Genomic DNA, 55,109 nt, shown 5'->3' with positions numbered 1-55,109 from the left:
GGGCCGGCGGTTCGTCGTCGTGGGGGCGGTCGGCGGCTACTTGACCCGCACGGTGATCGTCGCGACGCCGACCAGCAGACCGGGCTTCACGGCCTTGGTCCCGAACGTCTTGTTCAGCAGGGGCGCGGCGACCGGGGAGATCTCCACCTTGGTGCCGGTCAGGATCGCGACCCGCCCCTGGGTCTTCAGCGGCTGGAGCGTGCGTCCGTCGAGGGAGAACAGGTAGGCGCCGGTCGCGGCCCGCTTGCCGTTGACCAGCACGTCGCCGTAGACGCGCGAGACGCCGGGGTCCACGTTGAGGTCGCGCAGGACGACCTTCGTGCCACCGGCGGCCAGGCTCAGCCCGGAGGTGTCGTGGTGCAGCTGCCCGATGACGTACGGCGAGACCTCGCCCGGCTTGAAGACGGTGACGTTGCCGCCCGTGATCGGGAAGACCAGCGAGCCGTTGCGCAGCTTGGCCTTCCCCACCGTCCCGGGCGTCAGCTTGAGCTTCTTCAGCGCAGCCGCGAAGCCCGCGTCGAGCTTGATCGCGGTCGAGCGGCCCGTCACGGCCGGCACCGAGGCGACCGGCTTCGGCGCTCCCCCGCCGAAGGGCGAGGAGCAGCCCGCCAGCGGGAGTGCCATCAGGCTGGCGGCGGCCGCGAGGGCCAGGGTCTTGCGGGCGGGGCGTCGGGAGGTCATGGGGGACCTTCGGAACCGAGGGGCGACCCGGATGTCGGCGTACCACTCCGTGGGCGGGCGCCGACCACAAGGACATGCAGTTCGCGGCCTGGCAACCACACGCACGCCCAGCATCGGGACGCGGCGATCGAGCTGCATGTCGCTCGGGTGGGCCGGCTCGCTTCCCCCAACTCGGGGGTCGGCTCGGTCACCGTGTCGGCGGCACCCCCGGACCCTCCTACAGGTTGCCGCGGGCGTCCTGCTCGCGCTCGATGGCCTCGAAGAGGGCCTTGAAGTTGCCCTTGCCGAAGCCCAGGGAGCCGTGGCGCTCGATCAGCTCGAAGAACACCGTCGGACGGTCGCCGAGGGGCTTGGTGAAGATCTGGAGCAGGTAGCCGTCCTCGTCGCGGTCGACCAGGATGCCGCGGCTCTGCAGCTCCTCGATCGGCACGCGGACGTGGCCGATGCGGGAGCGCAGCTCGGGGTCCTCGTAGTAGGAGTCCGGGGTGCTCAGGAACTCCACGCCGTTGGCGCGCAGCGCGTCGACCGAGGCGAGGATGTCGCCGGTCGCGACGGCGAGGTGCTGGGCCCCGGCGCCGCGGTAGAAGTCGAGGTACTCGTCGATCTGGGAGCGCTTCTTGGCGATCGCCGGCTCGTTGAGCGGGAACTTCACCCGGTGGTTCCCGTTGGCGACGACCTTGCTCATCAGGGCGGAGTAGTCGGTGGCGATGTCGTCGCCGATGAACTCCGCCATGTTGGTGAAGCCCATGACGCGGTTGTAGAAGCCGACCCACTCCTCCATCTGGCCGAGCTCGACGTTGCCGACCACGTGGTCCAGCGCCTGGAAGATCCGGCGCGGCTGACCCGCGGGCTTGACGAACGTGCTGGTGCGGGCGACGTGGCCCGGCAGGTAGGGCCCGTCGTACGCCGACCGGTCGACGAGGGTGTGCACCGTCTCGCCGTACGTCGCGATCGCCGCGATCCGCACCGTGCCGTGCTCGTCGACCAGGTCCTCGGGCTCGCGCACGACCCGGGCGCCGGCCGACCGGGCCTGGGCGATGCAGCGGTCGACGTCGGGCACCTCCAGGGCGATGTCCACGACGCCGTCGCCGTGGCGGCGGTGGTGGTCGGCCAGGGGGCTGTCGGGGTCGACGGCGCCGCGGAGCACGAACCGGATCGACCCCGAGCGCAGCACGAAGGACACGTGGTCGCGCTGGCCGGTCTCGGGGCCGGCGAAGGCCTCGAGCTCCATCCCCCACGCCGACTGGTAGTAGTGCGCGGCCTGGGTGGCGTTGCCGACCACGAACACGATCGCGTCCCAGCCGGTCACCGGGAAGACGTCGCGGTCCTCGTCGTACTCCACCAGACCGACCAGCTGCTGGAGCTGGTCCAGGGTCAGGTCGGCGCGGGTCTCCTCGGGCGTCAGTGAGCTCATGCGCGACAGGATGGCCTGGAGGTGACAACCTGTGCCATCGATGTCCGACACGTTGGACAACCTGACCAGTCGTGGGAGTGAGCGTGGACCAGCTGGACCGCAACCTGCTCGAGCTGTTCGCGGCCGAGCCCCGCGTCGGCGTGCTGGAGGCCTCCCGGCGGCTCGGCGTCGCGCGCGGCACCGTCCAGGCCCGTCTCGACCGGCTCCAGGCCACGGGCGTGGTCACCGGGTGGGGGCCGGACCTCGATCCCCGCGCGATGGGCTACCCGGTCACCGCCTTCCTGACCCTGGAGATCCGCCAGGGCCGCGGCCACGACCTCGTCGCCCGGCACCTCGCGGCCATCCCCGAGGTGATCGAGGCGCACACCATCACCGGCGCCGGGGACATGTGGTGCCGGGTGGTCGCCCGCTCCAACGCCGACCTCCAGCGGGTGATCGACGCGGTGCTCGACGACGAGGGGATCGTGCGCTCCAGCACCGTGATCGCCCTGGCCACGCAGGTGCCGCACCGGGTCCTCCCACTACTGGGGACGACGTCCTGACGCTCACCACGACCCCGCCCCAGCCTCGCCAGTCGTCGGGACGATGCGAGAAAAGCCCCTAAAACGGACATTTGTGGGTTATTTTCGATACGCGGTCACCGCACCACCGTCTCGAGGAGCTCCCATGTTGCCCACCCGCCCCACCTCCGTCCGTCGTCGTCTCGGCGCCGTCGCCGCGGTGGCGCTGAGCGCCGCCACCCTGGCCGGGGTCACGTTGCCCGCCCAGGCACCGGCCGACGCGTCGACCAGCGTCCCGTCCGCCCGCCGGGCCAACCCCGACAACCCGTTGGCCGGCCGGCCGTGGGGGGTCTACAAGGGCCCGCAGGACCAGTCGTGGGCGCCGTACGTCGCCGCCACCGGCGCGGAGAAGACCCTGCTCGGCAAGATCGCGCTGCGGCCCAAGGCCAAGTGGTTCGGGGCCTGGATCGCGAACAGCAAGATCTCCTCCTCGGTGGACAAGTACATCGCCAACGCGTCCGGGGGCGACCAGAACACCCTGGTCCAGATGACGGTGTTCCGGATGAAGCCGTGGGAGGGCACCGCCTGCAAGCGCCTGCCCACCGCCGCGGAGCAGGCGAGCTACAAGGACTGGATCAACAAGTTCGCCGCCGCCGTGGGCTCCCAGCACACCGCGATCATCCTCCAGCCCGACGGTCCCTTCGCGCTGTGCGTCCCGGGCGGCTCCAAGATCCCCACGAACCTGATCGCCTACTCGGCCCGGGTGTTCTCCGCGCTGCCGAACACCTCGGTCTACATCGACGGCGGCACCTGGGACTGGCCCTGGAAGGCCCCCGCCAAGGCGGCCTCGTTCCTGGTCGCCGACGGCATCCGGTACACCCGCGGCTTCGCGCTGAACTCCACCCACTACGGCCGGGTCGAGGACGACATCGACTTCGGCACCCAGGTCGTGGCCGAGCTGGCCAAGCGCGGCGTCTCCGGCAAGCACTTCGTGATCAGCACCTCCTCCAACGGCCGGGGCTTCGAGTTCAACCAGGCCCGGGGTGGCGGCAGCCGCGACAACGCCAAGGTGTGCCAGAGCTTCGTCGAGCGGGTCTGCGTCGCCCTGGGGATCCCGCCCACCACCGACGTGGCCAACCCCAAGTGGGGCATGTCGGCCACGCGCCAGGCCCGCGCGGCGACGAACGTCGACGGCTACCTGTGGTTCGGCCGCCCGTGGCTGTACATGCAGTCCGACCCGTTCGTGAAGTCCCGGGCCCTCGACCTCGCTCGCTACACCCCCTGGTGACCCTCGCCTGAGCACCGCTCGCAGCTCGACCCCGGCCCCGGCGGCCGGGGTCGAGCTCGTTCCGGGCACGGCCTGCGGAGCGAGCCCGACACGACCTGCAGCACCTGCGATATATTGCATGCATGAAGCTCCCCCACTGCGAGCCGCTGACCCGTCGTCTGCTGCGCGACGACGTGCTCGAGCGGCTGCGCGAGGCCGTGGTCGACGGGACGCTGGCCCCGGGGACGCAGCTGCGCGACCAGGAGCTGGCCGCGTGGCTGGGCGTCAGCCGCACCCCGGTGCGCGAGGCCCTGCTGCGCCTGGAGCAGGCCGGGCTGGTGCACACCACGCCCGGTCGGTCCACGACGGTGGCGACGCTGGAGGACCGGTCGGTGGCCGAGGCGCAGTCGGTGGTCGCGGCCATGCACGCCCTCGCCGTGCGCGAGGCCTGCCCCCGACTCGGGCCGGGCGACCTGGCGGAGATGCGCGCGTGCGCCGACGACTTCGCCGACGCGCTGCACCGCGGTGACGTCGACGCGGCCCTGGCCGCCGACGACCGGTTGCACGGCGTGCCGGTGCGCGCCTCGGGCAACCGCGCGGTCGCGGCGGTCCTGGAGCAGTACACCCCCGTCGTACGCCGCCTCGAGCGGCTGCGCTTCGGCTCCCTGGCCGGCCGTGGCTCGCTCGCGCTGCACGACGAGCTGGTCGCCCACTGCGCCGCCGGTCGCGCCGAGGACGCCGAGGCCGTCGAGCTGCGCACCTGGCAGGCGCTCGGCCACCTGATCCACCTGGACCCACCCGCACCCGACACCCCCGAGGACCCCACGTGAAGCTGCACGAGTTCCCCCGCCACCCGCTGACCTTCGGCCCCAGCCCGGTGCACCGGCTGGACCGCCTCACCGCCCACCTCGGCGGCGCGGAGGTCTGGGCCAAGCGCGAGGACGTCAACAGCGGGCTGGCCTACGGCGGCAACAAGACCCGCAAGCTGGAGTACATCGTCCCCGACGTGCTCGCCTCCGGCGCGGACACGCTGGTCTCGATCGGCGGCTTCCAGTCCAACCACACCCGCCAGGTCGCCGCCGTCGCCGCCCACCTCGGGCTCGCGTGCCGGCTGGTGCAGGAGAAGTGGGTCGACTGGGAGGACCCCGGCAACGACCGCGTCGGCAACATCCTGCTCTCGCGGATCATGGGCGCCGACGTGCGCCTGGACGCCCACGGCTTCGACATCGGCATCCGGCCCTCCTGGGAGGAGGCGATCGCGGAGGTCGAGGCCGCGGGGGGCACGCCGTACGCCATCCCGGCCGGCGCCTCGGATCACCCCCTCGGCGGGCTCGGCTTCGCCAACTGGGCCTTCGAGGTCGCCGAGCAGGAGGAGCAGCTCGGCGTCTTCTTCGACACCGTCGTCGTCTGCACGGTGACCGGGTCGACCCACGCCGGCATGATCGCCGGCTTCGCCGCCCTGGAGGACCTCACCGGCCGTCGCCGGCGCGTCCTGGGCATCGACGCCTCCGCCACGCTGGTCAAGACCCGCGCCCAGGTGGCCCGGATCGCCCGCCACACCGCCGAGCTGATCGAGCTCGGCCGCGACCTGCGCGAGGACGAGATCACGGTGCTCGAGGGCTGGGCCGGCGACCTGTACGGCGTGCCCGTCGCCTCCACCGTCGAGGCGATCCGGCTCAGCGGGCGCCTGGAGGGGATGATCATCGACCCCGTCTACGAGGGCAAGTCGATGGCCGGCCTGGTCGACCTGGTCACCAGCCGCGAGATCCCCGCCGACTCGACCGTGCTCTACGCCCACCTCGGCGGCCAGCCCGCCCTCAACGCCTACAGCGGCATCTTCGAGCCGCAGGCCTGAGGATGACCCCGCCGACCGGGCGCGCTGCTACCCGGTCCGGCGGGTCGCCCAGTCGCGGATCAGGTCGATCCGCTTGCCGAGCTGGTCGGCGGTGGCCGCGGCCGCGGCCGGCCCGCCGCACTCCTTGCGCAGCGCGGCGTGGGTGACGCCGTGCGGCTGGCCGGTGCGGTGGAACCACGCCGCGACCAGCCCGTTGAGCTCGCGCCGCATGACGGCGAGCTGCTCGTGGGTGGCCACCTCGCGGGGGGCGTGCTCGACCACGTCCGGCGTCGGGACCCGGCGCCGGGCCCGCTCGCTCTGGCGGTGGCGCAGCAGGTCGCGGACCTGGTCGGCCTCGAGGAGCCCGGGGATGCCGAGGAAGTCCATCTCCTCCTCCGACCCGACGTGCACCTCGCCCTCGTGGCCGAACTCGGCACCGTCGTAGAGCACCCGGTCGAACGTCGCCGCGGACCCCAACGCCTCCCACGGCACCAGGTCCTGGTCGCCCGAGGCGGATTCGGCCTGCTGGGCCTGGGCCACCAGCGCGTCCTCGGGGGCGAACATGTCGCCGTCCTCGGAGACCGCACGGGCCAGCACGTGGTCGCGCTCGACCTCCATCTGCGAGGCGTGCGCCAGCAGCATCGGCACCGACGGGACGAAGATGGAGGCGGTCTCGCCCCGCCTGCGGGCCCGCACGAAGCGACCCACGGCCTGGGCGAAGAACAGCGGGGTCGAGATCGTGGTGGCGTAGACGCCGACCGCCAGCCGCGGCACGTCGACGCCCTCGGAGACCATCCGCACCGCGACCATCCAGCGCGAGCCGTCGTCGGTGAAGGCCGCGATCTTCTTCGAGCCGGCCTTCTCGTCCGAGAGCACGACCGTCGGCTTCTCCCCCGAGATCTCGGCGAGCACCTTGGCGTAGGCGCGGGCGGAGTCCTGGTCGGTGGCGATCACCAGACCGCCCGCGTCGGGCACGTGCCGACGCACCTCGGAGAGACGTCGGTCCGCGGCCTCGAGCACCGAGGGGATCCACGCACCCTTGGGGTCCAGCGCCGTGCGCAGCGCCTGGGCCGTCATGTCCTTGGTGAGCGGCTCCCCCAGCCGGGCCGCGATCTCGTCGCCGGCCCGGGTGCGCCACTGCATCTCGCCGCTGTAGGCCATGAACAGCACCGGGCGCACGACGTGGTCGGCCAGCGCGTGGGCGTAGCCGTAGGTGAAGTCCGCGGCCGAGCGCGGCACCCCGTCGGCGTCGGGGGCGTAGGTGACGAACGGGATCGGGTTGATGTCGGAGCGGAACGGCGTGCCGGTCAGCGCCAGGCGCCGACGGGCGGGCTCGAACGACTCGCGCACGGCCTCGCCCCACGACAGCGCGTCGCCGGCGTGGTGGACCTCGTCGAGGATCACCAGGGTGTTCGAGCGCTCGGTGCGGATGCGGTGGGCCAGCGGGTTGGCGGCCACCCCGGCGTACGTCATGGCGACGCCGACGAAGTCACCGCTGCTGCGGCCCTTGGCGGAGTAGTTCGGGTCGAGCGGGATGCCGACCCGCGCCGCCGCCTCGGCCCACTGGGTCTTGAGGTGCTCGGTCGGGGCGATCACGGTGATCTTGTCGACCACCCGTCGCGCCAGCAGCTCGCTGGCCACGGTGAGCGCGAAGGTGGTCTTGCCCGCACCGGGGGTCGCGACGGCGAGGAAGTCGCGCGGGTTGGTCGCGAAGTACGCCGTCAGCGCGGCCTGCTGCCAGGCGCGCAGGCGGGTGGCGGTGCCCCAGGCGGCACGGTCGGGGTAGGCGGGTGGGAGGGCCGGGGTCGGCTCGGGGATCGGATCGGTTGGGAAGAGACCGTCGGTCACAGGAGCTAGGACCGGTACTTCTCGAAGGCGGCGTCCATCCGGCTGACCTGACCGAGGGTGAACATGTTCATGCACGAGTCGTAGGAGTAGTCCATGAAGTTGTGCACCGGGTCGAGGCCGGGCGCCGTGCACGAGTCGCGGGTGGTCTCGCAGTAGAAGCTCGGCTCGGCCTCCGCGGGAGTGTCGGCGACCAGGTCGCCCTGCTCCCCGCAGCCGCCCTGGAAGGTGTGGAACAGCCCCATCCAGTGACCGGTCTCGTGGATCACGGTGTCGCCCAGGTTGTAGCCGCGCGCGCTGCCGCCCGGGGTGGCCGAGATGTTGACGCTGACGTTGTCCTGCTTCGGGTTCGAGGCGTACTGCCACGGGAAGCGCGACCAGCCCAGGACGCCCTCGTCGGGCGAGCCGCCGTCGTTGAGGTAGAGGTTGAGCGTGCCGGCGCCGCCGCGGTGCAGCGCGCGCTTGGCCTGCTGGTCGCGGGGACCGTTGAGGTAGGCGTGGTACCACGCGTCGCGCTTGGTGTAGTCGGTGCGCTTGAGCACGAAGCTGTAGCGGGTGGGGGCGCTGTCGACGCTCTGCTTCCCGGCGAAGCCGCCGTTGAGGATGCTCAGCAGCTTGGCGACCCGCTTGGGGCCGAAGGGGTTGCCCTCGCCGCGGTGGGTGCCCTTGATGACGTGCACGTAGACCGGGATCCGGACCGAGGCGGGCAGCGCGGGCGCCACCTCGCGGCGCACGAAGCCCGGACGGCTCTGCGCGGCCGGGAGCGCCGCCAGGTCCGAGGAGGTGACCGGCGCCTCGCGGCGGGCCCGGAGGGGGCTCACGCGCTCGCCGGCGAGGCGGGCGCCACCGGGGGCCTGACCGGCCGCGACGGAGCTCAGGCAGGTCGCGGCCGTGGCGGCACCGGCGCCGAGGGTGGTGGTGGCGCGCGAGGACGCGGCGCCGACGGGGGCGGTGGCGCTGGCGGTGCTGGCGGTGGCGGCCAGGGGCGCGACGGCGACCAGGGCGGCCGCCGAGGCGAGCACGGTGACCGCGGCGCGACGGGTGCGCCTCACTCGGAGTCCCCCGCCTGCATGCTCTCCCAGATCTCCTTGCAGTCCGGGCAGACCGGGAACTTCTGCGGGTCGCGGCTGGGGATCCAGACCTTGCCGCACAGCGCGACCACCGGCGTGCCGTTGATCATGGCGTCCATGAGCTTGTCCTTCGGCACGTAGTGCGAGAACCGCTCGTGGTCGCCGTTGTCGGTCGTCTGCTGCTGCTCGTCGAGGCGGGTGTCCTCGAGGACACCGGTCCCGAATCCCGCTGTCTGTCCGCTGCTCACGCCGAGCATCCTAACCGCTGGCCGTGACACGACCGTCGCGCCGAGCGCGTCCCGACCGCCGTCCGGACGGCTCCGGTGGGAGCTCCGCGCTGGTCCGGCGAGGGTCTCGTCCCCGGTGGTGCCGGGCTCGGCCCGCGCGTGTCCGGGCGGGAAGGACGAGACCCCAGGGCCGGTGGGAGGGAGGGATGCGGAGGGAGGCCGCACCCGGCGCCTGGGGTCTCGCCGTCGGGGGCCGCGCCGACGTCCGCCGACGGTGGGCGGACGCGGGCTGCGGGAGGGTGCCGGTCAGGCGGCGGCGAGGGCCGCCTTCAGCCGGCGCACGAAGGACTCGTTGGTCTCGACGTGCTGGTCGTCCGCGCCGGGCGCGGTCGTGCTGATCGAGGTGGTCGGGGTGGTCGTGGACTTGCTCTTCTTGCGCAGCACGGAGGTCTCCTGGGTGGTGGGGAGGGCAGTGGTGGGGGTGGTGGTGCGGGGGGTGACCGCGGCGACGCGGGTCGCCGGGTCGGGGTGCGGGGCGACGGGCGGCCGGACCGGCAGGGCGGCGAGCTCGCGGGCCCGTGCCTCCAGGTCCTCGCCCAGCGCGACGGCACGCGGGTGACGCTCGGGCGCCAGCCCCGCGGCGGCGGCCAGACGGGCGCGCTCGCGGTCGCGGGCCCGGAGCACGGTGTGCTCCAGCGCGGCGGTCAGCGGGTCGACCAGGCACTCGTCAACGGCCCGACGGATGCCGGGCTGCTCCGCGGCGGTCCGGGCCCAGGCCGCCACGACGGCGGCGGGCAGGTCCAGCGGCTCGCGGGAGAGCGCGCGGTCGAGGTTGGCGCCCAGACGGGCGTGCCAGCGCAGCAGCAGCGCGCCCACGAGGTCGCTCTCGTCGGTGAAGTTCTCGGCCACCCCGGGCAGGTCCCAGGGCAGCGTCTCGACGGCCTGTCCGGGGTCACCGGCGCGGGTGTCGAGGGTGTCCACGACCGCGCGGAGGACGTCGCTGCGGCGGTGGAGGCGGTTCCAGGTCATGATCGCACCTTTCTTGAAGGTTCACGTACTGGAGGTACGTACCCATGGTATGCCGTCCGGTACGTCCGATCCCGCACCTGGCTGGTGACGTCACCCACAGCGCAGTGACGCGCAGCACTACGCTGACCCGATGACCGGACGGAAGCAGGCGGAGCGGCTGCTGCCGTCGCTGCCCAAGGTGCCCAAGGTCCCGGGCAGCGGGCGCCGGGCTCGGTTCTCGGCCGCCACCAAGGGGACGCTGCTCGAGGTGGCGACGCAGCTGTTCACCGAGCACGGCTTCCGGGCGACCAGCCTCGACCAGATCACCGCCGGCGCCGACGTCACCAAGGGCGCGCTCTACCACCACTTCAGCGGCAAGCAGGCCGTCTTCGACGCGGTCTTCACCGCGGTGCAGGACGACGCCGCCGCGCGGATCGCGGCGGTGGCCCGCACCCACGACGACCCCTGGCTCAAGGCGCAGGCCGCGCTCCGGGCGTTCCTCGCCGTGGTCCAGGAGCCCGCCTACCAGCAGGTGGTCATGCACGACGGCCCGGCCGTGCTGGGCCACGAGCGCTTCCGCGAGCAGGAGGAGCGCTCGGCGTACGGCATCGTGCAGGAGGTGGTCGGCTCGGTCCTCGAGGCCTCCACCTCGACCCTGGACGAGCCGATGAGGGCGACCTTCAGCCGGATCTTCTTCGGCGCGATGAGCGCCGCCGGCCAGAGCGTGTCAGCGGCCGAGGACCCCGCGCTGGCCGTGGCCCGCATCGAGGCCGCCATCGGGTTCATCCTGCTGGGGCTGCGCACCCTGGCCGAGCAGGGCGTGGGGCTCACCGACCCCGACCTGCCGACCGCTCCCTGACCAGGCTCCCCCTCCCCCGACTCCCGGCGGCTCACGGCGGCTCCGGGGGCCGGCCGGTGCTCACCGGGTCAGGGCGACCCGTCCGCCGGCGGAGTCCACCGGGACCAGCTCGACCCACACGTGGCCGGCCGGGATCTCCAGGGGCCCGGCGGCGGTGCGGAACTTCACGGGCGCGGTGCGCGAGGTCTTGGTCCAGGTGCCGCGCACGACCTGGCCACGGTGGAGCACCATCACGGCGCCGCGCCCGGTCCACAGGGTCTCGGGCACCCGGTTGCCCGCCGGGTCGAGGTAACCCGCGTCACCCTCGCGGACCCGGACGACGATCACCGTGTCGGGCTGGAACCGGTCGCCGGGGGCGGCGAAGGTGTTGTCGTTGACGTACCTGCGACCGTTCCAGCGCCAGCTGGTGGTGTGGTCGGGGCTGAACACCGCGTCGAGCCGGGTGGCCCTGGGCCCGCCCGGCCAGCTCTTCTCGCTGCCCCACGGCAGGTAGCTGGCGGGCACCACGGCCCTGGCCCGCGAGCGGGCCGCGATCGAGGGGGGCCGGACCATCAGGTTGTAGGGGATCGTGCGGGCCGTGTCGCGGTAGTACGACGAGGGCGCGATCTCGTCGTCGAAGAAGGGCACGCCGGCCGCACGCAGGCGGGCCAGGGTCGCCGGCGCGGCCCCGCTGGAGACCACCACGGCGTGGGCCGGGGACACGATGCCGATGTCGGAGGCCCGCATCGAGCGCACGGGACCGGCCACCGACGGGAGCTGCTGGTAGAAGAACACCGCGAGCCGGGTGGCCCCGCCCTCCACGAGCTCCTCGGTGATCAGGTCGGCCTTGCCGAGCCCGACCTGGGGGGCGCTGCGGGCGGTGTTGTCGATCTTGGTGACCAGCACCGGCCGGTCGGGCGTCGAGCCGCGCACGGGCTCCCCGGTCAGCGGCCACAGCGCCGCGAGCTTCGCCCCGCCCGTGACCGGCTGGGAGTCGGGCTTGCGGACCGTGGTCGTGGTTCCGCCACCGCACGCCGCGAGGGTCAGCGAGCAGATCGTCGCCGCCGCGATCGCCGCGGCCGCTCGCGCCCGTCGGGCGGTCGAAAGGGACTCGTGCATGGGCGTCAGCATGCCAAGGCGGGCCCGCCCAGGAGGGCAGGCCCGCCGTGTCGCGCAGGTGGAGGTGTGCGGATCGGATCCGGTCGATCAGATCTTGGCGCCACCGTCGACGTACAGCGTCTGGCCGGTGATGTACGACGCCTCGTCGGAGCACAGGAACGCCGCGGCAGCCGCGATGTCCTCGGGGAAGCCGACGCGCTTGACCGGGTTGCGGTCGGCCGCGGCCGCGCGGAAGTCCTCGACGCTCATCCCGACCCGGCGCGCGGTGTCGTCGGTCATCTCGGTGGCGATGAAGCCCGGCGCGATCGCGTTGGCGTTGACGCCGAACTTGCCCAGCTCCAGGGCCAGGGTGCGGGTGAAGCCCTGCACGCCCGCCTTGGCCGCGGAGTAGTTGGCCTGGCCGCGGTTGCCGTTGGCCGAGACGCTCGAGAGCCCGACGATCTTGCCGTACTTCTGGTCCACGAAGGTCTTCTGGACGGCCTTGGTCATCAAGAACGCACCCTTGAGGTGGACCCCCATGACCGAGTCCCAGTCCTCCTCGGACATCTTGAACAGCAGGTTGTCGCGGGTGATGCCGGCGTTGTTGACCAGGATGTGCACCCCGCCCAGCTCCTCGATCACGCGCGCGACCGCGGCCTCGACCGAGGCGCCGTCGGAGACGTTGCAGCCCACGCCGATCGCCTTCGCCTCGCCACCGAGACCGGCGGCCGTGGCGGAGGCCAGCTCCTCGTCGAGGTCGAGCACCGCGACGGCGGCCCCCTCGTCGGCGAAGCGCTTGGCGATGGCGGCGCCGATCCCTCGCGCGGAGCCCGTGACGATTGCTACCCGTCCGTCGAAACGACCCATCAGGTCAGTCCTTCCTCGAAGCCTTGTCGGTTGCTCGAAAGCTGTGGTTACTCGCCGGTCACTGTAGTGCGGCCGCGATCCGCTCGGCCCAGGAGTCCCGGTCGGCGGTGTCGGCGTACGTCGTGCGGGGCCAGAAGAAGCCGCGGAGCCCGTCGCCCTTCGTGCGGGGCACGACGTGGCAGTGCAGGTGCGGCACCGACTGGGAGACGGTGTTGTTCATCGCCACGAAGGAGCCCTGCGCACCGAGCCCCTCCACCATGGCGGTGGCCAGGCGCTGCGCGGCCGCCAGGAACGGGTCGCGTAGCCGGTCGGGCAGCTCGGGCAGCGTCACGACGTGCTCGCGCGGGACGAGCAGGACGTGGCCCTTGAAGAGCGGGCGGACGTCGAGGAAGGCCACGAAGTCGTCGTCGGACCACGCCACCGACGCCTCGGCCTCCCCCGCCGCCACCGCGCAGAACACGCAGGGCTTCGCGACAGGAGAGGCCGGGGTCACGGGCGCGGACCCGCTCAGCTGAGCTGGTCGGGCTGCACGTCGGACACGTGCCCCGCGTCGGAGCCCACCGGGTCGCCGTTGCCGTCGGACCCGGCGCTGCTCCGGGTGGCCCTCTCGAGCCGGACGATGACGCCCTTGGAGGTCGGGCAGTTGCTGCCCTCGGCCGAGGAGTCGAGCGGCACCAACGGGCTGGCCTCGGGGTAGTACGACGCCGCGGAGCCGCGGGGGGTGTCGTACTCGACGATCCGGAACGACGGCACCGTGCGCTCGGTGCCGTCCTCCCACTCGCTGATGATGTCCACGAGGTCGCCGTTGGAGAAGCCGAGGTCACGGATGTCGTCGCGGTGCAGGAAGATCACGCGGCGACCGCCCTCGATGCCGCGGTAGCGGTCGGAGAGGCCGTAGATCGTGGTGTTGAACTGGTCGTGGCTGCGCAGGGTCTGCAGCGCCAGGCGCCCCTCGGGCACCTGGAGCACGCTCATCGGGACGGCGGTGAAGACCGCCTTCTCCTCCTTGGTGGGGAAGGTGCGGGTGTCGCGCGGCGGGTGCGGGAGCACGAAGCCCCCGGGGCGCTGCACCTTCTCGTCGTAGGCCTCGCAGCCTGGGACGACGCGGGAGACCGCGTGGCGGATGTTGGCGTAGTCGGCGCGGTACGACGCCCACGGCACCGGACCGTCGGTGCCCAGGGTGGCCTCGGCGATCGAGCAGATGATGTCGACCTCCGAGCGCAGGTGCGGCCCGGCTGGCTTGAGCGGACCGCGCGAGGCGTGCACGGCCGACATCGAGTCCTCGACGGTGACGCGCTGGTCGACGCCGCCGGTCATGTCCTTCTCGCTGCGCCCCAGCGCCGGGAGGATCAGCGCGGTGGTGCCGGGTCGGACGTGGGTGCGGTTGAGCTTGGTGGAGATCGCCACCGTCAGCTCGGCCTTCTCCATCGCGGCCTCGGTGACCACGGTGTCGGGGGCGGCGGAGACGAAGTTGCCGCCGAGGGAGACGAACACCTTGGCCTTGCCGTCGCGCAGCGCCCGGATGGAGTCGACGGTGTCGAGGCCGTGCTCGCGCTTGAGGGTGAAGGAGTACTCCCCCTCGAGGGCGTCGATGAAGTGGTCGGGGACCTTCTCCCAGATGCCCATGGTGCGGTCGCCCTGGACGTTGGAGTGGCCGCGCACGGGGCACAGGCCGGCGCCGGGCTTGCCGATGTTGCCCTGCATCAGGGCGACGTTGACGAACTCCTTGATGGTGCCCACGGAGTTGCGGTGCTGGGTGATCCCCATCGCCCAGCAGTGCACGGTCGCCTTCGAGGCCAGCAGCATGTCGGCGGCCTCGCCGATCTGGGCGCGGGTCAGGGTGGTGGCCTTCTCGATGGCGTCCCAGTCGACGGTGCGGATCTCGGCGGCCCACTCCTCGAAGCCCACGGTGCTGCGCTCGATGAAGTCGCGGTCCAGCACGCTGCCGTCGTTGCCGGCGGCCTCCTCGGCGGCCAGGATCAGCGAGGCGATCCCCTGCCACAGGGCGAGGTCGCCGTTGATGCCGACGGCCAGGTGCAGGTCGGACAGGCCGGTGCCGTCGGCGACGACGCCGCGGACGTTCTGGGGGTTCTTGAACCGCATCAGCCCGGCCTCGGGCAGCGGGTTGATCGAGAGGATCTTGGCGCCGTTGCCCTTGGCCACCTCGAGCGCGGTGAGCATCCGCGGGTGGTTGGTGCCGGGGTTCTGGCCGCTGATCACGATCAGCTCGGCGGTGTGCACGTCCTCGAGGCTGACCGACCCCTTGCCGATGCCGATCGTCTCGGCCAGGGCGACCGAGGTCGACTCGTGGCACATGTTCGAGCAGTCGGGCAGGTTGTTCGTGCCGTAGGCGCGGGCGAGCAGCTGGTAGGTGTACGCCGCCTCGTTGCTGGCCTTGCCGGAGGTGTAGAAGATCGCCTCGTCGGGGTCGGCCAGCCCGCGCAGGTGGGAGCCGATCAGCTCGAACGCGTCGGGCCAGGAGATCGGCTCGTAGTGCGTGCCGCCGGCCCTGCGCACCATCGGGTGCATGATCCGGCCCTGCTGGCCCAGCCAGTAGTCGGTGTGCTTCGCCAGCTCCGCGATCGGGTGCTGCTCGAAGAAGCTGCGGTGGACGTGGGTGCGGGTGGCCTCCTCGGCCACGGCCTTGGCGCCGTTCTCGCAGAACTCCGCCACCTTGCGGTCGCTCGGGTCGGGGTCGGGCCAGGCGCACCCCTGGCAGTCGAAGCCCTCGGCCTGGTTGAGCTTGAGCAGGGTGCGGGCCGTGCGGGAGAAGCCCATGTTCTCGATCGTGCGTCGCATGGAGACCGCCACGGCGGTCACGCCGGCGGCGGCGTGCTTGCGACGCTCGACGCGCAGGTCGGCCTCGTCGATGTCGTCACGGGGCGCGGTGTGTCGAAGTGCCATGGGCCATGTGTACCCGGCAGGCCCCACCTCACGCGCGCGTTCTCAGCAGGCGCGCACCAGGTCCGCGGGCCCGGGCAGGGTCTCCGGCGCCTCGGGCACGAGGTCCCCCGGACCGGCGGGATCGACGGGGTCCGGGCGGCCACCGCCCCGCTCGGCGCCGATGCCGGCCGCCACCACGAGGACCATCCCGAGCACCGCGACCGGTCCGGGCACCTGGCCCAGCAGCAGCGCACCGACGAGCAGCGCCACCGCGGGCTCCAGGCTCATCAGGGTCCCGAAGGCGGCCGTGGTCAGCCGCTGGAGGGCGAGCATCTCCAGGGCGAACGGGACGACCGGCATCAGGACGGCCAGGGCCAGGCCGACCAGCCACAGGTCGGGGGTCATCCGCTCCAGGCTCGCCGGGCCGACGGCGACGGTGGCCACCACGGCCGCGACCGGCATCGCGACGGCCAGGCCGCGGATGCCGGCGATCTCGTCGCCCACCCGCTGGGAGAGCACGATGTACGCCGCCCAGCAGACCGCCGCGGCCAGGGCGAACGCCAGCCCGACCGGGTCGGCCTCGCCGGTCCAGGGCCGGGTGAGCAGGACCACGCCGGCCCCGGCCAGCAGCGGCCAGGTGAACCGGTGGCGACCACGGCCGTGCAGCACGGCGATGGACAGCGGGCCGAGGAACTCCACGGCGCTGGCGGTGCCGAGCGGGAGTCGGGCCACGGCGGCCATGAACAGCAGGCTGAGCCCGGCGATGCCGACCCCGAGCCCCGTGGCGGCGGCCAGCGCCCGGCGCGACAGCCGCAGGCGCCAGGGACGGCCCAGCGCCAGCATCAGCACGCCGGCCCAGACCAGCCGCACCCAGCCGGCACCCTCGGGGCCCAGCCGGTCGAAGAGGCCGATCGACAGGGCCAGCCCGACCTGCACGCAGAGCATGGAGGTGACGGCCATGGCCATCCCGTCGCGGGCCGGGTTGCCCCGCGTGGCCGCGCGGGAGGTGAGGAAGGTGGACGCGCTCATGGGTCTAGTAGACGACCGACAACCATCGGCGTCCACGTGAAGATGACGAATCATCCGTTCACGAATCGTGGATGATGGGGGCATGGACACCCGACGCCTCCACCTGCTGCTCGAGCTGTCGCGCCTGGGCTCGATGCGCGAGGTCGCCGACACCCACGCCCTGACCACCTCCACGGTCTCCCAGCAGATCGCGGCCCTGGCCCGCGAGACCGGGGCCGAGCTGGTGGAGCGCGAGGGCCGTGGCGTCCGGCTCACCCCGGCGGGGCGGCGGCTGGCCGAGCACGCCGTCGAGATCCTGGCGGCCGTCGAGGCGGCCGAGCGCGACCTGGATCCCGAAGCCGAGCCGGCCGGGACGGTGCGCGTCGGCGGGTTCGCGACCGGCGTACGACGCTCGCTGCTGCCGGTGGTGGCGGGCCTGCGCGAGACCCACCCGGCGATCGAGGTGCTGGTCAGCGAGTACGAGCCGCTCGAGGCCGTGCGACGCCTGGCCGACGACGACCTCGACCTGGCCCTGACCTACGACTACGACCTCGCCCCCGCTCCTCCGGGTCCGCTGCTGGTCCGCGAGCCGCTGTGGCGCACCGAGTGGGGCCTGGGCGTGCCGGAGGCCGAGCTCGACCCCGGCACGTCGGCGACCGACCTGGCGGCCTGGGGGCAGCGGCCGTGGATCGTGAACTCGCGCAACACCGCCGACGAGGAGGCCGTGCGCACCCTGGCCGCGATGGTCGGCTTCGAGCCGTGGTTCGCCCACTCCATCGACAGCCTCGACCTGGTGCAGGAGCTGGTCGTGGCCGGCCTGGGGATCGGCCTGCTCCCGCGCGACACCGTGCCGCGCCCCGGCGTACGCGTGCTGCCGCTGCCCGGGCCCGGCGTCGTGCTCACGGCGTACGCCGTCACCCGTCGCGGTCGTGAGCGCTGGTCACCCCTGCGGGCCGTGCTCGACCGCCTGGTCCACGAGTCCGGGGGCGCGAGCGGCTAGAGACCCACGACCAGGGCGGACGCCGGGGTGTCCTCGGTGAGCGCCTCGGTGAGCAGCGCCACCAGGGCCTCGAGCTGGATGTCGGCCGAGGACGACACCTCCGCGTCGGAGCCGTCGAGCGCCCGCGCGGCCAGGGCCGCCTTGGAGTCGATCAGCTCGGCGATCTTGGTGTCGATCGTCTGCGCGGCGATGATCCGCCACGCGGTGACCGGCTGCTCCTGGCCGATGCGGTGGATCCGGTCGATCGCCTGGGTCTGCTCGGCATCGGTCCAGGACAGCTCGGCCAGCACCACGTTGGAGGCGACCTGCAGGTTCAGGCCGACGCCCGCGGCGGTGAGCGAGCAGACCACCACGGCGACGTCGGGGTCGTGCAGGAAGGCCTCGATGTTGGCCTCGCGCGACTTGGGCGTCTGGTCGCCGCGGATGGAGGAGTAGCGCAGCCCCCGCCTGGCGAAGGTCTCCTCCGCGACGTCCATGACGTCGATGTGCTTGGCGAAGAAGACGACCTTGCCCACGTTGCGGGCCAGCTGGGCGGCGTAGTCGGCGGCGAGCCCGGCCTTGGCCTGGCCGATGCGCCGCATCATCTGGAAGACGTTCTCCTCGCTGCCGCCGGTCGTCGAGGTGTCCTCGCGCTCCCAGGTCGCCACGCGGCGCACGAGCTCGTGGTCGATGCCCTCGACCGTGACGCCGGCCGAGCGGGTGGCCAGGGCGCTCTCGTAGCGCTGCACCATCCGACGGGCCAGCTCGCGCTCGGCCTCGCGGATCGAGCGGGCGACGTCGGCGTCGAGCTCGACCGGGATGTCGGCGACGCGACGGGCCGGGATGTCAGAGGCGACGTCGACCTTGCGCCGACGCACGATGCCCAGGTCGATCACGCTCTCGCGGGCCGCGCGGTAGAAGCCGCGGTCGGCCGGGGTCAGGCCGTTGTCCTCGAGGGACTCCATCAGCTCCGCGCGGGGCTTCTTCTCGTCGATCCAGCCCAGGAACTGCCAGATGGCGCGGAAGTCCTCGATGTCGTTGATCAGCGGCGTGCCGGTCAGGGCCATCATCAGCGGGCTGCCGACACGGGCGCGGACGCGGTCGGCGAGCTGGAGCACGTGCTGGGAGCGCTGGGAGGTCTTGTTCTTGATGAAGTGCGCCTCGTCGACGACCATCCCGCGGAAGCCGAGGTCGCCCAACCAGCCGACGTGGCGGTCGAGCACCTCGTAGTTGACGATCACGATGTCGGCGAAGCCGTCGATGTCGAGGCCGTCGCCGTGGATGACCGTGGCGGGGTGGCGCGGCGTCCAGATGCCGGCCTCGCGGGCCCAGTTGGTCTTCACCACGTTGGGCACCACGACGAGCAGCGGGAAGGCGTGCGCGGCCTGGGCGGCCAGCAGCGCCTGCGCGGTCTTGCCCAGGCCCGGCTCGTCGGCCAGCAGGAAGGTGCGGTGCCCCTCGCGGGCCGCCTCCACGACCTGGGCCTGGTGACGCATCAGCTCGTGGCCGCCGGGCGCGCGCAGCGAGGTCGGCTCGGGCAGCTCCATGCAGGAGGTCGCACCGCTGGTGACCTCCTCGAAGGAGCGGAACAGCGGGCCGAGCAGCTCCCAGGTGGCCAGCAGTCGCGGCTGCACCTCGCGGTCCACGTTGGAGAAGTCGGGCACCAGGAAGGGGTTGGCGAGCTGGCGTGCCACGACCGAGGCGGGCAGCACCCGGCGGTCGTGGGCGGCGTCGTGGTCGTCCTCGACGTCCTCCTCCTCGACCTCCTCGGGGGCCTCGAGCCCGGCGGAGGCGACCATCTCGCGCTTCATCGCCTTGGCCGCGTCGCCCACCACGGCGTCCTCGGCCAGCAGCGCCAGCAGCGTGGTGTCGCGCGCGGTGGTCTTGGCCAGGATCGTGGCGATGCCGTCGAGCCGCTTGAGCTGCTCGGCGCGCTGGGACTCCGAGATCCCGGTCGCGACCTTGAGGCGGGCCCGCTCCTCGCGCACGAGCAGGGCCACGACCTGGAACTTCACCCGGGCGACGTGCTTGACCGGGCCGCGCTGGGCCACGGTCTCGACCTCGCGCACGGCGCGGGCCAGGACCGGGATGATGCCCTCGTTGTCCAGGTCTCGACCCCGGCGGTGCTGGCCGTTGCCGCGCGGGGCGGTCCGGGGGGCGTTCCCGGTGCGACGGCGTTCGCGACGAGCCAACGCAGCTCCTCCTCTGACTCTCCGCCGGGCGAGCAGCCGACGGCAGGTGGGGGGCGGCCCGTCCACCCCGGGACGGGGCGGCGTGGCCGGGTGAGACGGGGGCGTCGATCGGCTGGTGCGACGTCGCCCCACCTGACGACCCGGGTGCCCGGACGCTCGACGAGCGCGGGCTCGGTGACAGGTGCTCGGCCAGCATAACGCGCAGGAGGAGCCGGGGGACGAATCCCGGCGTGTGGACGGACCGGCGCGGATCAGCCGGCCATCACCGTGGCCAGCACCCGCCCGAACAGGTCGTCGGGCACGCTCGCCGGATCCACCAGCCGCTCGAGGGCGAACCCGTTGGCCAGCCCCATCAGCAGGGTCGCCAGCTCGGCCGGGGCGAAGGTCGACGCCGGCTGCCCGCCCCCCGCACCCGGCGTACCACCTGAGCGGGTCTCGGCCAGGTGGCCCTCGATCGCCAGGGTGACCGCGGCGTGCAGCTCGCGCCGGCGCTCGAGGAAGACCCCGTCCAGGCTGCCGCTGCGCACCGCCCGCTGCCACAGCTCGAGGAAGAGCAGGTGCCAGTCGCGCTGCTCGTCCCCGGCCCGGGTGAGCCGGTCACCCAGGGCGTGGGCGCGCTCGGTCAGGGAGAGAGCGGGGTCGGCGACCGCCTCGAGACCCAGCTCCAGGTACGCCGACACGCGGTCCTCGACCAGGGCCGCCACGAGCGCGTCCTTGCTGCCGAAGTTGCTGTAGACGGCCCCCTTGGTGAAGCCCGCGTCCGCGGCCACGTCGTCCACGCTGGCCGCGTCGATGCCCTGCCGGGCGAAGACCCGCGCGGCGGCGTCCAGCAGGGACTGGCGCACCTCCTCGCGCGAGGGGCGCCGGCGCTGCCCAGCCCGCGGGACCACTGGATCCGTCGTCGACACGGGTCTAGGATACCGGAAAGTATCGGATACCGAGCGGTATCCAACTCCACGGTGAGGAGCCGCGTCCCATGAGCCTCCAGTCCCAGGTCACCGCCACGGCCCGGTCGGCCGTCCACGGCGTCCACGGCGCCCTCGACGTCCGGGGCCACGCCTCGGCCGCCGTCCGCTGGAGCCTGGGCCACGCCCTGCCCCGGATGGCGATCCGCGGCTCGGCCAAGCGGGGCGACCTGCACGGACGGCTGATCATGGCCACCAGCACCAGCGAGGGCGCGCCGTTGGAGCTGTTCGAGGAGATCCGGGCCGACGGGCCGCTGCACCGCTCCAAGTTCGCCTTCGTCACCGCCTCCCAGCCGGTGGTCAAGGAGGTGCTGACCAGCAACGACGTGCGGGCCGGGGTCGACTTCGGCTCCGCCTCGGGCCCGCTGGCCCGGCTCAGCACCTGGGCCTTCGACCAGGCACCGATCGGGCCGCTGACGCCCCCGTCGCTGCTGGTCACCGAACCCCCGGACCACACCCGCTACCGCCGGCTGGTCACCCGGGTGTTCAGCGTCAAGGCGGTCCAGGGCCTGTGCGAGCGCACCGAGCAGATCGCGCAGCAGCTGCTCGACGACCTGTCCTCCTCCGCGACGTCCGGGCCCGTCGAGCTGGTCGAGCGCTACTGCGCCCAGCTCCCGGTGACCGTGATCGCGGAGATCCTCGGCGTGCCCGAGAGCGACCGCCACCGCGTGCTCTCCTTCGGCGAGGGCGCGGCCCCCAGCCTCGACCTCGGCCTGGGCTGGTCGAGCTTCCGGCGCACCGAGGCGTCGCTGGCGGAGTTCGAGACCTGGTTGCGCGGTCACCTGCGCAGCGTCAGCGCCCACCCGGGCGACGACCTGCTCAGCCAGCTGGTCACCGCCCGCGACGACCGCGGCGTCGGGCTGACCGAGGCCGAGCTGATGGCCACCGCCGGGCTGGTCCTCGCGGCCGGCTTCGAGACCACCGTCAACCTGCTCGGCAACGGGATCGCCCTGCTGGACCAGCACCCCGACCAGCTGGCCCTGCTGCGCGAGCGCCCCGAGCTGTGGCCCAACGCCGTCGACGAGGTGCTCCGCTTCGACCCGCCCGTGCTGCTGACGGGGCGCACCGTGGTCGCCGACACCGAGTTCTCCGGCGTACGCGTGCCCCGCGGAGCGGTCGTCACCACCTTGCTGGCCGGCGCCAACCGCGACCCCGGCGTCTTCACCGATCCCGACCGCTTCGACGTCGCCCGTGAGAACGCCGACCAGCACGTGTCGTTCTCCTCGGGCCGGCACTACTGCCTCGGCGCCGCGCTCGCGCGGATGGAGGGTGAGGTCGGCCTGCGCGGCATCTTCGAGCGCTTCCCCGACCTGCACCTCGCCGAGGGCGCACGGCGTCGCGAGACCCGGATCCTGCGCGGGTACGCCGCGCTCCCGGCCCACCTGGGCTGACCGCGGGCGGCCCGGGCCGAGCCGGGCCTCTGAGGTCGCGGGGGCGCTGGCGACCTCAGACGGGGCGCCGCCGACGCCACCGGACCAGGAGGACGCCGAGACCGGCGACGACGACCCCTCCGGCCGCCCACCACAGGGGTGCCCGCGGGTCCGTGGTCCCGGTCGGCGCGACGGGGGTCGACCTGGGGCGCGCCCACAGGTCCGCGGCGAGCAGTGGCTGGTCCAGCTGGTCACCGCTGCCGAGAACGCGGAGGTCCTGCTGCCGTCCCGTCACGACGTCGACCACACGCACGGTGCTCTGGTAGCTGCCGACCACGACGTGGGTGCGGTCGCGCCACCCCAGGATCTGGGACGGGTCCCGCGGGCCCCGCAGACGGATCGGCCGGTCTCGCGCCTCGCCGGGTGTCCGACCGGCGTACAACCTCCAGGGCGAGGCGGCCCGGCCGCCCGAGAACCCGATGTAGGCGAAGGCGGCGTCGTGCGGCGCCCACGACGCCGTGACCACGGGGTGGGTCAGGGTGGTCACGGACCGAGCGCCGGTCGCCGGGTCCTCGCGGAACACCTGGCGGCCGCGGGACCAGACCACCCCGCTCGGAGCGGACCCGAGGTCAGGCAGGAAGTAGTGTCCCGGCTGCTCCAGCACGTGCGAGGAGCCGTCGCGGACGTCCCAGGCCACGAAGGCGTGGTGCCCGCGGAGACCGCGGTCACCCACGCGCTCCGGCGGCTCGAAGGTGGTGAGCAGGTAGCGGGAGTCGCCGGAGAAGGCCAGGTCGGCGACGGGCGAGAACGCGCTCCCGTCGGGCACGTCGATGCGGCGCACGCGCCCGGTGGAGGTGTCCATCACCGACCAGCCCTCCGCGCGCTCCCGCTCCACGGCACCACCGCTCGACCGCACGCGCCGCCAGCCCAGCCACCGCCCGTCGGGCGACACCGCGGTGCCGCCCTCGAGCCCCGACTGCTCGACGGAGTAGCCCGGCAGGTGGACCCAGACCGAACGACCGTCCCGCGCCGAGGTGGCGTACGCCGCGGGCTGCTCGCGTCGGCCGCGCAGGCCCACCGGGCGGGTGCGCAGCGCGATCCCGATCGCCGCCACCGGACCGCGGAGGGGTGCGTTCTTCGACCAGGTGCCGGGGGCGTCGACCACGCGGGGCAGTCGCGGCCTCCCGACAGCCTCGGCCCTCGCGACGCCGGCGGAGCCCGCCGCGGTGGCCGCGAGCACCACGACGGCGACGGTCAGCACCCGGGCGAGCCGGCCCGTCGTGCGCCGGCCCGTCGTGCGCCGGCCCGTCGTGCGCCGGAAGGCACTGGTGGCTCGGTCCGGGCGGGGCACTGGCGTGGTCACAGGGTCAGCCTGCCCGACCGCGGGCCCCGGTGGCGGGGCTTCCGCGGCTGGCGTCAGCCCCGCGCGTCGCCGATCATCCGCGTCGCGTGCTCGACCACGAAGTCGTTCCACCGTCGCGGGTGGAACCCCATGCCGTGGGCGAGCAGGCCCGGGCCCTGGTCGCCGATGCGTCGGAAGTCCGTGCTGCGGGCGAGGCCCCCGACGCGCTCCACGAAGAGGCGCGCCTCGTGCGGGCTGACCTCGGTGTCGGCGCCGTTCACGGCCACGGCCAGGTGCCGGTCGCGCAGCGGGTCGACCGACTCGGAGTCGGGGAACCACGGCGCGAGACCGACCAGGCCGACGACCTGGGGGTGGTCGGCCAGCCGCAGCCCGGTGCGCGCACCCATCGAGTGACCGACCAGCACGACCGGCACCTCGCCGTACGCCGACCGGACGGCCTCGAGCCCGGCGAGGGCGTCCGCCACCGGCGCCCCGGCCCCGGCCGCGGTCGGCGCGGCCCAGCTGGTCCACTCGTTGCGGACCAGCCACGTGGCCAGCCCCGCGCGCCCGAGGGCACCGCGGACCGAGCGCTGGAGCAGACGCACCCGCAGGTAGCCCGGGTAGAGCGCCGTCACCGGGATCCTGCCCGGCGTCTCGGCCCCACCGTGCAGCATGAGCACGACGCCGGCCGGTGCTCCCGGGACGTCGTGGCGGTCGAGGTGCAGGCCCATGGGCCCCAGCATGCGCGACCCGGCAAGCGAGCGGCGGCCGGGTGGTCCGGCGTACGACGTGGGCGAGGTCCGTGCGGCGCTGGGGGGATGCGGCGCACGGGACCGGGCACAGGAGGGCAGGGCCGCGGGGGGTCGGTGCACCACCCTCTCGGCCCAGGCCCCCTGGGTCCAACACGCAGGCGCAGGGGGCCGACTCCACCGCGCGCCTCAGCGGAAGGGGGCGGTGCCGTCCACGACCGCGTCCGCGCGGACGTCCGGTCGGTGCGACTCCAGGTAGGCGTCCTCGCGGGGGCACCAGAGGTCTGCCCAAACGACCGCCTGCGCAGGGTTCCTCGCCACCCCGCGAGCCAGGGAGACCTCCGGTGGGACGTCGACCCACACCGTGAAGTCCCACGCCACGGGCAGCCGCGCCGCGTAGCAACGCTCGACGAGGACTCCTCCGTCGAGGTGCAGGCGCCGTTCCGCGCCCAGCCGTCCCGTCGACCAGTCGTAGGGGCGGTAGGAGAGGTCGCGACGTCCCCCACCGCTACCGAGTCCGCCGCCGGAGACGAGAAGGACCGCCCCGACGACGTCGGGGCGGTCCTGATCGAGAGGGCTGTGGTGGAGCTGGCGGGAATCGAACCCGCGTCCTGTGGCGCCGTGCCAGGTCTTCTCCGGGTGCAGTTCGTGATGGTCGCTTTTCTCGGCCCCGGTGCTGCCACGAACAGCTCACCGACCGGCCCAGTCAGGAAAAAGTCCCGATCAACCCTCCTGACAGGAGTTGACCAGCAAGTCCTCTAGATGACGCCAGGGTCCGGGACGAGGACGGATGCCCGGTCTGACGCTTCGGTCACTGCTCAGGCAGCGAGAGCGAAGTCAGTGCGCTTAGAGTCGGCACTTGTGGTTTCCAGCGGACATTAACGAGTTGACGCTGGCTTCTCGACCCGCTTCTCCTGGGACAAACGTCCCCAGTCGAAACCAATCAGCCCCTCTTGAGTTGTGCAGCATCCAGTCTAACCGCTCGAGGCCACCGGATTGTTCCCACGGGCCCGCACCCAGGTCGTGAGCGTCGGCAGACCGGGCCCCGCCAGGCAGGTGAGCCCGGTGGGACGCCCCGACAGGACCAGGGCCAGGGAGGCGGCCGGGCCCACGACGTCGGGCGCGTCGCCGCTGGCCCACGACAGGTCGGTCGCGCCGAGGCTCACCCGCGGCCGTCCGCGCGGAACGAAGCCGAGCCGCGCCTGCGGGCTGGTCAGGAAGTCGAGCACCGGCGCCCAGGGCTCGTCGGGTCGGTCCACGGTCAGCCCGAGGGGTACGGCGATGTCGAGCCGGTGCAGCATCACCTCCGCCAGCGGCGCGCGCGACCCCATCCCCGGCGGGTGCACGTGCGACGCGGCGTGGGTGCGGAGGTCCTCGACCAGCTCGGCGCGGTGCCGACCGGCGCCCGCGGCGACGGTGGCCCGGTTGGCGGCGTGCAGGTCACCGCGGGCACGTACGGCGGCCCGGGCCACCGCGGCTGCTCCCCCGGTCAGCAGACCCGCGAGGTGGGTGACGACGTCCGCGACCGTCCAGCCCCCGCACAGGCTCTGCGCCTCCCACTGCCGCGGCAGCAGCGTGTCGAGCAGGTCGGCCAGTGCCAGCCGTTCCTGCTCGATGGTCTCCCAGTGCTCGCTCCCCCGCCCCATCCACGCAGGCTAGGCCCTTGGCCGCAGCCGTGGCGGGTCTGACCTGCGGTTTCGAGACGTGGGCGGGGTGGTGGCTCACTCGCGCCGGTGGAAGCGGATCGTGCCGTCGGGGTGGCGTTCGTGGCGGAACGCGGGGTCGTGGACCCGCCTGTGGTGGTGACCGCACAACAATCGGCCGTTGGCGAGGTCGGTGGGCCCGCCGGTGGACCAGGGCTGGTCGTGGTGGGCGTGGCACAGCGCGGGTGGGGTGGCGCAGCCAGCCGCTGTGCAGTGCCGGTCTCGCTGCTGCAGCGCGATCCGCTGCTGAGCGGAGTACAGACGTCGGGTGCGGCCGGCGTCCAGCGGCACCGATGCCCCGCCCGGGACGAGCGGGACGACCCCGGGCGCGGGCCGCCAGCCTCCTGGCCTCGGCTGCGGTGAGCCGGGCGCCGGTGTCCAGGGTGCAGACCCCGGCGGTGTCGAGGCGGGCCAGGAGCTGGTCCAGCGTCATCGTCACCACGACGGTCGCTCCCACGCCGCCGCTCGTGGGCAGGGCGGTGGCCGGGATCCGCTCGATCAGGTCGGTGAAAGCGATCCCCAGTCTGACCGGCAGCGGCTGCGACTCCACGTCTGCGGAGTTGCTGGGTGGCGGGGTCAGGGACTGGAGCATCTTGGCGAGCATGTGGCCATGGCGGGTCGGGATGCGGAACCGTCCGTGACACGTGCCTTGGTCGTCCTCGCGGATGGTGAAGGTGGTCCGGCGGGCGGCGGCGGCCTCTTCGGCCTCCAACAACCTGCCTTCGATCTCCTCGGCCTGGTCGGGGCAGATCACCTCCAGCAGGTGACGACCCAGGGTGCGGAGGGCGGTGGCGTCGTGGTGCGCGGCCTGGCCGATCAACCAGTGCTCGGCCTCGAGCCTCTGCTCGGGGGTGACGGCGAGGTCGCCGGTGGTGGGGAGGAGGTCGAGGCTGGCGAGGATCGCGCGGGCCTGGTCGGTGTTGACGCCGCCGGCGGCGACGGCGTCGTGCAGTGGCCGGTGGGCTTTTAGCTGGGTGGCGAGGTGGAGGTCGGCGCGGGCGTGGGGGCGGCGCTGCCGGGTCTCGATCGCGACCCAGTCCGCGGCCGACCGTGCCCCGGAGGCCTCGGTGGCGCCGGTCCGCTCGGCCTCGGCCAGGACGTCGAGACGGACCGCGTCGAGCTGATTGGTGATGGCGGCGAGCTCGACCAGGACGTGACGCTTCTCGGGGTCGGTGAGGCCCCACACGGGTCGGGCCCCTGGCCCGGTGAGGCGGTCCAGCCGGGTGCGCAGCCGGTCCACGAGGTCGACCAGCGGGTGCGCGGGGGCACCGGTCGGGTCGTCGTGGGGCTGGCTGCTCATGGGTCCATCCTGGCAGGGACCACCGACAAGACGACCGGGTCGAGAGGGCCGCTGACCTGGATGTTTGGTGACTCGCAGGGGTCTCGACGACGGGCCTGCCGGCCCTGCTCGACCGACGAGAAGGACGGGCTCGGCCGGGCGGGTCGTGGGAGGGCGGGTGCTGCCGGAGTCGTCTCCGGGCGGCGGCCTCGGTCGTTGTCGGTCGGAGCGGCCGGTGGGGGCCTAGCCTGGGCGGGTGCGTCGAGGTGTGTCCCTGCTGGCCCTGCTGGGGGTCCTGCTGCTGGTGGGCGGCGGGGTGCCGTCGTACGCCGTGGGACGGGTGCGGCCGCTGCCGGTCGGCGCGGACGTCGACTACCAGCTCGGAGGGGCCGCCGCGGTGCCGGCGCACGTCGGGATCGTGGTGCGCGACCGGCGCGAGCGACCGCTGACCGGGACCTACGGCGTCTGCTACGTCAACGCGTTCCAGACCCAGCCCGACGAGCAGGGCTTCTGGCGCCGCCGCCGGGGTCTCGTGCTGCGCAGGGGCGGTCGCCCGGTGGTCGACCCCGCCTGGGGCGAGCAGCTGCTCGACCTGCGCACCGGCGCCAAGCGTGCGGCCCTGGCCAGGATCGTCGGGACGTGGCTGCACGGCTGCGCACGGTCGGGGTACGCCGCGGCGGAGCTGGACAACCTCGACTCCTTCACCCGCTCGCGCGGTCTGCTCACCTCGCGCCAGGCGATCGCCTACGCCCGCCTGCTGGTCGCCCGGGCGCACGCGGAGGGGCTCGCGGTCGGGCAGAAGAACTGGGCGGGCTGGGACGGCCGGGCCGTCGGGTTCGACTTCGCGATCGCCGAGGAGTGCGGTCGCTACCGGGAGTGCGCGGACTACGTGCGGCACTACGGCCGTCGGGTGCTCGCCGTGGAGTACCGCGCGAGCGACTTCGACTGGACGTGCTCCCACGTCGGCGGCGAGCTGGCCGTCGAGCTGCGCGACCTCGACCTCACGCCCGGTGGCGTGCGGCGGTGGTGCTGAGACCGGTCGTGGACCTGCTCGAGTGCTACAGCAGCGTCGTGCGCGGGGTCGGTTCGCGACGCTGGTGCGGCACCCGGCGGTGCCGACGGGCGTGGGTGGGGCTAGCCGAGGCCCAGCAGGTCGACGCCGTTGTGCCACAGGACGTGCCGGAGCCAGTCGTCGTCCAGGCCGGGGTGGCGCTCGCGCAGGCGCGTGAGGCTCTGAAGGGCCTCGAGGTAGGGGTAGGGGATCGTCGGGAAGTCGCTGCCGAAGAGCACCTTGTCGCGGGCGTCGACCAGTCGCGGGAGGAGCGCGTCCGGGAACGGCTCGTCGCCGTCGAAGAAGTCGGTGAACACCATCGTGGTGTCCAGGCGCACGTGCTCGTGGGTCTCGGCGAGGGTGAGGAACTCGGCGTACTCCGGGGCGCCGAGGTGGGCGACGACGACCGCGAGCCGGGGGTGGCGGCGCAGCAGGCGGGCCAGGTGGTCCGGGCCGGTGAACGGGTTGCCGATCGGGCCCGAGCCGACGTGGATCACGACCGGGGTGCCGGCGTCCTCGATCGCCCCGAAGGCCTCGTCGAGCAGCGGGTCGTCGAGGAGGAACTCCCCCACCTGGGTGTGCAGCTTGAAGATCTCGACCCCGGCCGCGATCAGCTCCGGGACGTAGGCTGCGGCCTCGGGCTCGGGGTAGAACGTGGCGCTCCACAGGCACTCGGGGATCCCGGCGGCGAACTCGCGGGCCCAGCCGTTGAGGTAGGTCGCGATGCCGGGGCGGTGGGCGTAGGGCAGCGCGGAGAAGCGGCGTACGCCGAAGGACCGCAGCTGCTCGACGCGCTCCTCGTGGCTGCCGCGGTAGCGGATCGGCCACTCGCGCCCGATCTTGGGCCCGGCCTGGTCGAACTGCGCCCAGACCTTGGCCTGCACGTTGGGCGGCAGGAAGTGCACGTGCACGTCGAAGACGCCCGGCAGCCCCAGCTCGCGCCAGACCGCGACGCTCTCCTCGACCGGCTCCCGGGAGGGGACCGGCGGCGTCGCAGCGGTCACCGCACGCCCTTGAGCCGACGACCCAGGGCCTGCTCCTTCTCGCGGTCGGCCTGCTTCTCGGCCAGCGCGTGCCGCTTGTCGTAGTTCTTCTTGCCGCGGGCCAGCGCGAGCTCGACCTTGGCGCGGCCGTCCTTGAAGTAGAGCGAGAGCGGGATCAGGGTGGCGCCGCGCTCGTGGACCTTGCCCTCGAGCCGGTCGATCTCGGCGCGGTTGAGCAGCAGCTTGCGCACGCGGCGCGGCTCGTGGTTGGTCCAGGTGCCCTGGGTGTACTCCGGGATGTGCACGCCGTGCAGGTAGGCCTGGCCGCCGTCGATCTCGACGAACCCGTCGACCAGGGTCGCGCGACCGGCCCGCAGCGACTTGACCTCGGTGCCGACCAGGACGAGCCCCGCCTCGAGGGTGTCGTCGATGTGGTAGTCGTAGCGGGCCTTGCGGTTCTGCGCGACGAGCTTCTGCCCCTTCTCCTTGACCATGGGGCCCATCCTCTCAGCCTGCGCCAGCGGGAATCACCCGACGGCTCCTCAGCCGATGTAGGTCATCGGGTCCACCGGCACGCCGTCGCGCAGGACGGTGAAGTGCAGGTGGCAGCCGGTCGACCACCCGGTCGAGCCGGTGTAGCCGACGGTCGCGCCGCGGGCGACCCGCGCCCCGGTGCCCACGGCGTAGGAGGCGAGGTGGTTGTAGACGACCGTGAGGTTGTGACCGTTGACCCGGCCGACGTCGAGGTAGAGGCGGTGGCCGTAGACGGCCGACCACTCCTCGGAGATGACCGTCCCGGTCCCGGCGGCCCGGTTGGCGGTGCCGCAGGAGGCACCGAAGTCGGTGCCGTCGTGCAGGCCCCAGTAGTGGTAGATCGGGTGCAGCCGCCAGCCGTACGGCGACGTCACCGGGCCCGGGACCGGCGCCAGGAGCACCCCGCCCGCGACGCCGCGGTAGCCGCCACCCCGGCGGGCAGCGCGAGCGGCCCGGGCCAGGATCAGCTTCTTGATCCGCGACTCCTGGCGCTCCACGGCGCGCAGCTGCGCCGCGTCGGCACGTCGGGCCCGGGCGGCTCGGGCCTCGGCGGCGCGGCGGGTGGCGACCAGTCGGGCCACCTGGGCGCGGGCGGTGGCGGCCTCGGTCTCCCGGGCCTGCTTGGTGACCAGGTTGGCGGCCGCCGCGCGTCGCTGGGAGGCCACGACCAGCGTGGCCCGGGCGACCTCGACCTCCTGGGACCTCATCGCGGCCCGCACCGACTTCAGCGCGGCCAGCTCGGTCGTGGAGCGCCCCATCAGCGAGGAGACGGTGTTGAGCTGGGTGGTGACCTCGGAGGGGCTCTGCGAGGTCAGCACGACCGAGAGCCCCATCAGCGCCGGGTCGCCGTTGGCGTAGTTGCTGGCCGCGAGCCGTCCGATCGAGGCCCGCTGCTCGACGACCTGGGCCCGGGCCTCGACCAGCGCGGCGCGGGCCAGGGTCAACCGGTGCTCGGCGGCCTGGAGGGCGGCCTGGGCCAGGTCGTCGGCGTGGGCGGCCAGCGCCAGCGCCGCCTGCGAGCCGGCCAGGACCTTCTGGGCCGAGGTCAGGGAGGCGCGGGCGCGCAGCAGGCGACGCCCGGCGGCGGCCAGGGCGGCGCTGGACTCCTCGACGTCGGCGCGGGCCGAGCGCGCGCGGGAGTGGGCGGCCCGCTGCCGCTTGCGCAGCCGGTCCTCGGTCGGGAGCAGCAGGGAGGCCGCGGCGGTCCCGGCCGGGGCGAGGGCCGCTCGGGTGGGCACGGCCGGGGCTGCGGCGTCCGAGGCCGCCGGCACCAGCACCGGGGCCCCGAGCACGAGCAGGGCCGTCGAGGCCGCGACCGTGCGCGAGCGTCGCCGACGGCTCGTGGGCCGGGTCCGGGCAGGACCGGGCGAGGGGGAAGGTGCGGAGGGGACCACAGGAGTTGCCGTTCAGCCGGGGAAGGAGCGAACCCCCCGACGCTAACCCGGCGCGTTCACACCTTGAGGTATTTGCGGGTCATCACGAGTGTCGGCAGCAGCGTCAGCAGCAGGCCGAGCACGGCGATGCCCGCGATGGCGGTGTAGGAGTCCTGCCAGTCGACCCACTCCACGATGGTCGAGGTGGGTCGCAGGCGGCCGTAGATCACGACGTACATGAACGCCAGCACCGTGCCCGCGGCCAGCCCGACGCCCACCAGGGCGGCGACGAACGTCTCGAGCAGGAAGGGCAGCGAGATGTAGAGGTTGGAGGCGCCGACGAGCTTCATGATGCCGATCTCGCGCCGACGGGCGTACGCCGCCAGCCGGATCGTGTTGCCCACCTGGAGGATCGCCGCGAGCAGCAGGAAGACCGCCACCCCGATGGCGCCCCACTTGAGCACCGTCATCCAGAAGTAGATCGGCTTGAGCACCTGGCGCAGATCGCGCACCGCGGCCACGCCCGCCATCGAGGACAGCTGGGTCTCGACCCCGCGGAACTTGTTGGGGTCCTTGAGCTGCACCCAGTAGGACTCCTGCATGTCCTTGGGCCGGACGGTGGAGTAGATCTCCTGCTCGGACTTGTCCTGGGAGAGGTAGACCCGCTTCCAGGTCGAGAAGGCCTGCTCCTTGGACTGGAAGTACGACGACGCCACCTCGGGGTGGCCGTCGATGACCTTCTTGATCGCGGCCTGCTGCGCCGAGGTGACCTCACCGCCCTGGCAGGTCGGCGCCGTGGAGTTCTGGTTGCACATGAACACCGTGATCTGGAGCTTGCTCCCCCAGTAGCGCTCGGCCTTGTCGGCCTGGCTGTTCAGGAGCAGGCCCATGCCGACCAGGGTCAGCGAGACGAAGATGGTGACGATCAGCGCCACGGACATGGACTTGTTGCGTCGCAGGCCGGTGCCGGTCTCGGAGAGGACGTGTCGCAGCTGCATGGGGACGTTCCTCCTAGTGCTGGTAGCCGTAGACGCCGCGGGTCTGGTCGCGCACGACGATCCCGCGGTCGAGCTCGATCACGCGCTTGCGCATCTGGTCGACGACGCCGGCGTCGTGGGTGGCCATCACCACGGTCGTGCCGGTGCGGTTGATCCGGTCGAGCAGCTTCATGATGCCGATGCTGGTGTGGGGGTCGAGGTTGCCGGTCGGCTCGTCGGCGATCAGGATCGCGGGCCGGTTGACGAAGGCGCGCGCGATCGCCACCCGCTGCTGCTCCCCGCCGGAGAGCTCGTCGGGCATCCGCTTCTCCTTGCCGGCCAGGCCCACCAGCTCGAGGGTCTCGGGGACCACCCGGTCGATGTGGGAGCGCGACTTGCCGATCACCTGGAGCGCGAAGGCGACGTTCTGGGCCACCGTCTTGTCCGGCAGCAGCCGGTAGTCCTGGAAGACCGTGCCGATCTGGCGGCGCAGGCCCGGGATGCGCCAGCTGCGCAGCCGCCCCACGTCCCGGTCGTCGACGAAGACGTGGCCGCGGGTCGCCCGGATCTCGCGGATGACCAGGCGCAGGAAGGTGGACTTGCCCGAGCCGGACTCGCCGACGAGGAACACGAACTCCCCCGCGCCGATCTCGGCGTTGACGGCCGACAGCGCCGGTCGGGTGTGCCCGGCGTAGGTGGAGGTGACGTTCTCGAAAGTGATCACGGCGTGGGTGCGGGCGGGGCCGGGGGCAGGGCAGGAACGGGTGGAACAGGGGGACGAACACGTGCTCGCCCGACCGCTGGTCGAGCGTAGGTCAGCGCCCTTACGGTGGGGCGCATGCGTGGATCGTCGGCCTGTCGCCGCCCGGGACGGCTGTCCACGGCCCTGGTCGGGACGCTCCTGGCGACGCTCGCGGTCGCGGGGTGCAGCGCCGCCGCTCCCCCGCGGGCGGCCCCGTCGGGCACGCCGTCGGTGGCGCCGACCCCGATCGATGACCTCCGCACCCAGACGATGACCCTGCCCCGGATCGACTTCTGCTCCCTGGTGCCCGCCGGCGCGGTCACCGACGCCCTCGGCGGTCGGGCGCAGGGGCGCGACGCGTGGGGCAACGGCGACCGGCTGGGCCTCGCCGGGGTCGCCGACACGGTCGCCGAGACCGGCTGCTCGTGGTCGGGCGCGGACGGCACGACGGCACGGGCGTGGGTGTTCGCGCGGCCGGTCCAGCGGGCCGGGGCCGACGCGGTGGTCGCGCAGACCCGCGGCGTGCGCGGCTGCTCGACGCCGGCCGGACCGGCGTACGGCGTCCCGGGGGTGACGCAGGTCTGCACCTCCCCCGCGGCCGGTCTGGCCGCCGGGCAGCGGCGGGTGCGTCACGCCGGGCTGTTCGGCTCCACCTGGCTGACCTGCGAGGTGCAGGGCGCCGACGCCCCCACCCTGCGCACGCGGGCGGACGCCTGGTGCGTCGAGGTCGCCAACGCGCTCGACACCACCCGCTGAGGTGCTCGTCACGCGGGGGTCGCCCGCCACGCCTGGGAGCGGACCCGGGCCCCGGTCTCGACGTGCGCCGGGGCGACCTCAGGAGGCATGCTGGTGAGTCGCCCCCGAGCGCCCTGCGCGCGCGATCGCGGGCCCTCGTCCCGGTCCGACCGATCCGCCCCTGATCAACCCCTGTCCCACCCCCGATCAACCCCCGATCAACCCCGGCCCCACCCGATCCAAGGAGTTCCATGACGACCACCACCCAGGTCCGCCTCGCCCAGCGTCCCGTCGGCGAGCCCGACGACGCCACCTACTCCTTCGAGGACCACGAGCTGCCCGCGCTCGAGGACGGCCAGCTGCTGCTGCGCGTCGTCTACCTCTCGCTCGACCCCTACATGCGCGGCCGGATGAGCGACGCCCCGTCGTACGCCGCCCCGGTCGCGGTCGGCGACGTCCTCGAGGGCGCGACCGTCTGCGTCGTGGAGGAGTCGCGGCACGCGGACTGGGCGCAGGGCGACTACGCGCTGTCCTACTCCGGCTGGCAGACCCACGCGATCAGCGACGGCACCGGCCTGCGTCGCCTCGACCCGGCCAAGGCGCCGATCTCGACGGCCGTGGGCGTGCTCGGGATGCCCGGCTTCACGGCGTACGCCGGCCTGCTGGAGATCGGCCGCCCCGGCCCCGGCGAGACCGTCGTGGTCGCCGCCGCCACCGGGCCGGTCGGCTCCGCGGTCGGCCAGATCGCCCAGGTCCAGGGGGCCCGCTCGGTCGGCATCGCCGGCGGCGAGGCCAAGCGCCAGGCGCTGCTCGACGAGTTCGGCTTCGACGTCGCGCTGGACCACCGCTCCGAGACCTTCGCCCAGGACCTCGCCGAGGCCGTCCCGGACGGCATCGACGTCTACTTCGAGAACGTCGGCGGCAGCGTCGCGCGCGAGGTCTTCAAGCACGTCAACCTCTACGCCCGCGTCCCCGTGTGCGGCCTGGTCGCGGACTACAACCGCACCTCGGCCCCCGAGGGTCCCGACCGCCTGCCCGGCTTCATGGGCCTGGTGCTGCGCAAGAGCCTGACCGTGCGCGGCTTCATCCAGAGCGAGTTCGTCCCCACCCACGGCCGCGACTTCGTGCGCGACATGTCGTCGTGGGTCGCCGAGGGCAAGGTCCGCTACCGCGAGGACGTCGTCGAGGGTCTGACCTCCGCCCCCGAGGCGTTCCGCGGCCTCCTCGCCGGTCGCAACTTCGGCAAGCTGCTCGTGCGGGTCTCGGACGACCCCAGCCTGTGACCGACCAGCCCGTGACGGAGCAGCCCGCACCCCGGCACGAGCCGGCCACGTCCTCGGACGCGGCCGGCGCGGTCACGGTCTCGATCGTGCGCCACGTCGCGCCCGACCACGCGGCCCAGATGCTGGCCTGGGTGCAGGCGGGCTCGTCGCTGGCCGAGCGGTTCGAGGGCTTCCTCGGCACCGGCTGGGTGCGCCCGCGCGCGGGCTCCGACGAGTGGCACATGCTCTACCGGTTCGCCGACCACGCCTCGCTGGAGCGGTGGGAGTCCTCCTCCCAGCGGGCGTGGTGGCTCGGGTCGGCGCAGGGGCTGGTCGGGGAGTCGCGCGTCGAGCGGCGCACGGGCATCGAGGGGTGGTTCGACGACCCGGTCGAGGTCGACAGCGAGGACCTGCGCCCCGCAGCCGCCGCGCCGCCGCGCTGGAAGCAGGCGACCGTCATCTGGCTGACGTTCTTCCCGCTCAGCCTGGCGCTGGGCTCGCTCCTGCTGCTCACCGGCTGGCACCCGAACATCGTGCTGCGCACGCTGGTCACCACCCTGGTCGCGACGCCGATCATGACCTACGGCCTGCTGCCGTGGATGACCCGCCGGTTCGAGTGGTGGCTCAAGCCGAAGGCGGCCTCGGCCGGGTCCTGACCCACCCGCTGACGGCCCGCTGCCAGTCCGCTAGCGGGACCGCCGGGGGTGGTCCGCCCAGGGCGGGTGGGGCGTCGTGCCGCGGCGGGAGAACCAGAACCACAGCCCGGCGCCGAGGATCACGAACGGCAGGTGCGTGACCACGGTCAGGAAGACCAGGGCGACAAGCGCGACCTTGACCGCCGTCCACGGGACGCCACCGCGGGTCGCCGGGACCCGACCCGCGACGGACGCGGGCGTCCAGGCGGGACCGGGCCGGGAGGGTCCGGTCCGCGGCTGCGTCCCCGGGGTGTACGCCGACCCGGGCAGGTCGGCGAACACCGGCGCGAGGTCGCTGCGGGTGCGGGCCGACCAGACGGCGTCGGCGCGCTCGTCGTACTCCTCCTTCGACAGCCGGCCCTGGGCGAAGTGCTCGCCCAGGGCGGCCACCGCGGCCTCGCGGTCGGCGTCGCCGATGCGCAGCTCGGCCATCACTCCCCCTCGGGACCCTGGTGCACGTGGCCGGTCCCGGGCGCGGCCGGGGGTGCCGGGGGGGGCTCGGGGGCGAGCGGCTCGTCCTCGAGGTCCTCGTCGTCCTCGTCGTCGGGGTCGTCGGCGTCCACGGGGTCCGGGCCCTCGGCGAGCAGCTGGTACATCCGGCGCCGGGTGTCGGCCAGGATCTCCAGCGCCTTGGCGCGCTGGTCGGGGCTGCCGGTGCTCGCGACCTGGGCGATGGCGCCCACGGTCTGGCCGATCACCTGCTTGAAGCTGACCGCCTCGTGGTCCTCGTCCTGCTCCTCGAACGGCGCCCAGACGGCCGCCAGCTCCTCACCGTGGTCGGCGACGTGCGCCCGACCCTCCTCGGTGAGCTGCACGGCCTTGCGGCCGGTGGGCGCGTCCTCGACGAGTCCCTCGTCCTGGAGCTGGGAGATGGTGGGGTAGATCGAGCCGGGGCTGGGCTTCCAGACCCCGTCGGTGCGCTCGGCGACCTGCTGGATGACCTGGTAGCCGTTCATCGGCTCCGCGGCCGTGGCCAGCACGTCGAGGATGGCCGAGCGCACGTCGCCGCGGCGCACGCGGGGCCGGTGGCCCGTGCGGCCGGGGCCACCGAGGCCGGGGCCGAACATCTGGGCGACCCAGGGCGGCGGGCCGCCGAGCGGGCCACCCCACGGGCCTCCCCATGCGCCGGGCCCGCCGGGACCGGGGTGCGGGCCGCCGTGGCGACGGCGTCCGCCCCCGCGCTGCTGGCGGGACGGTTCGAAGGCTTCTGTCCACATCGGGTGTCTCATGTCGAGCTCCTCTCGCTGCGTGTCAGCCACGTGGGATGGAAGTGGTGTCGCCGACACTGTCTCGATACGTCGACGATATATCGCTCGTGTTCGTCACGCAAGAGGCGTGCCGTTCCGGCGTACGCCGCGTGGTGGGCCGTAGCGTTCTCGGATGCCTCCTTCCTCGGGCCCCACCGGCCCCGCCGCCCGCACCTTCGGCGACCGCTACGGCACCGACGTCCTCAACCAGGACTGGCGCGCCCCCAAGCGCGGTCGCGCCGTCGAGATCGACGCCGACCTCGGCCTGGTCGTCGAGGAGGTCGGCCGCGACTGGGTCGGGGAGATCGTCAAGGTCGAGCGCGACCTCGGCACCGTGACGCTGGAGGACCGCCACCGCAAGCGGCGCACCTTCCCGCTCGGCCCGGGGTTCGTGCTCGAGGGGCGCCCCGTGATCCTGGTCGCGCCGACCCGCCAGGGCCCGGTCGCCGCCACCCGGACGGCGTCCGGCTCGGTGGCCGTCCACGGCACCAAGGCGCGCGTCGCGCGGGCCAGCCGGATCTTCGTCGAGGGCCGCCACGACGCCGAGCTGGTCGAGAAGGTCTGGGGCGACGACCTGCGCATCGAGGGCGTGGTCGTGGAGTACCTCGACGGCATCGACGACCTGGGCGAGAAGCTGCGCGACTTCGGCCCCGGGCCCGACCGCCGGGCCGGCGTGCTGGTCGACCACCTGGTCGCCGGCTCCAAGGAGAGCAAGATCGCCCAGTCGGTGCGGAAGTCCGCGATCGGTCCGCACGTGCTGATCGTCGGGCACCCGTTCATCGACGTGTGGGAGGCGGTCAAGCCCGAGCGGCTGGGCAAGAAGGCCTGGCCGAAGGTGCCGCGCGACGTCGAGTGGAAGCACGGCGTGTGCCAGCAGTTCGGCTGGCCGCACCGCGAGCAGGCCGACATCGCCCGGGCCTGGAAGCACATCCTGGGCGGCGTCCGCGGCTTCCAGGACCTCGAGCCCGCGCTGCTCGGCCGGGTCGAGGAGCTGATCGACTTCGTGACGGTGACCGCGCCCGGCAGCTGAGCCCGGTCGCCAGGGCGGTCGTCGGGGCGGTCGTCGGGGGCGGTCAGTCCCCCACGAGCGTGCGCACCACCGCGTCGGCCAGCAGCCGGCCGCGCCGGGTGAGCACCAGCCGGTCCTCGACGACCTCGGCCAGCCCGTCGGCGAGGACCTGGTCGACCCGGGCGCGGTGGGCCCCGGGCCCCGCGGGGTCGTCGAGGGCGTCCAGGCGGGCCAGCGGCATGCCGTCGCGCAGGCGCACCTCCAGGAGCACCCGCTCCAGCGCGCGGGTGGGCGCGTCCAGGGACTCCCCGTCGTGGCGGGGCGGGTCCCCGGCGACGAGGCGGGCGGCGTACGCGCTGGGGTGCTTGACGTTCCACCACCGCTCGCCGTCGACGTGGGAGTGGGCGCCGGGGCCGATCCCCCACCAGTCCGCGCTGGTCCAGTAGAGCTCGTTGTGACGGCACCGCGAGGCACCCGTGCCGTGGGGGTCGCGGGCCCAGTTGGAGACCTCGTACCACCCCAGCCCGGCGGCGGTGAGCGCGTCGTCGGCCACGACGTACTTCTCGGCCAGGTCGTCCTCGTCGGGCATCGGGACCACGCCGGTGCGGACCTGGCGGGCCAGGCGGGTGCCCTCCTCCACGATCAGGCTGTACGCCGACACGTGGTCCGGCTCGAGGGCCAGCGCCGCGGCCAGCGTGGTCGTCCAGTCCGCCACGCTCTCCCCGGGCGTGCCGTAGATCAGGTCCAGGCTGACCTGCTCGAAGCCGGCCTGCCGGGCCCAGCCGACGGCCCGCGCCACCCCGGCCGGGTCGTGGGTGCGCTCGAGCACGCTCAGGACGTGGGTGACGGCCGACTGCATGCCGAAGGAGACCCGGGTGAACCCGGCCTCCCGCAGCCGCGTCAGGCCCTCCAGGGTGACGCTGTCGGGGTTGGCCTCGGTGGTGACCTCGGCGCCCTCGGCCAGGCCCAGGTGGGTCCGCAGGGCCCCCAGCAGGCGTACGAGGTCCTCGACGGGGAGCAGCGTGGGCGTGCCGCCGCCGAAGAAGACGGTCTCGACCTCTCGGCCGGGACCGAGCGCGCGGGCCGCCTGCGCGACCTCGGCGACCGCGTGGCCGGCGTACTCCGCCTGGGAGCCGCCGCCGCCGAGCTCGGTGGCGGTGTAGGTGTTGAAGTCGCAGTAGCCGCAGCGCACGGCGCAGAACGGGACGTGGACGTAGACGCCGAGCGGCACGCCGGGGGGAAGGGACACCTGCTCATCGTCCCACCGCCGCGGCTCGGGCCGGCAGCCGCCGGGGCCACTGCCCACCGGCCCGCCGGGGCGTGTCGGGGCCCGGCCCGGGTGACCCTCGTGGGGACGAGGACCACCCGGGCCCGGAACGGTCCGACGGTCAGCGGCGCACCGGGAGCGCGCGGGTGTGCTCGATCCGGACCGCCTGGAGCGCCGACGGGGAGATCCCGAGGAGCGACAGGATGGTCGGGGCGATCTGGTTGGTCGAGACCGTCGCGGTGCGCACCGCGTGCCGCACCGCGGGGCCGGCGACCACCAGCGGGACGTCGCGGTCGGAGGGGTCGTCACCGCCGTGCTCGGCGATCTTGGCCGTCTTGCCCGTGTAGACGACACCGTGCTGGGCGATCCCGACGAGGTCCGGCACGCGGGAGTCCGACGTGCGGGTCCCGAGGAAGGAGGCGGCACCGGCGCCGGCGTAGGTGCGCGTCAGTCCGGCGGAGGTGTAGGCCACCGGCTTGCCCGCGGCGTCGGTGGACCTGGCCCGGCCGTCGCTGCCCGTCCCGGTGCCGGAGTACGACGCCAGGAAGGCGCGGGCGAAGTCGTCCGCGGCCGGAGTGCGGTCACCGTTGCTGAACCACAGCAGCATGCCGTCGTCGTCGAGCGAGGCCGCGACGAGCGGTGTGGTGGCCCCGGGGTGGGCCGACTTCCAGGCCGCGTCCAGCGCGTCGATCATCGCGCCGTCGTCGATCCGCTTCAGCGAGCGGGTGTCCCGCGGCGACTGCCCGTGCTTGGCGGACAGGATGATCGTGGTGTTCCGCAGCTGGTGCTGCCGGCGCAGGGTGGAGACCATCGTGCCGACCTCGTGGTCGACGAAGGCCAGCGAGCTGCGCACGACGGGGCCGGGCGTGGTGCCGGTGGCGTCGTACCCACCCGGGCGCCCGTCGGAGACCGGGAGCTTCTCGGCGGTCGAGACCGACTGGAAGTTCATCCCGAAGACCCCGGGCACGCCCACGTGGCGGCGACCCGAGTGGTCCAGGCCCCGGATCTCGTTCAGCACGGCGCGGGTCTTGAGGTGGTCGTAGCGCTGGGTCAGCGAGTTGACCTGCGTCCAGTCGTGGCCCGCGGAGTCGGCCTTGGAGTTGATCTCGGGGGCGAACAGGTCGTCCAGGCCCTTGCCGGACGGCCCGCCGAGGATCTCGTACGCCGGGTGCTTGTCCGACCACGCGGTCCGCAGGCCGTGGGCCTTGGCGACCTCGAAGACGGTGTTCACCTTCAGGTAGGAGTGCGGGTAGACCCGCGAGCACGTGCGCGGGTCGATGGGCAGGGCGGCCGGGTTCAGCAGCGACCTGGGGTGGCCGGTCATCCGCAGGATGTCGCGCGGCAGGGAGGGCAGGCCCTGGCCGGCGTCCAGGCGTGAGCTGTCGCGGTCGAGGGACTCGTCGAAGGTCACGTTCGCGCCCCGGGGAGCCGTGCGGCAGACCGCCTGGGAGGGCGTCGCCGAGGAGCTGGCGCTCGGGTCGATCAGCGCGTGGTTGTAGGTGACGTCGTAGTAGATCCCGGTCGTGCGGGGGTTGCCCCCGGTGACCTGGCCGACCATGCCCGGGAAGGAGTCGGAGGGGAACGGCGTGCGGGCGCGGGTGAACTCGGTGCCCCGGTGCACGAGCGCGGCGATCGCCGAGCGGGGGTGGTGGCGCACCCACCACCGGAGGTCCTGCTGGTGCATGCCGTCGACCGACAGCAGCAGCACGTGGTGCGCGCCCGCCCGGGTCGACGCGGCGGCGTGGTGGGTCGCGGCGTCGGCCGAGGCCGAGGGGCCGGCGACGGCACCGGAGGTGCCGACGAGGGCGACCGCCAGCCCGGCGGTCGCGGCGACCTGCCGGCGGGTGGGGAGGTGCCTGGTCACGATGGTTCCCTTCCGGGCCGGCGCCGTGCCGGTCCCGGATCCGGTCTAGGACCACAGGGCGAACGGACGGCGACGACCGGGGGTGGTGTCGGTGACCGGGCGCCGACCTGGCGGATCCGGCGGTCAGGTCGCGTTCAGGTACGCCGACCTGCCGCCGGGAGCGCCGTCAGCTCTTCGAGTACAGCCCGTCGATCACGTCGCTGTAGTTGCTCTCCACGACGCCGCGCTTGACCTTCATCGAGGGGGTCAGCTCGCCGGACTCGACCGACAGGTCGTGGTCGAGGATCTCGAACTTCTTGATCGTCTCCCAGCGGTTGAGCTGGCCGTTGAGGTCCTCGACGTACCCCTCGAGCATCTCGCGGGTCTTCTCGTGCTTCGCGATCGCCTCGTAGTCACCCTCGACGCCGTTGTCCTTCGCCCAGTCGACGATGGCGTCGGGGTCCAGCGTCACCAGGGCGACGACGTAGTTGCGCTCGCTGCCGAAGACCATAAACTGGCTGGCGTAGGGGCACAGCACCTTGAACTTCGCCTCGATCGCCGGCGGGGCGATGTACTTGCCGCCCGAGGTCTTGAACAGCTCCTTGATCCGACCGGTGATGGTGAGGAAGCCCTCGGAGTCCAGCGACCCCTTGTCACCGGTGCGCAGCCAGCCGTCGGGGGTGAACGCGTCGGCGGTCGCGTCGGGGAGGTTGTGGTAGCCCTCCATGACGTGGGGGCCGCGCAGCTGCACCTCGTCGTTCTCGCCGATGCGGACCTCCGAGCCGGGGATGGCCTGGCCGACGGTGCCCATCTTGTAGTTCTCGGGGTGGTTGACCGCGGCGCCGGCGGCGTTCTCGGTCATGCCGTAGCCCTCGAGGATGAGGATGCCCGCGGCGTTGAACCAGTCGGCGATGTCGCGGTTGAGCGCGGCCGAGCCGGAGATGAAGAAGCGCACCCGGCCGCCGAACCGGTCGCGCACCTTGGCGAAGACCAGCTTGTCGAACAGCGCGTGCTGGGCCTTGAGCGGCAGCGGGACCGACTTGCCCTGGCGCTTGAGCTCGGTGACGGCGAGGCCCACGTGGAAGGCCTGCTTGAAGATCTTCTCCTTGGCGCCACCCTCGGCGGCCGTCATCGTGGTGATGCGGGCGTGGGCCTTCTCGAAGATCCGCGGGGCGGCCCCCATGAAGGTCGGCTTGACCACGGCCAGGTTGTCGATGATCTTGTCGACCCGGCCGTCGACCGCGGTGGCGAAGCCGCAGGCCAGCTGGCTGGAGAGGAGCACCTTGCCGAACGAGTGCGCCATCGGCAGCCACAGGAACTGCAGGTCGCTCTCGTCGAGGATCCCCTGGGCCTGGATCGCGGCGCCCTCGAAGGTCCACGTCGAGTGCCGCAGCCGCACGCCCTTGGGCTTGCCGGTGGTGCCGGAGGTGTAGATCAGGGTGGCGAGCTGGTCGGAGCCGATCTTCTCGACGGCCTCGGTGACGACGTCGGGGTGCTCGGCCAGGTGGGCGGCTCCGCGCTCCTCGAGCTCGGCCAGGGTGATCACCCAGTCGCCGTCGGCGACGCCGCCGTCGTCGTCGATGACGACGACCTGGTCCAGGTGGGGCAGCTCGGTGCGGTGCTCGCGCAGCTTCTGGACCTGGCCGGCGTCCTCGGCGAAGACCACGCGGCACTCGGAGTCCGAGACGATGTAGGCGACGTCCTCGCCCATGGTGGAGGGGTAGACGGTCGTGGTGGCGCCGCCGGCGCACATCACGGCCAGGTCGGCCAGGATCCACTCGACCCGGGTGGCCGCGGCGATCCCGACGCGCTGCTCGGACTCCAGCCCCAGGGCCAGCAGGCCCGCGGCCAGGCGCTCGACCCGCTCGCCGGTCTCCTTCCAGGTCATCGAGGACCACTCCTCGCCCTCACCGGCGGGGAAGCGGTAGGCCTCGCTGCGCGGCGAGGCGGCGACCCGGTCGCGGAACTGCACGGCCACGTTGGGGGCGCGGTTCTCCACGACGGAGAGATCGGTGTTGACCGGCGACATGAGGTCTCCTGGAGGTGGGTGGCCTGGGCGATCAGCGCCCGGAGCGGAGGCGGACCGACGCCGGCCCCGGAGGGGGCGACGAGAGTGCCAGTAACCTAGATCACAAGGCCAACGGCCGTCACGAGGACCCCGTCGTCGGCCCGCCGGGCCCCGTCTGGACCGTGTCGTCCCCGCGTGGACGCGAGTGCAGCCTCGTGTTGGCGCGCGATCACGGGCCCGAACACGAGTCGATCGGTAGACTAAGACCATGACCGTCCTCGACCTGCCCCTGCCGAGCCTCGAGGGCGCCCGGGTCGTGGTCCCCGCCCCCGGCCCTGGGCCCGGCAACTGGTCGGGCGCGGCCAGCGCCGTGCTGGTCGACGGCACCTTCTGGCTCACCTACCGCGTGCGCCGCCCGCTCGTCGAGGGACGCGGCGTCACCACCGTGGTCGCCCGGTCGGCCGACGGCGTCGCGTTCGAGACGGTCTGCGAGGTCCACCGCGACGACTTCGGGGCCGAGTCCTTCGAGCGCCCGGTCGTGCTGCGCCGCCCCGACGGCGGCTGGCGGCTCTACCTCTCCTGCGCCACCCCGGCCTCCAAGCACTGGTGGGTCGAGGCGCTCGACGCCGACACCCCCGAGGGCCTGCCGGCCGGCACGCGCACGGTCGTGCTGGCCGGCGACGCCGACGTGGCGGTCAAGGACCCCGTGGTGACCCTGCACGAGGGCCGCTGGGAGATGTGGCTGTGCGAGCACCCGCTGACCGACCCGGGGCAGGAGGACCGGATGTCGACGGCGTACCTCACCAGCGAGGACGGCCTGGCCTGGACCCGGCGGGGCACCGCGCTCTCCCCCACCCCCGGCTCCTGGGACGCCCGTGGCGCCCGGGTCACCACCGTGGTCTCCCACGACCCGCTGGTGGTGCTGTACGACGGCCGGGCGACCGCCGAGGACAACTGGCACGAGGTCACCTCGGTGGCCCGGGCCGGCACCGACGGCGTGCTGCGTCCCGACGCGGGTGCGCCCGTGCTGCGCTCGCCGGACTCCGACGGCGCACTGAGGTACGCCGCGGCCGTGCCCCTGCCCGACGGCGGGACCCGCTTCTACCTCGAGCTGGCCCGCCCCGACGGGGCCCACGACCTGGTCACGACGCTGTGGCAGCCCCGCTGACCCGGCTCGCGAACGACCCGCCGTCGCGGTAGGCGCGCCACTGCTCGAACGACTCGCCGGTGAGCTCCTCGAGCCGGGCGATGTCCTCCAGGTGCGGCGCGAGCAGGATCGTGCGCTGCTCCGGGGTCAGCTTGGGCCGACCCTCGTCACCGCCCCGGTGCAGCTGGCCGATCAGCGGCTTGCTGACCGTGCGCCACACCTGCGGCGGCAGGAACTGGCCCACGGCCGCGCCGGCGCGGATGACCGGCCCGACCGTGCGGGCGCGCAGCCCGTCCTTGACGAAGGGACGGCTGTTGTCCGACGGGATCTGCGCCACCTCCTGGGTCTGCACGCCGAGGAAGTCGAAGACCCGGTTCAGCACCGCGTCAGGCTCCTCGACCAACGACCGGTAGCGCAGCAGGAGCACCTGCTCGCGGGGGAAGTGGTCGAACAGGTCGGCCAGCTGGCGGCCGTACATGCCCATCGACTGGTAGTGCCAGAAGGGCGCCCAGCCGTCGTCGATGCGGCGCGGCTCCCGTCGTACGGCCTCCACGACGTCGCCGCGGGGCTCGAGGCCGTCCATCCACAGGTGCATCCAGTTGGAGTAGGCGCGGTCGACGGGGTCGCGCAGCACCGCGATCAGCTTCGCGTCCGGGCGGTCCACGGCGATCCGGCGCCGGGCGTCGCGGTGGTAGAGGTAGAACGGCGTGCTCTCCCCGCGCAGCTGGTCCTCGGCCGCGTCCTCGAACAGGTCGAGGTAGCGCTCGCGTTGCCAGATCCACTCCTGGTTGCTGTGCGCGTCGCCCGGTCCCTTGTACGCCGGCGGCGGGGAGTCGCCGCACATGTAGTACTTCGGCTCCTTGACCCCGCTCAGGAACAGGGCGGGGTGGGCCGCGAGCGCGGCGTGGAGGGCGCTGGTGCCGCACTTGGGCGCACCGATGAGGAAGAAGTCAGGCGGACGACGACTCATGGATCCAAGTCTATCGAGTTTGTGCGGTTTCCTCACCCCGCCCGGGGACGTCTCAGCCGGCGTACGCCTCCAGCTTGCGCCGCGCCTCGGGGACCAGCTCCTCCACCCGCCGCAGCTCGGGCAGGAGGTGGTGGTCGGTGGTGAGCGCCTTGAACATCGTCGAGACCGTCACGCCGTGGCCGGGCTGGTGCACCACCCGGAGCTCGTCACCGGCCTGGAGCTCGCCGGGCTGGAGCACGCGCAGGTAGGGCCCGGGGCGGCCCACGGCTGCGAACCGCTTGACCCACGCGCGGTCGTCGAAGCCGTTGACCCGCTGCCAGTTCTTGAAGTCGTTGCACGGGATCCGCACGCTCCACACCTCGAGCAGGCAGCTGCCGATCGCCCAGCGCTCGCCGACCTCGGACTCGTTGACGTCGAGCCCGAGCGTGGTCAGGTTCTCCCCGAACTGCCCGTCGCGGACCTCGCGGCCGAGCTCGCCGGCCCAGTGGTCGAGGTCCTCGCGGGCGAAGGCGTAGACCGCCTGGTCGACGCCGCCGTGGTGCGCGGTGTCGGAGACCTGGTCACCGGCCAGGCCGAGCCGGTCGACCTGCACGGGCCCGGTGACCGGCTGCTTGTCGATCGAGGTGCGACCGATGCCTGCCCAGGACTGCTCCTGGGGCGTGCCGACGTTGACGGAGACGACCTGTGCCATGGGCGCGATCCTCCCAGGCCGGGCCGAGCCGCGCGACCCGGTTCTGCCCCGCCCGGACGGGCCGTCAGACGGGTTGGGCCTCGGCGACGTCGTGGGCCTCCTGCGGCGTCTGCGCCGCCGGCGGCGAGCCCCACATCTTGCGACCGTTGGGCTCGGCGAGGAACCACAGCGAGACGCACCCGATCACGCCCGCCGCGATCAGGTAGTACGCCGGCCAGTCCAGGTCGCCGGTGGCCCCCACCAGGGCGCCGACCACGACCGAGGTGGTGCCGGCGAACAGCGAGACCGAGACGTTGAAGGCGATCGAGAGCCCGGCGCCGCGCACCTGGGTGGGGAACAGCGTGGGCAGCGTCGAGGGCATGGTGGTGCTGAAGCAGATCAGCAGCAGGCCCATCACCAGCAGCCCGGCGAAGGTGCCCACGCCGCTCTGGGTGCGCAGCAGCCAGATCATCGGCAGCCCGAGCACGACCAGCCCCACGGCCCCGGTCCAGGCGATCGGCTTGCGGCCGATCGCGTCCGAGAGCCGGCCCAGCAGCGGGATGGTGACCAGCGCGACCACCATCACCACGATCTGGAGCACCTGCGAGGTCGTGGCCGAGATGCCGTCGCCGCCCTGCTCGCCGGGCAGGGTGTCGGTGACGTAGGTCGGCATGTAGGAGGTGAGCATGTAGTTCGTGACGTTCCAGGCCAGCACCAGGCCCATGCAGACGACCACGAACGGCCACAGGCCGGCCAGCCGGGCCAGGCCCGTGGCCTCGCCGGAGGAGCGGTGCTCCCGCTCGCGCTCGTCGGCCTCGCGCTCCAGGGCGGCGTACGCCGGGGTGTCGGCGAGCCGGGTCCGCAGGTAGACCCCGACCAGGCCCAGCGGGAGCGCCACGAAGAACGGGATCCGCCAGCCCCACGAGAGCAGCTGGTCCTCGCTCAGGACGGCCCCCGCGACGGTGACGACGATGGCGCCCATCAGGTAGCCGGTGAAGGTGCCGAACTCCAGGAAGCTGCCCAGGAACCCGCGGCGCCGGTCGGGGGCGTACTCGGCGATGAAGGTCATCGCGTTGCCGTACTCCCCACCGGTGGAGAAGCCCTGGACGAGGCGGGCCACCAGGAGCAGGACCGGCGCGGCGATGCCGATGGCGTCCTTGCTCGGGATGCAGCCGATCGCGAAGGTGCCCAGCGCCATCAGGACCATCGTGGTGGCCAGCACCTTGGTGCGCCCGACCCGGTCGGCCAGGGGCCCGAAGAACATCCCGCCGAAGGGCCGCACCAAGAACGCCACGGCGAACAGGCCGAAGGTCGCGATCGTGCCGGCGGTGTCGCCGAGGTCGGAGAAGAACACCTTCTTGATCGTCGGCTCGAAGTAGGCGTAGACGCCGAAGTCGTACCACTCGGTGATGTTGCCGACGGCGGCGGCGCTGATCGCGCGGCGCACGACCGACGGCTCGGTGACCGTCACCTCCTCGGCGCTCCAGCTCCGGGCGGCTTCCTGCGGTTCGAGCACGGCCATGCGGGCCTCCTGCGGGGGTCGGGGGAGGAAAAAGGTGGTCACGGGCAACCGACGACGATGCTCGCCCCCCGGGGCCCCGGTCAACTCCGGTGATCCCCCTCACGCCGCACCTGGGACGGGCCCGTCTCGCGATCCGGCCGGGACCGGCTCAGCCCTGGACTGCCTTGGCGACCGCGATCCGCAGCGTGACGGCGTCCTCCTGCCCGGGACGGCCCGGGGCGGCGAGCAGGCCGGCGGCCTGCACGAGGGTCCGCACCACGACCCAGTCCCGCGCCCGGTCCTCGTCGAGCTCCGCGCCGTCGACCAGGGCGTGGAACCGCTGCCGGACCCCGTCGCGCACGCTCAGCCCGGCCGGGGAGTCGGTGAGCTCGGCGAAGCGGTGGGTCAGCATCGGGGTCGGCTCGGCGTGCGGGTCGCCGCTGACCGGGCGCGGGGCCACGGCCAGCCACGGCTCGCGGTCGGCGGCCCGGACCGTGCCGTAGTGCAGGTCGCCGTGGACGACCACCCCGTCGGTGGCCTCGTCGGCGGCGAGGTCGCGGGCCAGGGACGCGGCCTGCTCGACCATCCGGCGCGGCAGCGGGGCGTTGCGCGGCAGGGCGGTGAGACGGGCGGCCCAGCCCTCGGCGTACGTCCTCAGGGAGCGGAGCGAGGCCGGGGCCGGCACGTGCAGCCGGCGGTAGAGCCCGGCCACCACCTCGCAGGCCTCGAGGTCCCAGTGGTCCTCGAGGGTCTCGGGGTGCAGCCGCTCCAGCAGCAGGGCCCCCCGGTGGGGGTCGGCGCGCAGCAGCCGGGCGGCCCCGCGGCCGTCCCAGTGCCGCAGGGCGAGGTGGGCCTGGCCGGCCTCCAGGTCCCCGTCCCCGTCCTCGCCCGCGGCCGCGGCCAGCTCCAGCGAGGCCGGCCGACCACCGGTGGTGCGCACGGGCTGCACGTGGACGCCCGCGGTGGTGCGGGACGGCCCGTCGGGCCGCAGGTCCCACGCGGCGAGCAGGTCCGCGACCCCGCCCGGACCCGTCGCCGGGCCTGTCGCCGGACCGGTCACGGAGCGGGGTCCGGCTCGCCGTCCGGCGGGCCGAGCACGGCCTCCATGGTCAGCGCGGTGATCCGGAAGTGGTGGCGGGCGACCTCGCCGGCCGCGACCGGGTCGCCGGCGGCGACCGCCTCGGCGAGCGCGCGGTGCTCGGGGACCGCCACCGCGTAGAAGTCGGGCGTGTAGGGCTCGCTGCCGAACCCCAGGGTGGCCTCGGCGGTCAGCCGGCGGCTCAGCCCGGCCAGCCGGGAGTTCGCGGCGCATGCGACGACCAGGCTGTGCAGCTGCTCGTCGAGCGCCCGGGCGGCCGGCATGTCGTGGGCGACCTGCTCGAAGCGGGCAGCGAGCTCCAGCAGTGCGGCGGCCTGCTCCGGCGTACGCCGCTGGGCCGCCGTGCTCGCGATCATCCCCTCCACCAGCCGCCGCTCGTCGAAGACCTCGGCCAGCGCCGGGAGCTGCTCGTGCAGGGTCCGGCGCACGGCGTCGGACTCCCCGTCGCGCCACGGCCGCCCGGTGACGAAGGTGCCGCCCCCGCGTCCGCGACGCGACTCCAGCAGCCCGTGGTCGACCAGCCGCTCGATGGCCTGGCGCAGGGTGGCCCGGCTGACGTCGAGCATGGGGGCCAGGTCGCGCTCCGGGGGCAGGGCGTCACCGGGTGAGTAGGCGCCGACCGCGATCGCCGTGAGCAGGCGGTCGTGGACGGCGTCGACGGCCGTCCCAGGTTTCACGGACGTGAAGATCCGCGTGTCGTCGCTCAAAGGTATTGCCACCAGACCTTTTCCGTGGTTCGCTCCCGGTCACCTGCCAGTGACCGCCGGGAAAGAGCGAGGAACACCTGTGTACACGATCCCCGACCCGACCACCGTCGGCGAGATGCCCTTCCGCGGCCACGCCACCTGGTACCGCGTGACCGGCGACCTCGGCGCCGGCGGGCGCCCTCCCCTGGTGGTCCTCCACGGTGGTCCCGGCGCGGCCCACGACTACACGCTGTCGATGGCCAACCTGGCGGCCTCCTCGGGCCGCGCGGTGGTGCACTACGACCAGCTCGGGTGCGGGCGCAGCAGCCACCTGCCCGACGCCGACCCCGCGATGTGGACCCCGGAGCTGTTCGTCGAGGAGCTGGCCCAGCTGGTCGAGCACCTCGGGATCGCGGACGACTTCCACCTCCTGGGCCAGTCCTGGGGCGGCATGCTCGGCCCGGAGTACGTCCTGGCCCGGCCCGCGGGCGTGCGCACCCTCACGATCTGCGACTCCCCCGCCTCCATGGAGCTGTGGCTCCGGGCCGCGAACCACCTGCGCGGCCAGCTCCCGGCCGACGTCCAGGCGACCCTGCTCGAGCACGAGGAGGCCGGCACCACCGACTCCGCCGCGTACGCCGAGGCGGAGAAGGTCTTCTACGACCGGCACGTGTGCCGCGTGGTGCCCAACCCGCCGGAGGTGACCGCCTCCTTCGCCCAGATCGAGGCCGAGCCGACCGTCTACCACACCATGAACGGGCCGAGCGAGTTCCACGTCATCGGCTCGATGAAGGACTGGACGGTCGTCGACCGGGTCCACGACATCGCGGTCCCGACCCTGGTGGTCAGCGGTGCGCACGACGAGGCGATGCCGATGACCTGGCAGCCCTTCGTCGACCGCATCCCCGACGTGCGCAGTCACGTCTTCCCCGAGTCCAGCCACATGCCCCACGTCGAGGAGCACGAGGACTTCCTCGAGGTCGTCGGCGGGTTCCTCGCCGAGCACGATCCCGTCCAGTCCTCCTGAGAGCCCACCGCACGTCCCTGCTGCACTCCGCCCCCGCCCCCGAAGGAACCCGCATGAGTCAGTCCCACGCCGACGGCGACCTCGCCGAGTTCGGCTACAAGCAGGAGCTGGACCGCCGCCTGTCCACGACCGACCTGGTCGTCTACGGCCTGGTCTTCATGGTCCCGATCGCCCCGTGGGCGATCTTCGGCGTGGTCTACAACGCCGCCGGCGGGATGGTGCCGCTGGTCTACGTCATCGGGCTGGTCGCGATGATCTTCACCGCGCTCTCCTACGCCCAGATGGCCAAGGCGTTCCCGGTGGCCGGGTCGGTCTACTCCTACGTCGGGCGCAGCATCCACCCCAACCTGGGCTTCCTGGCCGGCTGGACGATCCTGCTCGACTACCTGCTGGTGCCGACGCTGCTCTACGTCTTCGCCGCCGAGTCGATGGCCGGGGTGTTCCCGGGCGTGCCCAAGCAGGTCTGGATCGTGGCCTTCCTGATCCTCAACACCGGCATCAACTACATCGGCATCTCCTTCACCGCGATCGTCAACCGGCTGTTCCTGGTCGCCGAGCTGCTCTTCGTCGTCATCTTCATCGTGATGGCGGTCATCGCGATCGTGCACGGCACCAACGGCGCGGAGTTCACCACCAAGCCGCTCTTCAACTCCGCGGAGTTCTCCCCCGGCCTGATCGGCACCGCGCTGTCGATCGCGGTGCTCAGCTTCCTGGGCTTCGACGGCATCGCCACGTTGTCGGAGGAGGCCAAGGGTGGGCGTCGCTCCGCCGGGGTCGCGATGATCTCCGCGCTCCTGCTGGTCGCCCTGTTCTTCGTCGCCCAGACCTGGCTGGCCGCGATGCTGGTGCCGAGCACGAAGTCGTTCTCCGACTCCGAGGTCAACAACGCGTTCTTCGGCATCGTCCAGGGGGTCAGCAACCACGGCTGGCAGATCGCGTTCCTGCTGATGAACGCCCTGGCCGTGGGCCTGGCCAACGCGGTCGCCGCCCAGTCGGCCACTTCGCGGCTGCTGTTCTCGATGAGCCGCGACGGCCGCCTGCCGGGCTTCCTGTCCTTCATCAACCCCAAGACCAAGGTGCCCGAGCGGGCGATCATCCTGGTCGGCGTGCTGACCCTGGTGCTCGGCCTGTTCTTCGTCGGCCAGATCGACACCATCTCCCAGCTGGTCAACTTCGGCGCCCTGACCGCGTTCCTGCTGCTCCACGTCTCGGTCGTGGTGTGGTTCGTGGCCCGCAAGAAGCAGTTCAACTGGTTCCTGCACCTGGTCTCGCCGGTCATCGGCTTCCTGGTCATCGGCTACGTGCTCTGGAACGCCGACCGCCTGGCCAAGATCGGCGGCATCGTCTGGCTCGTGGTCGGCGTGGCCGTCCTGCTGTTCTACAAGGCCAAGGGCATCGGGATCCGCGAGGAGCACGCCGCCCCCGGACGGGAGCACGCCGATGTCTGACGCGACGCACCACCACCTCACCCGCGACCTCGCCCGGACCGGCTTCTCCACCGAGCACGCGCCGGTGCTCAGCGTCGTCGCGGGCGACGGCAGCCGGATCTCCTTCGACACCGACGACGCGGCGTACGCCGAGATGGAGCGGGTCGGCGACCTGGCGCAGCTCACCGCGCCGCTGAACCCGGTGACCGGGCCCGTGCGCGTCGAGGGTGCCGAGTCCGGCGACCTGCTGGCGGTCACGGTGCACGACATCGCGCTGGCGGAGTTCGGCTGGTCGGTCTACCTGCCCGGGGCCGGCGCCCTGTCGCCGGTGATGGGCGAGCAGATGCTCGTGCGCCGCGTGCCCGTCGACGCCGCCGGGGTCCACCTGGGCCGCGACCTGGTCGTGCCGGCCGCCCCGATGGTCGGCTGCCTCGGGGTCGCCCCCGCGAGCGGCAGCGCCTCCACGGTGATGCCGTCCTACCCCACCGGCGGCAACATGGACCTCACCGAGGTCGGCCCCGGCACGACCGTCTACCTGCCCGTGCAGGTGGAGGGCGCGCTGTTCGCCCTGGGCGACGTCCACGCCGTGATGAGCCGCGGGGAGTCCTCCTTCGTGGCCATCGAGACCGCGGGGACCGTCACCGTCAGCCTCGACGTGGTCAAGGGCGCCGCGGGCCACGGCCTGCCGTGGCTGGAGACCGAGGACGAGGTCGTCTTCGTCGGGCTCGGCGACCCGGTGCAGGACTCGGTGCAGGCCGCCTACGAGGCGCTCTTCGCCCACCTGACCGCCCACGGCTGGGACCCGATGGACGCCTACGTCGCGATGAGCGCCATCGCCCACACCGAGCTCGGTGGTCCCACCGGCTCGGTGGACCCCGACCCGCTGCACCCCCTGCGGCCCGTGGGAGCGGTGACCACCGCCCGCTTCCCACGCGCCCTGGTGCAGCGCTAGACGAGGGCGCCGCGTCGGGGGTCTACCCCCCTTCACTCCTGGCGCGGCGTCCTCCTGCCACCTCCCCGGGTGGCACGCGAGCCCCCGACCCTGACGGGTCGGGGGCTCGCGGCGTTGCGGGAGGTGGCGCCTCAGCGCGGGGTCTTGACCGCCAGCACCGGGCAGTCTGCCTCGAGCAGGATCCGCTGGGCGTTGGAGCCCAGCAGCAGCTTGCCCACGGCCGTGCGACGACGCAGCCCGATCACGACCAGGTCCGCCCGGCGCTCGCGGGCCACGCCGAGGATCTCGTCGTGGGCGTCGCGACCACGCATCGACTGCACGACCTCGTGCTCCACCTCGGCCTCCCCCAGGCGGGTCCGCAGCTGCTCGAGCTGGTCGTCGTCGGCGTACCGCTCGTCGACCAGGGCGTCGCCCCGCGAGGTGTTGACCACCAGCAGCCGGGCCCGGCGGGTTCGGGCCTCCTCCACGGCGTGGCTCAGCGCGGCCTCGCCCTCGGTGGTGGGGACGTAGCCCACCACGACGGTGCCCCGCACCTCGTGCCCGTCCTGGCTCATCGCCCACCCACCTCCTCCTTCTCGCGCAGGACCTGCTCCTCGAGGTCACGGGTGACCGACTGCACCGCCGGCGTGCGCCGCAGCGCCCGGGCCGCGAGCGGCCAGGCCAGCACCAGCGCGCCGATCACGTAGACGACGACCGCCACCGGCTCGTTCACCAGGCCCGACAGGGCGCCGTCGCTGAGCTGGAGGCTCTTGCGCAGCTCCTCCTCCAGGCGCGGCCCGAGGATGACGCCCAGGATCAGCGGCAGCACCGGGAGCCCGAAGCGGCGCATCGCGAACCCCAGCAGCCCGAGCACGAGCAGCAGCCCGAGGTCGAAGGCCTGCAGGTTGACCGAGTAGGCCCCGAGCGTCGCGAAGAACACGATGCCGGCGTAGAGGTAGGGCCGCGGGATCTGAAGCAGCTTGGCCCACGCCGGGGCGAGCGGCAGGTTGATGGCCAGCAGCAGGAAGTTGCCGACGAACAGCGAGGCGATCAAGCCCCAGACCAGCTGCGGCTCCTTGTCGAAGAGCAGCGGGCCCGGCGTGATGCCGTACTGCGTGAAGGCCGCCAGCATGACCGCGGCCGTGGCGTTGGTCGGCAGCCCCAGCGACAGCATCGGCACCAGCGTGCCGGCCGCGGAGGCGTTGTTGGCCGCCTCGGGCCCCGCGACGCCCTCGATGGCGCCGTGGCCGAACTCCTCGGGGTGCTTGGACAGCTTCTTCTCGGTCACGTAGGACAGGAAGGTCGGGATCTCGGCACCACCGGCGGGCAGGGCCCCGAACGGGAAGCCGTACGCCGTCCCCCGCAGCCAGGGCTTCCACGAGCGCTTCCAGTCCTGCTTGCCCATCCAGGGCTGGCCGACCGGGATCACGTGGGCGGCCGTGCGCCGCAGGTGGGCCGCGACCCACAGGGCCTCCCCGACCGCGAAGATCGCGACCGCCACCACGACGATGTCGATGCCGTCGACCAGCAGCGGCTGGCCGAAGGTGAGGCGCTGCTGGCCGGTGATCTTGTCCGCGCCGACCAGCCCGATCGCCAGGCCCAGGCCCAGGGCGCTGAAGCCGCGCAGCCGGGACTTGCCCAGCACCGCGGTGACCGCCAGGAGGGCCAGCACCATGATCGCCAGGTAGCTCGGGTCGCCCAGGCTGACCGCGAACCTCACCACGATGGGGGCGAGGACGACCAGCAGGACCGTGCCGATGGTGCCGGCGATGAAGGACCCGATCGCGGCGGTGGCCAGCGCCTGGCTGGCCCGACCCGCCTTGGCCATCTTGTGGCCCTCGATGGCGGTCACCACCGAGGAGGACTCCCCGGGGGTGTTGAGCAGGATCGAGGTCGTCGACCCGCCGTACATGCCGCCGTAGTAGATGCCGGCGAACATGATGAAGGCGCTCGCGGGCTCCAGGGCGAAGGTGACCGGCAGCAGCAGCGCCACGGTCATGGCCGGGCCGAGGCCCGGGAGCACCCCGACGGCGGTGCCGAGCAGCACCCCGATCAGGGCGTAGAGCAGGTTCATCGGCGTGAGCGCGGTGGCGAACCCGTCCATGAGGGAGGACCAGACGTCCATCACAGGATCCCGTCCAGGACGCCGGCGGGCAGGAGCACGCCGAGGCCCACGTAGAAGCCGTAGAACGTGACCAGCGCGAGGGCCACCGAGATGACCAGGTCGCGGGCCAGGTGCCGGCTGCCCAGGGCCCACGACGAGCCCAGGAACAGCAGCGTCCCGGAGATCACCCAGCCGAGGGTGTCGATGAGCAGGACGTTGGCCAGGAAGGCCAGCACCAGTGGCACGACCACGCGCCACTCGGTCGGGGCCGAGAGGTCGACGTCCTCGCCCTCCTCGGCCTCGCCGCGACCGCCCCGCAGGACGTTCACGGCCAGGGCCACGGCGCAGACCAGCAGGAGGCCGGCGACCAGGCACGGGACCGTGCGGGGCCCGACCGGGTCGGACTGGCTGTAGGGGACGTCGAGGCCCATCGCGTCGACGGCCACGACGACCCCGACCACGGCCAGGAGCGCGGCCATCCCGAGCTCGGCCCTGTCACCGCCGCGCGGGCCGTCGACCAGCGCCGTCTCGTGCCTCAGGGAGCCGTCGCTCATGCCAGGCCCAGCTGGCTCAGGGTGTCCTCGACGCGCTTGTCCTGCTCCTCGAGGAAGCTGGCGAAGTCGTCGCCGGTCTCGAAGGCGTCGGCCCAGCTGTTGGCCTCGAGGGCCTTCTTCCACGCAGCGGTGCCGTGCAGATCCTCGA

53 protein-coding genes and 1 other RNA gene (1 of these 54 only partly in view) are annotated in these 55,109 nt (G+C 73.2%); 17 read left to right on the top strand and 37 right to left on the bottom strand.

Features of this window, described 5'->3' with window-relative positions; all coding sequences use genetic code 11:
• Positions 1 to 36: 36 nt before the first annotated feature.
• Complete coding sequence (locus ACYVDA_RS07505) at positions 37 to 681, bottom strand: hypothetical protein (protein ID WP_460816710.1); 645 nt, start codon at positions 679 to 681, stop codon at positions 37 to 39.
• A gap of 217 nt (positions 682 to 898) precedes the next feature.
• Positions 899 to 2,095 carry a 4-hydroxyphenylpyruvate dioxygenase gene (gene hppD / locus ACYVDA_RS07500; RefSeq protein WP_460816709.1) on the bottom strand — a complete coding sequence of 399 codons (1,197 nt, stop codon included), beginning with the start codon at positions 2,093 to 2,095 and terminating at the stop codon, positions 899 to 901.
• 83 nt (positions 2,096 to 2,178) lie between these two features.
• On the opposite strand from hppD, the gene ACYVDA_RS07495 reads away from it, so the two are divergent.
• The 4 genes from ACYVDA_RS07495 to ACYVDA_RS07480 all read left to right on the top strand — a co-directional run bounded on the left by ACYVDA_RS07495 (position 2,179) and on the right by ACYVDA_RS07480 (position 5,717).
• Positions 2,179 to 2,637 (top strand): Lrp/AsnC family transcriptional regulator, encoded by a 459-nt coding sequence (locus tag ACYVDA_RS07495; RefSeq protein WP_460816706.1) that lies wholly within the window; start codon positions 2,179 to 2,181, stop codon positions 2,635 to 2,637.
• Positions 2,638 to 2,761: 124 nt separating this feature from the next.
• Positions 2,762 to 3,883 carry a glycoside hydrolase family 6 protein gene (locus ACYVDA_RS07490; protein ID WP_460816703.1) on the top strand — a complete coding sequence of 374 codons (1,122 nt, stop codon included), beginning with the start codon at positions 2,762 to 2,764 and terminating at the stop codon, positions 3,881 to 3,883.
• A 122-nt stretch (positions 3,884 to 4,005) separates the two neighbouring features.
• Positions 4,006 to 4,692 carry a GntR family transcriptional regulator gene (locus ACYVDA_RS07485; RefSeq protein WP_460816701.1) on the top strand — a complete coding sequence of 229 codons (687 nt, stop codon included), beginning with the start codon at positions 4,006 to 4,008 and terminating at the stop codon, positions 4,690 to 4,692.
• Entirely contained in the window at positions 4,689 to 5,717 is a 1,029-nt protein-coding gene (locus tag ACYVDA_RS07480; protein ID WP_460816699.1) for a 1-aminocyclopropane-1-carboxylate deaminase, read from the top strand. The genes ACYVDA_RS07485 and ACYVDA_RS07480 overlap by 4 nt, the downstream gene beginning before the upstream one ends.
• Before the next feature lie 27 nt (positions 5,718 to 5,744).
• Here the strand turns inward: ACYVDA_RS07480 and ACYVDA_RS07475 are convergent, their stop codons facing one another.
• The 4 genes from ACYVDA_RS07475 to ACYVDA_RS07460 form a co-directional block, all read right to left on the bottom strand.
• A complete protein-coding gene (locus ACYVDA_RS07475) occupies positions 5,745 to 7,544 on the bottom strand; it encodes a DEAD/DEAH box helicase (RefSeq protein WP_460816697.1) in 1,800 nt (599 codons plus the stop codon).
• Positions 7,545 to 7,549: 5 nt separating this feature from the next.
• Positions 7,550 to 8,593 carry a zinc metalloprotease gene (locus ACYVDA_RS07470; protein WP_460816695.1) on the bottom strand — a complete coding sequence of 348 codons (1,044 nt, stop codon included), beginning with the start codon at positions 8,591 to 8,593 and terminating at the stop codon, positions 7,550 to 7,552.
• Complete coding sequence (locus ACYVDA_RS07465; RefSeq protein ID WP_460816693.1) at positions 8,590 to 8,868, bottom strand: DUF3039 domain-containing protein; 279 nt, start codon at positions 8,866 to 8,868, stop codon at positions 8,590 to 8,592. Before ACYVDA_RS07465 ends, ACYVDA_RS07470 begins: the two co-directional genes overlap by 4 nt.
• A gap of 276 nt (positions 8,869 to 9,144) precedes the next feature.
• A complete protein-coding gene (locus tag ACYVDA_RS07460) occupies positions 9,145 to 9,867 on the bottom strand; it encodes a hypothetical protein (RefSeq protein ID WP_460816691.1) in 723 nt (240 codons plus the stop codon).
• A 130-nt stretch (positions 9,868 to 9,997) separates the two neighbouring features.
• On the opposite strand from ACYVDA_RS07460, the gene ACYVDA_RS07455 reads away from it, so the two are divergent.
• Entirely contained in the window at positions 9,998 to 10,705 is a 708-nt protein-coding gene (locus ACYVDA_RS07455) for a TetR/AcrR family transcriptional regulator (protein WP_460816689.1), read from the top strand.
• Between the two features lie 60 nt (positions 10,706 to 10,765).
• Here ACYVDA_RS07455 and ACYVDA_RS07450 read toward each other — a convergent pair whose 3' ends face one another.
• From ACYVDA_RS07450 to ACYVDA_RS07430, 5 genes are all read right to left on the bottom strand, one after another.
• The gene (locus ACYVDA_RS07450) at positions 10,766 to 11,803 is read right to left on the bottom strand and encodes a DUF3048 domain-containing protein (RefSeq protein WP_460816687.1); all 1,038 of its coding nucleotides are present in this window, start codon (positions 11,801 to 11,803) and stop codon (positions 10,766 to 10,768) included.
• Between the two features lie 87 nt (positions 11,804 to 11,890).
• Positions 11,891 to 12,649 (bottom strand): 3-oxoacyl-ACP reductase FabG, encoded by a 759-nt coding sequence (gene fabG, locus ACYVDA_RS07445; protein ID WP_460816684.1) that lies wholly within the window; start codon positions 12,647 to 12,649, stop codon positions 11,891 to 11,893.
• A 58-nt stretch (positions 12,650 to 12,707) separates the two neighbouring features.
• Entirely contained in the window at positions 12,708 to 13,109 is a 402-nt protein-coding gene (locus tag ACYVDA_RS07440; RefSeq protein WP_460816681.1) for an HIT family protein, read from the bottom strand.
• Between the two features lie 47 nt (positions 13,110 to 13,156).
• Positions 13,157 to 15,553, bottom strand: a complete 2,397-nt coding sequence (locus ACYVDA_RS07435; protein WP_460816679.1) for an FdhF/YdeP family oxidoreductase — start codon at positions 15,551 to 15,553, stop codon at positions 13,157 to 13,159.
• A gap of 42 nt (positions 15,554 to 15,595) precedes the next feature.
• Complete coding sequence (locus ACYVDA_RS07430; protein ID WP_460816677.1) at positions 15,596 to 16,561, bottom strand: EamA family transporter; 966 nt, start codon at positions 16,559 to 16,561, stop codon at positions 15,596 to 15,598.
• Positions 16,562 to 16,643: 82 nt separating this feature from the next.
• On the opposite strand from ACYVDA_RS07430, the gene ACYVDA_RS07425 reads away from it, so the two are divergent.
• On the top strand, positions 16,644 to 17,540 hold the full coding sequence (locus ACYVDA_RS07425) for a LysR family transcriptional regulator (RefSeq protein ID WP_460816675.1): 897 nt from the start codon (positions 16,644 to 16,646) through the stop codon (positions 17,538 to 17,540).
• Here ACYVDA_RS07425 and ACYVDA_RS07420 read toward each other — a convergent pair.
• On the bottom strand, positions 17,537 to 19,711 hold the full coding sequence (locus tag ACYVDA_RS07420; RefSeq protein ID WP_460816673.1) for a DEAD/DEAH box helicase: 2,175 nt from the start codon (positions 19,709 to 19,711) through the stop codon (positions 17,537 to 17,539). The two genes, ACYVDA_RS07425 and ACYVDA_RS07420, sit on opposite strands and share 4 nt — an antisense overlap.
• Before the next feature lie 251 nt (positions 19,712 to 19,962).
• Positions 19,963 to 20,619: a TetR/AcrR family transcriptional regulator gene (locus ACYVDA_RS07415; RefSeq protein ID WP_460816671.1), complete on the bottom strand. Its 657-nt coding sequence runs from the start codon at positions 20,617 to 20,619 to the stop codon at positions 19,963 to 19,965.
• A gap of 68 nt (positions 20,620 to 20,687) precedes the next feature.
• Here ACYVDA_RS07415 and ACYVDA_RS07410 point away from each other — a divergent pair, with 68 nt between their 5' ends.
• A complete protein-coding gene (locus tag ACYVDA_RS07410) occupies positions 20,688 to 22,067 on the top strand; it encodes a cytochrome P450 (protein ID WP_460816669.1) in 1,380 nt (459 codons plus the stop codon).
• A gap of 55 nt (positions 22,068 to 22,122) precedes the next feature.
• Here ACYVDA_RS07410 and ACYVDA_RS07405 read toward each other — a convergent pair whose 3' ends face one another.
• The 5 genes from ACYVDA_RS07405 to ACYVDA_RS07385 form a co-directional block, all read right to left on the bottom strand.
• Positions 22,123 to 23,409 (bottom strand): hypothetical protein, encoded by a 1,287-nt coding sequence (locus ACYVDA_RS07405; RefSeq protein ID WP_460816666.1) that lies wholly within the window; start codon positions 23,407 to 23,409, stop codon positions 22,123 to 22,125.
• A 53-nt stretch (positions 23,410 to 23,462) separates the two neighbouring features.
• Positions 23,463 to 24,119: a serine aminopeptidase domain-containing protein gene (locus ACYVDA_RS07400; protein ID WP_460816664.1), complete on the bottom strand. Its 657-nt coding sequence runs from the start codon at positions 24,117 to 24,119 to the stop codon at positions 23,463 to 23,465.
• 598 nt (positions 24,120 to 24,717) lie between these two features.
• Positions 24,718 to 25,088: a transfer-messenger RNA gene (ssrA, locus tag ACYVDA_RS07395) on the bottom strand.
• A 23-nt stretch (positions 25,089 to 25,111) separates the two neighbouring features.
• The gene (locus ACYVDA_RS07390) at positions 25,112 to 25,783 is read right to left on the bottom strand and encodes a maleylpyruvate isomerase family mycothiol-dependent enzyme (protein WP_460816661.1); all 672 of its coding nucleotides are present in this window, start codon (positions 25,781 to 25,783) and stop codon (positions 25,112 to 25,114) included.
• A gap of 75 nt (positions 25,784 to 25,858) precedes the next feature.
• Complete coding sequence (locus tag ACYVDA_RS07385; RefSeq protein ID WP_460816658.1) at positions 25,859 to 26,131, bottom strand: HNH endonuclease signature motif containing protein; 273 nt, start codon at positions 26,129 to 26,131, stop codon at positions 25,859 to 25,861.
• Between the two features lie 319 nt (positions 26,132 to 26,450).
• Between ACYVDA_RS07385 and ACYVDA_RS07380 the strand changes: the two genes are divergently transcribed.
• Positions 26,451 to 26,810: a hypothetical protein gene (locus tag ACYVDA_RS07380; RefSeq protein WP_460816655.1), complete on the top strand. Its 360-nt coding sequence runs from the start codon at positions 26,451 to 26,453 to the stop codon at positions 26,808 to 26,810.
• A 565-nt stretch (positions 26,811 to 27,375) separates the two neighbouring features.
• Complete coding sequence (locus ACYVDA_RS07375) at positions 27,376 to 28,152, top strand: endo alpha-1,4 polygalactosaminidase (protein WP_460816653.1); 777 nt, start codon at positions 27,376 to 27,378, stop codon at positions 28,150 to 28,152.
• Positions 28,153 to 28,253: 101 nt separating this feature from the next.
• Here the strand turns inward: ACYVDA_RS07375 and ACYVDA_RS07370 are convergent, their stop codons facing one another.
• The 5 genes from ACYVDA_RS07370 to ftsE form a co-directional block, all read right to left on the bottom strand.
• Positions 28,254 to 29,174 carry an amidohydrolase family protein gene (locus tag ACYVDA_RS07370; RefSeq protein WP_460816650.1) on the bottom strand — a complete coding sequence of 307 codons (921 nt, stop codon included), beginning with the start codon at positions 29,172 to 29,174 and terminating at the stop codon, positions 28,254 to 28,256.
• Positions 29,171 to 29,647, bottom strand: a complete 477-nt coding sequence (gene smpB, locus ACYVDA_RS07365; protein WP_460816648.1) for an SsrA-binding protein SmpB — start codon at positions 29,645 to 29,647, stop codon at positions 29,171 to 29,173. The genes ACYVDA_RS07370 and smpB overlap by 4 nt, the downstream gene beginning before the upstream one ends.
• Before the next feature lie 48 nt (positions 29,648 to 29,695).
• Positions 29,696 to 30,979 (bottom strand): M23 family metallopeptidase, encoded by a 1,284-nt coding sequence (locus ACYVDA_RS07360; RefSeq protein WP_460816645.1) that lies wholly within the window; start codon positions 30,977 to 30,979, stop codon positions 29,696 to 29,698.
• Positions 30,980 to 31,137: 158 nt separating this feature from the next.
• A complete protein-coding gene (gene ftsX, locus ACYVDA_RS07355) occupies positions 31,138 to 32,058 on the bottom strand; it encodes a permease-like cell division protein FtsX (RefSeq protein ID WP_460816642.1) in 921 nt (306 codons plus the stop codon).
• 13 nt (positions 32,059 to 32,071) lie between these two features.
• Positions 32,072 to 32,761, bottom strand: coding sequence for a cell division ATP-binding protein FtsE (gene ftsE, locus ACYVDA_RS07350; protein ID WP_460816639.1), 690 nt, complete (start codon positions 32,759 to 32,761; stop codon positions 32,072 to 32,074).
• Positions 32,762 to 32,875: 114 nt separating this feature from the next.
• Between ftsE and ACYVDA_RS07345 the strand changes: the two genes are divergently transcribed.
• The 3 genes from ACYVDA_RS07345 to ACYVDA_RS07335 all read left to right on the top strand — a co-directional run bounded on the left by ACYVDA_RS07345 (position 32,876) and on the right by ACYVDA_RS07335 (position 35,432).
• Positions 32,876 to 33,535 (top strand): hypothetical protein, encoded by a 660-nt coding sequence (locus ACYVDA_RS07345; protein ID WP_460816637.1) that lies wholly within the window; start codon positions 32,876 to 32,878, stop codon positions 33,533 to 33,535.
• Positions 33,536 to 33,765: 230 nt separating this feature from the next.
• Positions 33,766 to 34,797 (top strand): NADP-dependent oxidoreductase, encoded by a 1,032-nt coding sequence (locus ACYVDA_RS07340; protein WP_460816634.1) that lies wholly within the window; start codon positions 33,766 to 33,768, stop codon positions 34,795 to 34,797.
• A gap of 11 nt (positions 34,798 to 34,808) precedes the next feature.
• Entirely contained in the window at positions 34,809 to 35,432 is a 624-nt protein-coding gene (locus ACYVDA_RS07335; RefSeq protein ID WP_460816631.1) for an antibiotic biosynthesis monooxygenase, read from the top strand.
• 30 nt (positions 35,433 to 35,462) lie between these two features.
• On the opposite strand, the gene ACYVDA_RS07330 is transcribed toward ACYVDA_RS07335, so the two are convergent.
• Positions 35,463 to 35,903: a DUF1707 SHOCT-like domain-containing protein gene (locus ACYVDA_RS07330; RefSeq protein WP_460816629.1), complete on the bottom strand. Its 441-nt coding sequence runs from the start codon at positions 35,901 to 35,903 to the stop codon at positions 35,463 to 35,465.
• Positions 35,903 to 36,700, bottom strand: coding sequence for a PadR family transcriptional regulator (locus tag ACYVDA_RS07325; protein ID WP_460816627.1), 798 nt, complete (start codon positions 36,698 to 36,700; stop codon positions 35,903 to 35,905). The genes ACYVDA_RS07330 and ACYVDA_RS07325 overlap by 1 nt, the downstream gene beginning before the upstream one ends.
• A 151-nt stretch (positions 36,701 to 36,851) precedes the next feature.
• Between ACYVDA_RS07325 and ACYVDA_RS07320 the strand changes: the two genes are divergently transcribed.
• A complete protein-coding gene (locus ACYVDA_RS07320) occupies positions 36,852 to 37,748 on the top strand; it encodes a DUF3097 domain-containing protein (RefSeq protein ID WP_460816624.1) in 897 nt (298 codons plus the stop codon).
• Between the two features lie 43 nt (positions 37,749 to 37,791).
• On the opposite strand, the gene hemW is transcribed toward ACYVDA_RS07320, so the two are convergent.
• From hemW to ACYVDA_RS07305, 3 genes are all read right to left on the bottom strand, one after another.
• Entirely contained in the window at positions 37,792 to 38,976 is a 1,185-nt protein-coding gene (hemW, locus tag ACYVDA_RS07315) for a radical SAM family heme chaperone HemW (protein WP_460816621.1), read from the bottom strand.
• 139 nt (positions 38,977 to 39,115) lie between these two features.
• Positions 39,116 to 40,858: an alkaline phosphatase family protein gene (locus tag ACYVDA_RS07310; protein ID WP_460816619.1), complete on the bottom strand. Its 1,743-nt coding sequence runs from the start codon at positions 40,856 to 40,858 to the stop codon at positions 39,116 to 39,118.
• 166 nt (positions 40,859 to 41,024) lie between these two features.
• On the bottom strand, positions 41,025 to 42,866 hold the full coding sequence (locus ACYVDA_RS07305) for an AMP-dependent synthetase/ligase (protein WP_460816616.1): 1,842 nt from the start codon (positions 42,864 to 42,866) through the stop codon (positions 41,025 to 41,027).
• A 247-nt stretch (positions 42,867 to 43,113) separates the two neighbouring features.
• On the opposite strand from ACYVDA_RS07305, the gene ACYVDA_RS07300 reads away from it, so the two are divergent.
• A complete protein-coding gene (locus tag ACYVDA_RS07300; RefSeq protein ID WP_460816613.1) occupies positions 43,114 to 44,013 on the top strand; it encodes a glycoside hydrolase family protein in 900 nt (299 codons plus the stop codon).
• Here the strand turns inward: ACYVDA_RS07300 and ACYVDA_RS07295 are convergent.
• The 5 genes from ACYVDA_RS07295 to ACYVDA_RS07275 form a co-directional block, all read right to left on the bottom strand.
• The gene (locus ACYVDA_RS07295; protein WP_460816611.1) at positions 43,988 to 44,962 is read right to left on the bottom strand and encodes a sulfotransferase family protein; all 975 of its coding nucleotides are present in this window, start codon (positions 44,960 to 44,962) and stop codon (positions 43,988 to 43,990) included. The genes ACYVDA_RS07300 and ACYVDA_RS07295 overlap by 26 nt on opposite strands.
• Before the next feature lie 52 nt (positions 44,963 to 45,014).
• Positions 45,015 to 45,653, bottom strand: coding sequence for an MOSC domain-containing protein (locus ACYVDA_RS07290; RefSeq protein ID WP_460816609.1), 639 nt, complete (start codon positions 45,651 to 45,653; stop codon positions 45,015 to 45,017).
• Positions 45,654 to 45,717: 64 nt separating this feature from the next.
• Positions 45,718 to 47,154: an MFS transporter gene (locus ACYVDA_RS07285; protein ID WP_460816605.1), complete on the bottom strand. Its 1,437-nt coding sequence runs from the start codon at positions 47,152 to 47,154 to the stop codon at positions 45,718 to 45,720.
• A gap of 148 nt (positions 47,155 to 47,302) precedes the next feature.
• Positions 47,303 to 48,193 (bottom strand): aminoglycoside phosphotransferase family protein, encoded by an 891-nt coding sequence (locus tag ACYVDA_RS07280; protein ID WP_460816603.1) that lies wholly within the window; start codon positions 48,191 to 48,193, stop codon positions 47,303 to 47,305.
• A complete protein-coding gene (locus ACYVDA_RS07275; RefSeq protein WP_460816601.1) occupies positions 48,190 to 48,909 on the bottom strand; it encodes a FadR/GntR family transcriptional regulator in 720 nt (239 codons plus the stop codon). The genes ACYVDA_RS07280 and ACYVDA_RS07275 overlap by 4 nt, the downstream gene beginning before the upstream one ends.
• 109 nt (positions 48,910 to 49,018) lie before the next feature.
• Between ACYVDA_RS07275 and ACYVDA_RS07270 the strand changes: the two genes are divergently transcribed.
• Genes ACYVDA_RS07270 through ACYVDA_RS07260 form a run of 3 tightly spaced genes read left to right on the top strand, consistent with a single transcriptional unit; the run spans position 49,019 to position 52,324 of the window.
• On the top strand, positions 49,019 to 49,945 hold the full coding sequence (locus ACYVDA_RS07270) for a proline iminopeptidase-family hydrolase (RefSeq protein ID WP_460816599.1): 927 nt from the start codon (positions 49,019 to 49,021) through the stop codon (positions 49,943 to 49,945).
• A 53-nt stretch (positions 49,946 to 49,998) separates the two neighbouring features.
• Positions 49,999 to 51,393, top strand: a complete 1,395-nt coding sequence (locus tag ACYVDA_RS07265) for an APC family permease (RefSeq protein WP_460816597.1) — start codon at positions 49,999 to 50,001, stop codon at positions 51,391 to 51,393.
• On the top strand, positions 51,386 to 52,324 hold the full coding sequence (locus tag ACYVDA_RS07260; protein ID WP_460816595.1) for an acetamidase/formamidase family protein: 939 nt from the start codon (positions 51,386 to 51,388) through the stop codon (positions 52,322 to 52,324). Before ACYVDA_RS07265 ends, ACYVDA_RS07260 begins: the two co-directional genes overlap by 8 nt.
• 131 nt (positions 52,325 to 52,455) lie before the next feature.
• On the opposite strand, the gene ACYVDA_RS07255 is transcribed toward ACYVDA_RS07260, so the two are convergent.
• The 4 genes in view from ACYVDA_RS07255 to ACYVDA_RS07240 are tightly spaced (each overlapping or abutting the next) and all read right to left on the bottom strand, a layout consistent with a single transcriptional unit that may run on beyond the window.
• The gene (locus ACYVDA_RS07255; protein ID WP_460816593.1) at positions 52,456 to 52,878 is read right to left on the bottom strand and encodes a universal stress protein; all 423 of its coding nucleotides are present in this window, start codon (positions 52,876 to 52,878) and stop codon (positions 52,456 to 52,458) included.
• Positions 52,875 to 54,428: a tripartite tricarboxylate transporter permease gene (locus tag ACYVDA_RS07250; RefSeq protein ID WP_460816591.1), complete on the bottom strand. Its 1,554-nt coding sequence runs from the start codon at positions 54,426 to 54,428 to the stop codon at positions 52,875 to 52,877. The genes ACYVDA_RS07255 and ACYVDA_RS07250 overlap by 4 nt, the downstream gene beginning before the upstream one ends.
• Entirely contained in the window at positions 54,428 to 54,961 is a 534-nt protein-coding gene (locus ACYVDA_RS07245) for a tripartite tricarboxylate transporter TctB family protein (protein ID WP_460816588.1), read from the bottom strand. The genes ACYVDA_RS07250 and ACYVDA_RS07245 overlap by 1 nt, the downstream gene beginning before the upstream one ends.
• On the bottom strand, positions 54,958 to 55,109 hold the final stretch of the coding sequence (locus ACYVDA_RS07240) for a Bug family tripartite tricarboxylate transporter substrate binding protein (RefSeq protein ID WP_460816586.1). The gene runs 865 nt beyond the window's last position; 152 of the gene's 1,017 nt are visible here — the last part of the coding sequence; the start codon falls outside the window, past its right edge; the stop codon is at positions 54,958 to 54,960. The genes ACYVDA_RS07245 and ACYVDA_RS07240 overlap by 4 nt, the downstream gene beginning before the upstream one ends.

It is taken from the genome of Nocardioides korecus (assembly GCF_054778395.1).
Note: the sequence above shows the minus strand (reverse complement) of the source record. Positions and strands in the feature narration are given on the sequence as shown.

Excerpts from the sequence above, each read along its gene's own strand:
- ACYVDA_RS07260 (WP_460816595.1), top strand. The coding sequence starts at position 51,386 with ATGTCTGACGCGACGCACCACCACCTCACCCGCGACCTCGCCCGGACC.
- ftsX (WP_460816642.1), bottom strand. The coding sequence starts at position 32,058 with ATGCAGCTGCGACACGTCCTCTCCGAGACCGGCACCGGCCTGCGACGC.
- ACYVDA_RS07410 (WP_460816669.1), top strand. The coding sequence starts at position 20,688 with ATGAGCCTCCAGTCCCAGGTCACCGCCACGGCCCGGTCGGCCGTCCAC.
- ACYVDA_RS07485 (WP_460816701.1), top strand. The coding sequence starts at position 4,006 with ATGAAGCTCCCCCACTGCGAGCCGCTGACCCGTCGTCTGCTGCGCGAC.
- ACYVDA_RS07330 (WP_460816629.1), bottom strand. The coding sequence starts at position 35,903 with ATGGCCGAGCTGCGCATCGGCGACGCCGACCGCGAGGCCGCGGTGGCC.
- ACYVDA_RS07325 (WP_460816627.1), bottom strand. The coding sequence starts at position 36,700 with ATGAGACACCCGATGTGGACAGAAGCCTTCGAACCGTCCCGCCAGCAG.
- ACYVDA_RS07340 (WP_460816634.1), top strand. The coding sequence starts at position 33,766 with ATGACGACCACCACCCAGGTCCGCCTCGCCCAGCGTCCCGTCGGCGAG.
- ACYVDA_RS07245 (WP_460816588.1), bottom strand. The coding sequence starts at position 54,961 with ATGAGCGACGGCTCCCTGAGGCACGAGACGGCGCTGGTCGACGGCCCG.
- ACYVDA_RS07460 (WP_460816691.1), bottom strand. The coding sequence starts at position 9,867 with ATGACCTGGAACCGCCTCCACCGCCGCAGCGACGTCCTCCGCGCGGTC.
- ACYVDA_RS07320 (WP_460816624.1), top strand. The coding sequence starts at position 36,852 with ATGCCTCCTTCCTCGGGCCCCACCGGCCCCGCCGCCCGCACCTTCGGC.
- ACYVDA_RS07400 (WP_460816664.1), bottom strand. The coding sequence starts at position 24,119 with ATGGGCCTGCACCTCGACCGCCACGACGTCCCGGGAGCACCGGCCGGC.
- ACYVDA_RS07285 (WP_460816605.1), bottom strand. The coding sequence starts at position 47,154 with ATGGCCGTGCTCGAACCGCAGGAAGCCGCCCGGAGCTGGAGCGCCGAG.
- ACYVDA_RS07345 (WP_460816637.1), top strand. The coding sequence starts at position 32,876 with ATGCGTGGATCGTCGGCCTGTCGCCGCCCGGGACGGCTGTCCACGGCC.
- ACYVDA_RS07305 (WP_460816616.1), bottom strand. The coding sequence starts at position 42,866 with ATGTCGCCGGTCAACACCGATCTCTCCGTCGTGGAGAACCGCGCCCCC.
- ACYVDA_RS07425 (WP_460816675.1), top strand. The coding sequence starts at position 16,644 with ATGGACACCCGACGCCTCCACCTGCTGCTCGAGCTGTCGCGCCTGGGC.
- hppD (WP_460816709.1), bottom strand. The coding sequence starts at position 2,095 with ATGAGCTCACTGACGCCCGAGGAGACCCGCGCCGACCTGACCCTGGAC.
- ACYVDA_RS07290 (WP_460816609.1), bottom strand. The coding sequence starts at position 45,653 with ATGGCACAGGTCGTCTCCGTCAACGTCGGCACGCCCCAGGAGCAGTCC.
- ACYVDA_RS07295 (WP_460816611.1), bottom strand. The coding sequence starts at position 44,962 with ATGAGTCGTCGTCCGCCTGACTTCTTCCTCATCGGTGCGCCCAAGTGC.
- ACYVDA_RS07465 (WP_460816693.1), bottom strand. The coding sequence starts at position 8,868 with ATGCTCGGCGTGAGCAGCGGACAGACAGCGGGATTCGGGACCGGTGTC.
- smpB (WP_460816648.1), bottom strand. The coding sequence starts at position 29,647 with ATGGTCAAGGAGAAGGGGCAGAAGCTCGTCGCGCAGAACCGCAAGGCC.
- ACYVDA_RS07255 (WP_460816593.1), bottom strand. The coding sequence starts at position 52,878 with ATGAGCCAGGACGGGCACGAGGTGCGGGGCACCGTCGTGGTGGGCTAC.
- ACYVDA_RS07455 (WP_460816689.1), top strand. The coding sequence starts at position 9,998 with ATGACCGGACGGAAGCAGGCGGAGCGGCTGCTGCCGTCGCTGCCCAAG.
- fabG (WP_460816684.1), bottom strand. The coding sequence starts at position 12,649 with ATGGGTCGTTTCGACGGACGGGTAGCAATCGTCACGGGCTCCGCGCGA.
- ACYVDA_RS07380 (WP_460816655.1), top strand. The coding sequence starts at position 26,451 with ATGGCGGGTCGGGATGCGGAACCGTCCGTGACACGTGCCTTGGTCGTC.
- ACYVDA_RS07435 (WP_460816679.1), bottom strand. The coding sequence starts at position 15,553 with ATGGCACTTCGACACACCGCGCCCCGTGACGACATCGACGAGGCCGAC.
- ACYVDA_RS07505 (WP_460816710.1), bottom strand. The coding sequence starts at position 681 with ATGACCTCCCGACGCCCCGCCCGCAAGACCCTGGCCCTCGCGGCCGCC.
- ACYVDA_RS07250 (WP_460816591.1), bottom strand. The coding sequence starts at position 54,428 with ATGGACGTCTGGTCCTCCCTCATGGACGGGTTCGCCACCGCGCTCACG.
- ACYVDA_RS07390 (WP_460816661.1), bottom strand. The coding sequence starts at position 25,783 with ATGGGGCGGGGGAGCGAGCACTGGGAGACCATCGAGCAGGAACGGCTG.
- ACYVDA_RS07300 (WP_460816613.1), top strand. The coding sequence starts at position 43,114 with ATGACCGTCCTCGACCTGCCCCTGCCGAGCCTCGAGGGCGCCCGGGTC.
- ACYVDA_RS07430 (WP_460816677.1), bottom strand. The coding sequence starts at position 16,561 with ATGAGCGCGTCCACCTTCCTCACCTCCCGCGCGGCCACGCGGGGCAAC.
- ACYVDA_RS07265 (WP_460816597.1), top strand. The coding sequence starts at position 49,999 with ATGAGTCAGTCCCACGCCGACGGCGACCTCGCCGAGTTCGGCTACAAG.
- ACYVDA_RS07450 (WP_460816687.1), bottom strand. The coding sequence starts at position 11,803 with ATGCACGAGTCCCTTTCGACCGCCCGACGGGCGCGAGCGGCCGCGGCG.
- ACYVDA_RS07490 (WP_460816703.1), top strand. The coding sequence starts at position 2,762 with ATGTTGCCCACCCGCCCCACCTCCGTCCGTCGTCGTCTCGGCGCCGTC.